The sequence below is a fragment of the Pseudomonas sp. St316 genome, assembly GCF_018325905.1.
In the GTDB taxonomy this organism is placed as follows: Bacteria; Pseudomonadota; Gammaproteobacteria; order Pseudomonadales; family Pseudomonadaceae; genus Aquipseudomonas.
In genome coordinates, this window is record NZ_AP021901.1 from 1,202,140 (window position 1) to 1,259,810 (window position 57,671).

Below are 57,671 nucleotides of genomic sequence, written 5' to 3' on the forward strand. Positions count from 1 at the left end.
GCCGAAGTGGCGACCGTGCTCAACGTCAGCGAAGACCACATGGACCGCTACAGCGGCCTGCCGGCTTATCACCTGGCCAAGCACCGGATCTTCCGAGGTGCCCGGCAAGTGGTGTTCAACCGCCAGGATGCTCTGACTCGTCCGTTGTTGGGCGAGGGGATGCCGTGCTGGTCCTTCGGCCTGGGCGTGCCGGACTTCAAAGGCTTCGGGCTGCGCGAAGAGAATGGCGAGAAATACCTGGCCTTCGAATTCCAGAACCTGATGCCGGTGCGCGAGCTGAAAATTCGTGGCGCCCACAACCAGGCCAATGCCTTGGCGGCCCTGGCCTTGGGGCATGCGGTCGGCCTGCCGTTCGACGCCATGCTCTCGGCCCTGCGTACGTTTGCCGGTCTTGAACATCGCTGCCAGTGGGTGCGCGACCTCGATGGCGTGGCTTGGTACAACGATTCCAAGGCCACCAACGTCGGTGCCGCACTGGCGGCCATCGAAGGCTTGGGCGCGGACATCGAAGGCAAGCTCGTGCTGATCGCCGGCGGCGACGGCAAGGGCGCCGACTTCAAGGACCTGCGCGACCCGGTGGCGGCCAACTGCCGTGCCGTGGTGCTGATGGGCCGCGACCGCGAATTGATCGCCCAGGCCCTCGGCGATGCCGTGCCGCTGGTTCGCGTTGGTTCGCTGGACGAGGCGGTGCAGCAATGCCGCGCTCTTGCGCAACCGGGCGATGCGGTGCTGTTGTCACCGGCCTGCGCCAGTTTCGACATGTTCAAGAACTATGAAGAGCGCGGGCAGTTGTTCGCCCGGGCCGCGGAGGACTTGGCATGAGCCTGATGAAGATCATCAAGCCGTACCCGTCGCCGCTGATCACCGGGCGCGGTATCGACCTGGATTTCCCGATGCTCGCCGGTTGCCTGGCCTTGCTGGGCCTGGGCCTGGTGATGATCACCTCCGCGTCGTCGGAAGTCGCCGCCGTGCAGTCGGGCAACACGCTTTACCACATGATCCGCCACCTGATTTACCTGGTGATCGGCTTGGGTGCGTGCATCGTCACCATGATGGTGCCGATCGCCACCTGGCAACGCCTGGGCTGGATGATGCTGCTCGGCGCCTTCGGCCTGTTGGTGATGGTGCTGTTGCCGGGGATTGGCCGCGAGGTCAACGGTTCGATGCGCTGGATCGGCTTCAGCTTCTTCAACGTGCAGCCTTCGGAAATTGCCAAGGTCTTCGTGGTGATTTTCCTCGCCGGTTACCTGGTGCGTCGCCAGAAAGAAGTGCGCGAGAGCTGGATGGGCTTTTTCAAGCCGTTCATCGTGTTGCTGCCGATGGCGGGCCTGCTGCTGATGGAGCCGGACTTCGGCGCCACGGTAGTGATGATGGGCGCCGCTGCGGCCATGCTGTTCCTGGGGGGCGTCGGGCTGTTTCGCTTCATCCTGATGGTGGCGCTGGCGGTGGCCGCCGTGACGGTGCTGGTGCAGGCGCAACCGTATCGGATGGCGCGCCTGATTACTTTTACCGACCCGTGGGCCGACCAGTTCGGTTCCGGCTATCAATTGACCCAGGCACTGATCGCCTTCGGTCGCGGCGAATGGCTGGGCGTAGGCCTGGGCAACAGCGTGCAGAAGCAGTTCTACCTGCCGGAAGCCCACACCGACTTCGTGTTCTCGGTGCTGGCCGAAGAGTTGGGGGTGGTCGGCTCCTTGTGCACCGTTGCCTTGTTCGTATTCGTCTGCGTGCGCGGCATGTACATCGGCTTGTGGGCCGAGAAGGCCAAGCAGTTTTTTGCCGCTTATGTGGCGTATGGCTTGTCGTTCCTGTGGATCGGCCAGTTCCTGATCAACATCGGCGTGAACGTCGGTTTGTTGCCGACCAAGGGTTTGACGCTGCCGTTCCTCAGCTACGGCGGCAGTTCCCTGGTGATCTGCTGCGCCTGTCTGGGCCTGTTGCTGCGCATCGAATGGGAGAGTCGAACCCATCTGGGCAGCGAAGAGATGGAATTCCAGGAGAGCGACTTCGCCGAGGAGCCGACTCATGGGCGCTAACGTGCTGATCATGGCGGGCGGTACCGGCGGGCATGTATTCCCGGCGCTGGCCTGTGCCCGGGAGTTCCAGGCGCGCGGCTACACCGTGCACTGGCTGGGCACGCCACGGGGTATCGAGAACGAACTGGTGCCCGGCGCCGGCCTCGAACTGCACCGGATCGACGCCAGCGGCCTGCGGGGCAAGGGCAAGCTGTCGCTGCTCAAGGCACCGCTGATGCTGCTCAAGTCGATCTGGCAGGCGCGGGCGATCATCCGTCGGTTGCGCCCGGTGTGCGTGGTCGGGTTTGGCGGTTATGTGACCGGTCCTGGCGGTGTTGCGGCGAAATTGGCCGGTGTGCCGGTGATCGTTCACGAGCAGAACGCCGTGGCCGGTACCGCCAATCGGTTACTGGTGCCGTTGGCCGCCCGGGTCTGTGAAGCCTTTCCCGACACCTTTACCCTGTCGGGCAGCCGCCGCACCACCGGTAATCCGGTGCGTACCGAGCTGTTTTTCGATACACCGCGCCCGGCCCTGGCTGGACGCAAAGCGCGTTTACTAATCCTGGGCGGAAGCCTGGGGGCAGAACCGTTGAACAAATTGCTGCCCGAAGCCCTGTCCCAGGTCGCCCCCGAACTGCGCCCGGAAGTGTTTCACCAGGCCGGCAAGAACCACGATGAAGTGACCACCGAGCGCTACCGCGCCGCAGGCGTCGAGGCGCAAGTGCAGCCTTTCATCAAAGACATGGCCCAAGCCTATGGCTGGGCCGACCTGGTGGTCTGCCGCGCAGGCGCGCTGACCATCAGTGAACTGGCTGCCGCCGGTCTGCCCTCGATGCTGGTGCCTTTGCCCCACGCCATCGACGATCACCAGACCCGTAACGCCGATTATTTGGCCCGTGAAGGCGCTGCCTTCCTGATGCCGCAAAGAACGACTGGCGCCGCGGATCTTGCCGCCCGCCTGACAGAGGTTTTGATGCAGCCGCAACGACTAGAAGACATGGCCCGCGCCGCCCGCCGCCTGGCCAAACCCGATGCCACGACCCAAGTGGTCGATACCTGCCTGGAGGTGGCCCATGGTTGAGAATCGCAAAGCCATGCCACAACCGGAAATGCGCCGCATCCGCCGCATCCACTTCGTCGGTATCGGCGGCGTGGGCATGTGCGGGATTGCCGAGGTGTTGCTGAACCTGGGTTACCAGGTCTCGGGTTCCGACCTGAAGGCGTCCCCGGTTACCGAGCGCCTGGAGTCGTTCGGCGCGCAGATCTTTATCGGCCACCGTGCCGAGAACGCCGCCAATGCCGACGTGCTGGTGGTTTCCAGCGCTGTTAACACGTCCAACCCGGAAGTCGCCACCGCCCTGGAACGCCGTATCCCGGTGGTACCACGGGCCGAGATGCTGGCTGAGCTGATGCGCTATCGCCACGGCATCGCCGTCGCCGGTACCCACGGCAAGACCACCACCACCAGCCTGATCGCCTCGGTGTTCGCGGCCGGTGGCCTGGACCCGACTTTCGTGATCGGCGGTCGTCTGAATGCCGCAGGCACCAATGCCCAGTTGGGCACCAGCCGCTACCTGATCGCCGAAGCTGACGAAAGCGATGCGAGTTTCCTGCACCTGCAACCGCTGGTGGCCGTGGTGACCAACATCGACGCCGACCACATGGCGACCTACGACGGTGACTTCAACAAACTGAAGAAAACCTTCGTCGAGTTCCTGCACAACCTACCGTTCTACGGTTTGGCGGTGGTGTGCCTGGACGACCCGGTGGTGCGCGAAATCCTGCCTCTGATCAAACGTCCGACCGTGACCTACGGGTTTGGCGAAGAAGCCGACGTGCGTGCCATCAATGTGCGCCAGCAGGGCATGCAAACGTTCTTCACCGTGCTGCGCCCGGACCGTGAGCCGCTGGATGTCTCGGTGAACATGCCGGGCAACCACAACGTACTCAACTCACTGGCCACCATTTGCATCGCCACCGATGAAGGCGTCAGCGATGAAGCCATCGTCCAGGGCCTGTCCGGGTTCCAGGGCGTGGGCCGGCGCTTCCAGGTCTACGGCGAACTGCCGGTGGATGGCGGCAATGTGATGCTGGTGGACGACTATGGCCACCACCCGACCGAAGTCGCGGCGGTGATCAAGGCCGTGCGCGGTGGCTGGCCGGAACGGCGCCTGGTGATGGTCTACCAGCCGCACCGCTACAGCCGCACCCGCGACCTGTACGACGACTTCGTCCAGGTGCTGGCCGACGCCAACGTGCTGCTGTTGATGGAAGTCTACCCGGCCGGTGAAGAGCCGATTCCGGGGGCTGACAGCCGCCAGCTGTGCCACAGCATTCGCCAACGCGGCCAGTTGGACCCGATCTACATCGAACGCGGCGTGGACCTCGCGCCGTTGGTCAAGCCGCTGCTGCGCGCCGGCGACATCCTGCTGTGCCAGGGCGCCGGTGACATCGGTGGCCTGGCCCCGAAACTGTTGAAAAGTCCGTTATTCGCCGGTGCCATCGTGGCCTCCAGCGAGGGGAAACTGAAATGACTGCTGCCTACGCCAACCTGGTCTCGACCCTTGACCCGACAGCCTTCGGCCGCGTTGCCGTGCTGTTCGGCGGCAAGAGCGCCGAGCGCGAGGTGTCCCTCAAGTCCGGCAATGCTGTGCTGCAAGCCCTGCAAAGCGCCGGTGTCGACGCGTTCGGCATCGACGTGGGCGACGATTTCCTGCAGCGCCTGCTGAGCGAAAAGATCGACCGCGCGTTCATCATCCTGCACGGTCGCGGTGGTGAAGACGGCAGCATGCAAGGCCTGCTCGAATGCCTGGGCATTCCCTACACCGGCAGCGGCATCCTGGCTTCCGCCCTGGCGATGGACAAGCTGCGCACCAAGCAGGTCTGGCACAGCCTTGGTATTCCAACGCCGCGTCACGCCGTGCTGGCGTCCGAGGCCGACTGTATTTCGGCGGCCACGGAACTGGGCTTCCCTTTGATCGTCAAACCGGCCCATGAAGGTTCAAGTATCGGCATGGCGAAAGTGAATTCGCTGCCTGAGTTGACCGTGGCATGGAAAGACGCCAGTTCCTACGATTCGCAAGTGTTGGTCGAGCAATGGATCACCGGTCCCGAGTTCACCATCGCCACCCTGCGTGACCAGGTGTTGCCCCCGATTGCGCTGGGCACGCCCCACACGTTCTACGACTACGACGCCAAGTACGTCGCCAACGATACCCAGTACCGCATTCCCTGCGGGCTGGACGCCGCCAAGGAAAAAGAACTGATGGACCTCACGGCCAAGGCCTGTGAGGCGCTGGGTATTGCCGGTTGGGGTCGGGCAGACGTGATGCAGGACGCCGATGGGCAGTTCTGGTTCCTGGAAGTCAACACCGCGCCTGGCATGACCGATCACAGCCTGGTGCCGATGGCTGCTCGCGCCGCCGGTCTGGATTTCCAGCAACTGGTGCTGTCGATCCTGGCCGCCAGCATCGGCCATCAAGAGCCAAGAGGTTAAGCCATGCAAGGCGCATCGCTTCGTCATCAGCCATCCGCACCCGCTCGCAAGCCGGTGCCGCGGGGTGCCAGCCGAATGGTGGCTAAAGAGCCGATGTCGGCGCGCTTGCCGAAAGCCAATTTTGGTTTTCTCAAGAGCTTGTTCTGGCCGGTGCTGCTGGTGGTGTTGGGATTCGGTACGTATGAAGGCGCACAACGGTTGCTGCCTTATGCCGACCGGCCGATCGCCCGCATCAACGTCCAGGGCGACCTGAGCTACATCAGCCAGCAGGCCGTGCAGCAGCGGATTGCCCCGTTCGTCGCGTCGAGTTTCTTCACCATCGACCTGGCGGGCATGCGCACGGAGTTGGAACAGATGCCTTGGATCGCCCACGCCGAAGTCCGGCGGGTGTGGCCTGACCAGGTGTCGATCCGCCTGGAAGAGCAATTGCCGGTGGCCCGTTGGGGCGACGAGTCGTTGTTGAACAACCAGGGCCAGGCGTTTACGCCGCGGGAACTGGCCAACTATGAACATTTGCCACAACTGTTCGGTCCACAACGGGCCCAGCAGCAAGTCATGCAGCAATACCAGGTGTTGAGCCAGATGTTGCGGCCATTGGGCTTCTCCATCGCGCGCCTGGAATTGCGTGAGCGCGGCAGTTGGTTCCTGACCACTGGCGCGGGCAGCTCGGGGCCGGGCATCGAGCTGTTGCTCGGGCGCGGGAACCTGGTGGAAAAGATGCGCCGTTTTATTGCCATCTATGACAAGACGCTCAAAGAACAGATTACGAACATTGCGCGCATCGATCTGCGCTACGCCAACGGCCTGGCTGTTGGCTGGCGGGAACCTGTAGCGCCGACGACGGCCGAACCCGCCGTCGCGAAGAATTAAGAAGAGGCAGGACCCATGGCAAACGTGCAAAGCGGAAAAATGATCGTCGGTCTTGATATCGGCACTTCCAAGGTGGTGGCGCTGGTAGGCGAAGTCGCGGACGACGGCACGCTGGTCATCGTCGGGATCGGTACACACCCGTCCCGCGGCTTGAAAAAAGGCGTGGTGGTGAACATCGAGTCCACCGTGCAATCGATCCAGCGCGCCATCGAAGAGGCGCAACTGATGGCCGGTTGCCGGATCCATTCGGCGTTCGTCGGCGTGGCGGGCAATCACATCCGCAGCCTGAACTCCCACGGCATCGTGGCGATTCGTGATCGCGAAGTCAGCTCCGCCGACCTTGAGCGCGTACTCGACGCGGCCCAGGCCGTGGCGATCCCGGCCGACCAGCGTGTGCTGCACACCCTGCCGCAGGATTACGTGATCGATAACCAGGAAGGCGTGCGTGAGCCCCTGGGCATGTCCGGCGTGCGCCTGGAAGCCAAGGTCCACGTGGTGACCTGTGCGGTGAACGCGGCCCAGAACATCGAGAAATGCGTGCGCCGCTGCGGTCTGGAAATCGACGACATCATCCTCGAGCAACTGGCCTCGGCCTACTCGGTGCTGACCGACGACGAGAAAGAGCTGGGCGTGTGCCTGGTGGACATCGGCGGCGGCACCACCGACATCGCGATCTTCACCGAAGGCGCCATCCGCCACACGGCCGTGATCCCGATTGCCGGTGACCAGGTGACCAACGACATCGCTATGGCGTTGCGCACCCCGACCCAGTATGCCGAGGAAATCAAGATCCGCTACGCCTGCGCTTTGGCGAAACTGGCCGGTGCCGGTGAAACCATCAAGGTGCCGAGCGTCGGCGACCGTCCACCGCGCGAACTGTCCCGCCAGGCCCTGGCCGAAGTGGTCGAGCCTCGCTACGACGAGCTGTTCACGCTGATCCAGGCCGAACTGCGTCGCAGTGGCTACGAAGACCTGATCCCGGCTGGCATCGTGCTGACCGGCGGTACGTCGAAGATGGAAGGCGCAGTCGAGCTTGCCGAAGAAATTTTCCACATGCCGGTGCGCCTGGGCGTGCCCCATGGCGTCAAGGGCCTGGATGACGTGGTCCGCAACCCGATCTATTCCACCGGCGTGGGCCTGTTGATGTACGGCCTGCAGAAGCAGTCCGACGGGATCTCGTTCTCAGGGATAGGCAGCCGCGACAGCTACAGCAGCGACGAGCCCAAGGCACCGCTGTTCGAGCGGCTCCAGGCGTGGGTCAAAGGCAATTTTTAAACGGTTTTAAAGCTTCACGCGGCAAGTTTCAGGCTTGGCGCTGGAAGACGCAGCAAACGCAGTAGGCGAAAAAAACTAGAGAATGTTAAGGAGAGGGAAAATGTTTGAACTCGTAGACAACATCCCCGCTAGCCCGGTTATCAAAGTAATCGGTGTCGGCGGTGGCGGCGGCAACGCTGTCAACCACATGGTCAAGAGCAACATTGAAGGCGTTGAATTCATCTGCGCCAACACTGATGCCCAGGCACTGAAATCCATCGGTGCGCGGACCATCCTGCAATTGGGCACTGGCGTGACCAAAGGCCTGGGCGCGGGCGCCAACCCTGAGGTCGGTCGTCAGGCCGCTCTCGAAGACCGTGAGCGCATCGCTGAAGTCCTGCAAGGCACCAACATGGTGTTCATCACCACGGGCATGGGCGGCGGCACCGGTACCGGTGCGGCGCCAATCATCGCTGAAGTGGCCAAGGAAATGGGGATCCTCACCGTTGCGGTGGTGACTCGTCCGTTCCCTTTCGAAGGCCGCAAGCGTATGCAGATCGCCGACGAAGGTATTCGTCTGCTGTCTGAAAGCGTCGACTCGTTGATCACCATTCCCAACGAGAAGCTGCTGACCATCCTGGGTAAAGACGCGAGCCTCTTGTCGGCTTTCGCCAAGGCTGACGACGTACTGGCCGGTGCCGTTCGCGGTATCTCCGACATCATCAAGCGTCCAGGCATGATCAACGTCGACTTTGCCGACGTACGGACTGTCATGAGCGAAATGGGCATGGCGATGATGGGCACTGGCTGCGCCAGCGGTCCGAACCGTGCACGCGAGGCCACCGAAGCGGCCATCCGCAACCCGTTGCTCGAAGACGTGAACCTGCAAGGTGCACGTGGCATCCTGGTGAACATCACCGCCGGTCCTGACCTGTCCCTGGGTGAGTACTCCGACGTGGGTAGCATCATCGAAGCCTTCGCTTCCGAGCACGCGATGGTCAAGGTCGGTACCGTTATCGATCCGGACATGCGCGACGAGTTGCACGTTACCGTGGTTGCCACGGGTCTGGGCGCGAAAATCGAGAAGCCTGTGAAGGTCATCGACAACACCGTTCACACTTCCATGGCTTCGCAACCGCAACAACAAGTGGCTTCGCGTCAGGAAGCACCTGCGGTGAACTACCGTGACCTGGACCGTCCGACCGTCATGCGCAACCAGGCCCAGGCCGGTACTGCGACTGCCGCGAAGATGAATCCGCAAGACGATCTGGATTACCTGGACATCCCAGCCTTCCTGCGTCGTCAGGCCGATTGATGAAATGTATCAGGGGGATACGGGTGATTGGTGTTCAGCAAAGGTCTGGTCTGCTATCATCGCCAGCCTTTGTTGATACCAGTTCGCAATTTGCGCTGAAGCGGCCCATGCCATGATTAAACAACGCACCCTGAAGAATATTATCCGTGCCACAGGCGTCGGCTTGCACTCCGGCGAGAAGGTCTACCTGACCCTCAAGCCCGCGCCTGTCGATACTGGCATTGTGTTTTGTCGTGCCGACCTCGACCCTGTGGTGCAGATTCCTGCACGCGCGGAAAACGTTGGTGAAACCACGATGTCGACCACATTGGTCAACGGTGACACCAAAGTGGACACGGTGGAGCATTTGCTCTCGGCCATGGCTGGCCTGGGCATCGATAACGCCTACGTCGAGCTCTCCGCGTCCGAAGTCCCGATCATGGATGGCAGTGCCGGACCCTTCGTATTCCTGATTCAATCGGCTGGCCTGGAAGAGCAGGACGCGGCCAAGAAGTTCATCCGCATCCTGCGGGAAGTGACTGTGGAAGATGGCGACAAGCGCGCCACTTTTGTCCCTTTCGAAGGATTCAAGGTGAGTTTCGAGATCGATTTCGATCACCCGGTTTTCCGTGACCGCACCCAGAGTGCAAGCGTGGATTTTTCCAGTACTTCGTTCGTAAAAGAAGTCAGCCGCGCCCGTACCTTTGGTTTCATGAGTGACATCGAGTACCTGCGCAAGCACAACCTCGCACTCGGCGGCAGTGTTGAAAACGCGATCGTGGTCGATTCCGATGGTGTATTGAACGAAGACGGCCTTCGTTATGAAGACGAATTCGTCAAGCACAAGATCCTCGATGCAATCGGCGACCTCTACCTGCTGGGCAATAGCCTGATTGGTGAGTTCAAGGGCTTCAAGTCCGGCCACGCACTGAACAACCAGCTGCTGCGCAAGTTGATTGAGCAGAAAGATGCTTGGGAAGTCGTGACGTTCGAAGACGCCAGCACCGCGCCAATCTCTTACATGCGCCCTGTAGCGGCCGTGTAAGCAAAAAACCTCTCTAGTTTTTTAAGGGCTGCCTTTGGGTAGCCTTTTTTTATGGCTGGTCATTTATCTGGGGGAGTGTCTGTGGCGACCGCTTTTGTGGCGAGGGGATTTATCCCCTAGCCACAGGGGGGCGGTCCTGTGGCGGTTTTTTACATGGCGCAGACGACGCGGTTGCGTCCGCTGGCCTTGGCTTGGTACAGCGCCTTGTCCGCGGCGAACAACAGTTGTTGAAGCTCGCCATACGGTCCGTTTACCCAAGTGGCGATGCCGATACTCACCGTCATCGGCGCTTCACCCTCGGTCACCGGTGGCAGCTGTTCCACCGCCTCGCGGATGTGCTGGGCCATGGTGAACGCGCCAGCCGTGGTGGTTTCCGGCAGCACCACCGAGAATTCCTCGCCCCCGTAGCGTGCCGCCAGGTCGGCGGGGCGACGAACATGTTTGCCGATCAACTGTGCCAAGGCTCGCAAGGCATCATCACCGCGTTGATGGCCATGGCGATCATTGAATGCCTTGAAGTGATCGGCATCGATCATCAGCACAGACAAAGGTTGCCCCGAACGTTGGGCGCGCAGCCATTCCTGTTGCAACGTCTCGTCCAGAGTCCGCCGGTTGGCCAGTCCTGTAAGGGAGTCGACGGATGCCAGTTGGGCCAATTCCCGTTCAGCTCTGTAGCGGCGTCGCAATTCGCGGCGCAGCAGCCAGGTGAGCCAGAGCAAACCGATGCACAGTGCGCCAGTGGCGCCACTGACCAGCAATGCCGTGCGTTGCCATGACGCGAACACCTCTTGAGAGGAGAGCGCCACCACGACGATTAACGGCAGGCTGCCCACCTGGGAAAAGGTGTACAGGCGCTGCGTCTGGTCGACACTGGAAATGCTGGTAAAACTGCCGTTACCTTCGCGCAGAATGCGTACGAAGTTCGGTCGCTTGCTGAAATCCTTGCCAATCATGTCGTCGGCCAGAGGCGGTTCCTGGGCCAACACAATCCCATCGCGGCTGACCAGGTTGACCGTACCCCCATGACCGATGTTCAGACTCTTGAACAATTGGTTGAAGTAGTTGAGGCGCATCGCGGCCTCGGCCACGCCCATGAATTCGCCTCGTTCGTCGCTCAGTCGATAGCTGAAACTGATGCTCCATTCCTGTGCATGACTTCTGGAGCGGAATGGACGGCTGATCATCATGCTCGGGCTTGGATCCTGGACATGGGACTGGAAATACTCCCGATCGGCATAGTTGCCTTTGCGCGGCGTGATAGAGGCGGAGTCAGCGATCACATCGCCGTGTTTGTCCAGCAGCAGGATGTCGCCTTTGTAGGGGGCGGCGGTGGCCCGGTCGAACAGCGCCAAATGGCGAATCGCCGGCGATATGTCTTTCAGGTCTTCGCGTTTGGCTGCGCTGACCAAACCTTGCAGCGACAGATCGTAGAGCTCCGCGTTACGCAGCACATCGGCGTCAATCAGTTGCACGATATTGGTCGCCGCACGCGTCGCTTCCTGTTGTGCGGCGGCATGTTCGCGAATCAACAGGAACGTCACGATGCTCAGGATCGCAATGACAACCAGCGAGCTGGCCAGTACGAGTACCCGTTCCGAACGTATCGAAGGCGGGGTGTTGCCGGGTGTCGCACTGCGCGCGCTCATGGGGCCGATGTCTGCATTGTCATGTGGCTGGGATCCGTCCCAAAGGATTGCAAACCGGCAATGAACCAGATGCTGGCCTTTTGCTGATTGTGCTTGGATCGGTGAGGGCGGGCAATCAGTGTTTGCGCAATAAATGGGTAGGAGCTGCCGGAGGCTGCGGTCAGTCGATTTTGACCGAGTTGGCTTTCGCCCAGCATTCAGTGCAGGAAAAGATCGAACCTTTATGGCTGTCTCAGGCTGGCAAGCGGATCCCGAACGTGTTGGTGCCCTGGTCGCTGAGCACAAATACATCGCCACCGTGCATCAGTGCGATCGCCTTGACGATGGCCAGCCCCAGCCCATGGTTGGCGCCACTGTTGCTGCGCGAGGCATCGACGCGATAGAAGCGTTCGAACAGGCGCGGCAGGTGCTCGCCGGCAATCGGTTCTCCGGGGTTGGTGACCGCGAGCGTGATCTGGTCGCCAAGGGCTTCGATGTGCACGTCGATCACTTGCCCTGGGGCGGTGTGCTGTACGGCGTTGCTCAGCAGGTTGATCAGCGCCCGACGCAGGTGGGCGATCTCGATGTTGGCCTGGGCATCGCCGCTGACCCGGACCTGGACCTGGGCGTCTTCGAGAATGAAGTCCAGGTAGTCGAGGGTGGTCGCTACTTCGCCGGCCAGGGAGGTGCTGGTCAGTTTGGTGGCCTTGCTGCCCTGGTCGGCGCTGGCCAGGAACAGCATGTCGTTGATGATCGAGCGCAGCCGCTCCAACTCCTCGAGATTCGATTGCAGTACTTCGAAGTAGTGTTCGGCCGAGCGCCCCCGGGTCAGTGCCACTTGGGTCTGGCCGATCAGGTTGGTCAGGGGCGAGCGTAATTCATGGGCGACGTCGGCATTGAACGATTCCAGCCGCGAGTAAGCCTGTTCGACCCGGTCGAGGGTGGCGTTGAAGGAACTGACGAACTGGCTCAGCTCCGGCGGCAAGGGTGATAGCTGCAAGCGCCCGGACAGGCGGGGCGGGGCCAGGCGCAGGGCTTCATCGGACAGCTTGATCAGCGGCTTGAGGCCGATGCGCGCGACCCAGTAGCCGAGCAACGAAGCCAGGAGCACGCCGATAATCGCCAGGCTCACCAGCGCCACCAACAGGCGATGCTGGGTCTGGTAGAAGGTCTCGGTGTCGATGCCAATCATGAAGCGCAGCGGTGGGCGTTGGTCCTTGGCCGGAAACTGGCTCACCAGCACTTTCATCGGATACGGCCGGTGGGGCAGTTTCAAGTCGCGCTTGCCCAGCGGGCCCTCGGCGAAGGCACGGATCTGCGCATCAGGGGCGCCGTATTCAAAGCGTGGGTCGCCGCTGACGATCCAGAACTGGATGCGTTTGTCTTCTTCCCCCAACAGCCGCAGCTTGTTATTGATCTTCACCCAGTGTTCGGGGGTGCCATAGCGCCCGACCGTCGATTCCAGCACGCTGTAGCGCGCATCGAGTTCGGCTTCCGGCAACAGGCCCAGGCCCTTCGCAACTTGCTGGTACAGCGCACCGCCGATCAACAGGAACACCAACGCGGCCACCAGCGTGAACATTGCGCTCAGGCGCAGGGCGAGACTGTTACTCACTGCGGCTCTCCAGCACGTAGCCCATGCCGCGAATCGTGTGCAGCAGCTTCTGCTCGAACGGTCCATCGAGCTTGGCTCGCAAGCGTTTGATCGCCACTTCCACCACGTTCGCGTCACTGTCGAAGTTGATGTCCCAGACCATTTCGGCAATGGCGGTTTTCGAGAGGATTTCACCCTGGCGGCGAGCCAGCACACTGAGCAGGGAGAACTCCTTGGCCGTCAGGTCCAGGCGCTGGCCGGCGCGTGTGGCCTTGCGGCTGATCAGGTCGATCCACAGGTCGGCGATGCTCACCTGCACCGGTTCATGGCCGCCGCTGCGACGCGTCAGGGCTTGCAGGCGGGCTACCAGTTCGAGGAAGGAGAAGGGCTTGCCCAGGTAGTCATCGGCGCCGTCGCGCAAGCCCTTGATGCGATCCTCGACCCGTTCCCGGGCGGTGAGCATGATCACCGGTGTCTGCTTGCGGGCGCGCAGGGCCCGCAGTACGCCGAAGCCGTCCAGGCCCGGCAGCATCACGTCGAGCACGATCACCGCGTAGTCGGTTTCCAGGGCCAGGTGCAGCCCCTCGATGCCGTCCGGCGCCACGTCCACGGTATAGCCCTGTTCGGTCAGGCCACGGTGCAGGTAGTCCGCGGTTTTTTCTTCGTCTTCGATAATCAGAACGCGCATGGCCCTGCCTCAGTGGTCTGTGCTCGCCAGCGCCGCCGTCGGCGCCGACCCTGGCTGATGGGTGGGCCGATGGAACAGTCGCTCCAGCCACAAGTATATGACCGGTGTGGTGAACAGCGTCAGCGCCTGGCTCACCAGCAGGCCGCCCACCACCGCGATACCCAGGGGCTGGCGCAGCTCTGCGCCGGGGCCATAGCCGAGCATCAGCGGCAAGGCACCGAGCAGGGCCGCCAGGGTGGTCATCATGATCGGTCGGAAGCGTGTCAGGCACGCCTGGAAAATCGCCTCCTGGGGCGTCATGCCTTGGTTGCGTTGGGCGTCGAGGGCAAAGTCGATCATCAGGATGCCGTTCTTCTTGACGATCCCGATCAGCAACACCAGCCCGATCAGCGCCATGATCGAAAAGTCCTGGCCCAGCAGCCAGAGCATGATCAGCGCGCCGAGGCCGGCCGAGGGCAGGGTAGAGATGATCGTCAACGGGTGCACGAAACTCTCGTAGAGCACGCCGAGGATGATGTACACGGCCACCAGCGCGGCGAGGATCAGCCATGGCTGGCTCGCCAGCGAGCTCTGGAAGGCCTGGGCCGCGCCTTGGAAGTTGCCGGTGATGGCGGCCGGCATGCCGATTTCGTTCTTTGCCTGGTCGAGCAAGAGCACCGCGTCCCCCAGGGCCACGCCGGGCGCCAGGTTGAACGACAGGTTGGCAGCCGGGAACATGCCGTCATGGGCAATGGACAACGGGCCATTGCTCGGCGCATCGAAGCGGGCCAGGGCCGAGAGCGGCACCATTTCCCCACTCAGGGGCGAGCGCAGGTAGAAATACGCCAGGCTTTCGGCCTTGCCCCGTTGCGCGGTGTCGAGCTCCAGGATCACGTTGTACTGGTTGGTCTCGGTCTGGAATTCATTGATCTGCCGTTGGCCGAAGGCATCATACAGGGCCTGGTCGACATCGGTGGCGGTGAGGCCGAAACGTGCCGCCGCGCTGCGGTCGATGTTGATGTGGGTGATGCTGCCGCCCAGTTGCAGGTCGTTGGAGATGTCACGGAACGCCGGGTTGCCACGCAGCTTGTCGGTGAGTTTTTGCGTCCAGGCGTTGAGGCTCGGCCCGTCGTTGCTCTTGAGCACGTATTGATATTGGGCGCGACTGGGGCCGGAGCTGAGGTTGATGTCCTGTCCGGCCCTGAGGTACAGCACTACGCCGGGGATTTTCAGCAATTGCGGGCGGATCCGGTCGATGAAGCCGCTGGCCGACACGTCACGCTCGCCACGGGGCTTGAGGGCGATCCAGAAGCGGCCGTTGGCGATGGTCTGGTTGTTGCCCGAGACACCGACGGAATGGGAGAAGGTCTGCACCGCCGGGTCGGCGGCGACGATTTCGGCCAGGGCCTTGTGCTTGGCGACCATGTCCGGGAACGACACATCGGCGGCGGCTTCGCTGGTGCCCAGTATCAGGCCGGTGTCCTGTACCGGGAAGAACCCCTTGGGGATGAACACGTAGCCCACCACCGCCAGCGCCAGTGTCAGGCCGAACACGCCGATCATCAGTTTCTGATGGGCCAGGGCCCGACGCAGGCCGTGCTCGTACCCGCTCAGCAGGCGTTCGCCGAACCCGGGTCTGCCGTGGGCAGGGTGCACCGGGGCGCGCATGAACAGCGCGGCCAGGGTCGGCGCCAAGGTGAGCGACACCACCACTGAAATCAGGATGGTCGAGGTGGCGGTCAGGGCAAATTCCTTGAACAGGCGCCCGACCACACCGCCCATGAACAGCAGTGGAATGAACGCGGCGATCAGCGAGAAGCTGATGGACACCACGGTGAAGCCAATTTCGCCGGCTCCCTTCATCGCCGCTTCACGCATGCCATCGCCGGCTTCCAGGTGCCGGTGGATGTTCTCCACCACCACAATCGCATCGTCCACCACGAACCCCACCGAGATGACGATCGCCACCAGGGTCAGGTTGTTCAGGCTGAAACCCATCACGTACATCAGGGCGAAACTGGCGGTCAGCGACACCCCCAGCACCGCCGAGACAATCAGGGTCGCCGAGAGCTGGCGCAGGAACAACGCCATCACCGCGACCACCAGCAGCACCGCGATCAGCAAGGTGATTTCCACCTCATGCAGCGAGGCGCGGATGGTCTGGGTGCGGTCGATCAGCACCTTGACCTGCACCGCGGCCGGCAACATGGCTTGCAGGGTAGGCAGGGCTGCCTGGATGCGGTCGACGGTCTCGACGATGTTCGCCCCTGGTTGGCGGAAGATCACCAGGTTGACCCCGGGCTCGTTGTCGGACCAGGCCTGGACGTAGGCGTTTTCCGAGCCGTTGACGACCTTGGCGATGTCCTTGAGGTGAACCGGCGCGCCGTCCTTATAGGACACGATCAGCTCACCGTACTCCTCAGGCTGGAACAACTGGTCGTTGGTGGACAGGGTGGAAATGCTCGAATCGCCGTACAGGGCGCCCTTGGCCAGGTTGAGGCTGGCCTGCTGGAGCGCCAGGCGGATGTCCGCCAGGGTCAGGCCGATGGCGGCGAGCCGGTCAGCCGAGGCCTGGACCCGGATCGCCGGACGCTGCTGGCCGGTGATGTAGATTTGTCCTACGCCATCGATCTGGCTGATCTGACGCGAGAGCAGGGTTTCGACATAGTCGCTCAGCTCGGTGCCGGGCATCAGGGAGGAGCTGACGCTGAGGATCAGCACCGGGCTGTCGGCGGGGTTGACCTTGCGCCAGGTCGGCAGGTTCGGCATGTCGTTGGGCAGTTTGCCGGCGGCGGTGTTGATCGCCGCCTGCACTTCCTGGGCAGCGGTGTCGATGCTTTTATCGAGGCTGAATTGCAGGATCAGGTTGGTCGAGCCCAGGGCGCTGCTGGAGGTCATCTGGGTGATGCCGGGAATGGCGCTGAATTGCACTTCCAGCGGCGTCGCCACCGACGAGGCCATGGTTTCGGGACTGGCCCCAGGCAACTGCGCGTTAACCTGGATGGTCGGGAATTCCGCCTCCGGCAACGGCGCGACGGGCAGGCGAGGAAACGCGATCACGCCCAGCAGTACCAGGGCAAACGTCAGCAGCACCGTGGCGATGGGGTGGTCGATGCACCACGCCGAAACCGAGCCGCGGCCCTTCACGGTTGCGGCTCCGAGGTCTTGGCCAGGGCGGGCGGATCGCTGAGCACCTGGATGTGGCTGCCTGGCTTGAGCCGTGACTGACCGTCGCTCACCAGTTGGTCGCCAGCGTTCACCCCTTTGATGATGTGCATGTCGCTGTCCTGGTAAACCATGACCACCGGCACGCTCTCGACCTTGTCGCCCTTGATCCGGTACACGAAGTGTTGCTCCAGCCCGCGCTGGACCACGGTGGGAGGTACCACCAGGGCGTCCTTGTCGAGGGCGGTCTGGATCTTCAGTGTCACCAGTTGCCCGGGCCACAGCCGTTGGGCGGCGTTGTTGAATTCAGCCTTGGCCCGCAGGGTCCCGGTGTTGGCGTTGATCTGGTTGTCGATGAGGCTCAGGCGCCCCTCGCCGAGCAGTTCCCCGGTGGCGCCGTCGGCACCGATATAGGCCTTGACCAAGGCTTGCTCGGGCGCCGCGATCAACCGTTGCAAGGTGGGCAGCATTTGCTGGGGCAGGGAGAACTCCACGGCGATCGGGTCGATCTGGGTCACCGTGAACAGGCCTTCGGTGTCGCTGGTACGCAGGAAGTTGCCTTCATCCACATTGCGAATGCCGACGCGACCGCTCACCGGGGAGCGGATCTGGGTGTAGGACAGTTGCACCTGCGCCGAGTCGATGGCCGCCTGGTTGCCCTGGGCGGTGGCCTTGAGCTGGTTGACCAGCGCCTGCTGCTGGTCGTAGGTCTGCTTCGAGACGCCGTCATCGACGCTCAGTAATTTGTAGCGCTTGAGATTGACCTGGGCCACCGCCAGCTGCGCCTGGCTCTCGCCGAGTTGGGCCCGGGCCTGGTCGAGGCTGGCGCGGATCGAACGATCGTCGATGGTCGCCAGCAGGTCACCCTTCTTGACCAGTTGCCCTTCCTTGACCTGCAGTTGGGTTAGGATGCCGTCGATCTGCGGCCGGATGACCACGCTGTGCAGCGACAGGACCGTACCGATGCCGCTGGCAAAGCGCGGTACATCCTTTTGCACCACGCTGACGACCCGCACCGGAACGGCGGCCGGTGCGCTGGGCTTGGTGGTCACGGGCTTGAGCACAAACCAGAGGACGAGGGCCGCCAGGGCGACCAACAGCACGACGAGCAGGACGGTTTTCTTCTGGGTGTGCATGGATATGAAGGGCCGGTTCGGGACACAGGAGTTGGAGCTTTCTTATATAGCGTTACGAGCCGGTCAGGAAGGTGACGGCTAACTGACAGGCTTGTCAGTTTTGTCCCGGCTTGCTGTCAGATGAATGGTTGTGCCAGATGAAACTGCCCTGCGCGCGGCGATATCGGGCAGGTATACTGGCGCCTTTCGCGGCTCGCCCTTCGGGCCCGACTTGCATGCATGACCCGGAGCCTTACATGACTTCCCCGACACCTTCGCCAGCCGATGAACTCCCTGGCGGTGAACAGGCCGATTTGTCCGACAGCGATGTTTCCAGCGCCGAGGACGCCAAAGCGGCGATTCCTGCCTTCAAATTCCCGTTCAAACCCGGTGAACTGGCTGCGGCCAAGGGCGCCGGCCAGCAGCCGTGGTACAAGAACGGCGCGAAGAATGGCCATACCAAGACCCCGGGTGCCGCGCCTCCCGGCACGCGTCGTTCGATGGGCAAGCGCTGACATCATCCTTCACGCACGGGGGCGACTTCAGTTCGCGACCCGTGCGCCTGCCAGGCTTCCACTCAATTCGTAAGCCGCCAGCTCAGACTGGTGCGCCGCGAGGATTTCCGGCAACGAGCCTCGCAGGTACTCGACCCAGGTCTTGATCTTCGCATCCAGGTATTGACGCGACGGGTAGATGGCATAGAGGTTCAGTTCCTGGGAGCGGTAGTTGGGCATGACCCGCACCAGCGTGCCGTTGCGCAAGCCTTCGATGGCCGCGTACACCGGCAATACCCCCACGCCCATGCCGCTGGTGATCGCGGTTTTCATCGCATCGGCGGAATTGACCAGGAACGGTGAGCTGTTGATGGTGACCATCTCCTGGCCTTCCGGGCCGTCGAACACCCATTTTTCCAGCGGAATGACCGGGCTGACCAGGCGCAGGCAGGCGTGGTTGAGCAGGTCGCTGGGTTTTTGCGGGCAGCCGCTGGCTTTCACGTAGGCAGGCGATGCGCAGACGATGCTGTAGGTGATCCCCAGGCGCTGGGAGACGAAGCCCGAATCCGGCAGCTCGCTGGCGAGCACGATGGAGACGTCGTAGCCCTCGTCGAGGATGTCCGGCACCCGGTTGGCCAGGGTCAGGTCGAAGGTCACATCCGGATGGGTCTTGCGGTAACGGGCGATGGCGTCGATCACGAAATGCTGGCCGATGCCGGTCATCGTGTGGACCTTCAACTGCCCGGCGGGGCGCGCATGGGCGTCGCTGGCCTCGGCTTCCGCTTCTTCGACATAAGCCAGGATCTGCTCGCACCGCAACAAGTAGCGTTTACCTGCCTCGGTCAGGGCAATGCGGCGAGTGGTGCGGTTGAGCAGGCGGGTTTGCAGATGGGCTTCCAGGTTGGAAACCGCACGCGAGACGTTGGCTGTGGTGGTGTCGAGTTGCTGAGCGGCGGCGGTGAAACTGCCGGCTTCGGCAACACAGCTGAACGCGCGCATGTTTTGCAAGGTGTCCATGGAGGGCTCTCTTGGGAGGTGGCAAATTGTGACACGAAGTTACAGAGCTGCGGGACCCGACTAATGGATTATCGCGTTAACGGTAACAAAGATTCACAGAAAGGTCGGCTTATCGCCGTTCGGCCGGGTGCCTAGAATTGCCGCCAAAGCAGGAGCGGGCCTTGGCGGGCACCTGTGGGAGCAAGCTCGCTCCCACAAGGTTTGCCGTTAGCAGGCAGCCATCCTCGTCGTCATGCCCCTCTCAGGAATTTTGCGCAAGTGCCGCGTTGCATCAGCAGAGAGCTGAAGACTCTCAGTGTTTGGGTTCTGACATTAACCATCAGCGGTTGCATCGGGACTGGAGGGATTGGGCCGCAAAGCCAGGTATTGCCGGCCAACCAACTGGCGACCGATGCCGCCATCCGCGAGGCCGCCCGCGACGCCCACTGGCCCACCCGCCAGTGGTGGCAAGCCTATGGCGATCGGCAACTGGATCGCTGGATCAACCTGGCCGTGCAGGACAGCCCGAGCCTGGCCATAGCCGCCGCGCGGGTGCGCCAGGCCAAGGCCATGGCCGGTGTTGCCGAGGCCGCCGAGTCGCTGCAGATCAATGGCGAGGCGACCCTCAAGCGGCATAACTGGCCCACCGATCAGTTCTATGGCCCGGGCGAGTTGGCCGACACCACGACCTGGGACAACAACGCCGCCCTGGGCTTGAGCTACGCCCTGGACCTGTGGGGCCGCGAGCGCAATGCCAGTGAACGGGCGGTTGACCTGGCCCATGCCAGTGTCGCTGAGGCGCGCCAGGCGCAACTGGAACTGCAAAGCAACATCGTGCGCGCCTACATCCAGTTTTCACTGCACTACGCCCAGCGCGATATCGTCGCCGCAACCCTCCATCAACAAGAGCAGATTCTCGACCTTGCGCAGAAGCGCCTGGACGGTGGCATCGGCACCCATTTCGAAGTCAGCCAGGCCCAAGCGCCATTGCCCGAGACCCATCGCCAACTCGACGCCCTGGACGAAGCCATCGCCTTGAGCCGCAATCAGTTGGCGGCGCTGGCGGGCAAGGGGCCGGGAGAGGGCGCGCAATTGCAACGTCCGGCCCTGGCTCTCGGCGCGCCCTTGAAGTTGCCGTCGACCTTGCCCGCCGAACTGCTCGGCCAGCGCCCGGATGTGGTGGCGGGACGTTGGCAAGTGCAAGCCCAGGCTCGAGGGATCGACGTCGCCCGCGCCGGTTTTTATCCCAATGTCGATCTGGTGGGCAGCCTGGGCTACATGGCCACCGGTGGCGGCATGCTGGAGTTCCTCACCGGCAAGAAGCTCACCTACAACGTCGGGCCGGCGATCACGTTGCCGATTTTCGATGGCGGGCGCCTGCGCTCGCAATTGGGCGAGGCGGCCGCCGGTTATGACCTCGCCGTGGCGCACTACAACCAGACCCTGCTCAACGCGCTCAAGAGCATCTCTGATCAGTTGATCCGTCGCGAATCCATGGACAAGCAAGACGCCTTCGCCGCCGAGTCCGTGGCGGCCGCGCAACGCACCTACGACATCGCGCTGGTGGCGTTCCAGCGCGGGCTCACCGACTACCTCAACGTGCTCAATGCCCAGAGCCTGTTGTTCAAGCAGCAACAGGTGCAACAACAGGTGGAGGCCGCTCGCTTGAGTGCCCACGCCGACCTGGTGACAGCGCTGGGCGGTGGGCTGGAAGCCGGCAACGACTCCCCCGACTTGAGCCATGCTGAGTAGTTCTATTGTGATGTCTTTATTCGCTCCTGCCCGCTGGCTCTATCGCCTCGAATGGCGCCGTGGTTTCTTCGACTGGGCCCGCAGCGACGGGGTGACCTGGGTCTATATCTTCAAGGTCCTGTTCGCGGCGTTCCTGACCTTGTGGCTGGCGATGCGCCTTGAGCTGCCGCAACCGCGCACGGCCATGATCACTGTGTTCATCGTCATGCAGCCCCAGAGCGGGCAGGTGTTCGCCAAGAGTTTCTACCGCTTTCTCGGCACCCTGGCCGGATCGGCGGTGATGGTGGCGCTGATCGCCTTGTTTGCCCAGAACACCGAGCCATTCCTCGTTTGCCTGGCGGTCTGGGTTGGCTTCTGTTCGGCAGGGGCGGCGCGTTATCGCAACTTCCGCGCCTATGGTTTTGTGCTGGCCGGCTACACCGCTGCGATGATCGGCCTGCCGGCCCTGGCCCATCCGGAAGGCGCGTTCATGGCGGCGGTCTGGCGCGTGCTGGAGATTTCCCTGGGGATTCTCTGCGCCACCCTGGTCAGCGCCGCGATCCTGCCGCAAACCGCCAGTGCCGCCATGCGCAATGCCTTGTACCAACGTTTTGGGGTATTTGCCCTGTTTGTCACCGATGGCCTGCGTGGGCGCAGCAAGCGGGAGACCTTCGAAGCGCGCAACGTGGGCTTCATTGCCGAGGCGGTGGGCCTGGAAAGCCTGCGCAGCGTGACCGTGTTCGAAGACCCGCACATGCGTCGGCGCAACGGCCGGCTCAGTCGCTTGAACAGCGAATTCATGGGCATCACCACCCGCTTCAACGCTTTGCACCAATTGCTGGAGCGCTTGCGCAGCAGCGCGGCGGATCACGTGGTCAACGCCATCAAGCCAGGCTTGCAAACCTTGGCTGAACTGCTCGACGGTTTCAGTGGCCGCGCCCTGACCGACGCCGATGCGGCCCGTCTGGCGGCGGCGCTGGCCGAGTACAAGGCCGAGCTGTCGGCCCAGGTGCGAAGGCTACGGGCGTTGTTCCAGGAAACGGCGCCCAGTGATGGGCAGCAACTGGACTTCCATACCGCCTACGAGCTGCTTTATCGCTTCGTCGACGACTTGCACGGCTATGCCCTGACTCACGCCTCCCTGGCTGATCATCGCCACGAACGTGAACGCTGGGACGAGCCGTTCGTGCCGCAGACCAACTGGCTGGCCGCCATGGCATCGGGTATTCGTGCCGCCTTCATCCTGTTGGTGCTGGGCAGCTACTGGGTCGCTACGGCTTGGCCGAGCGGCGCGACCATGACGATGATCGCCGCCGCCACCGTGGGCTTGTCGGCCGCGACGCCGAACCCCAAGCGCATGGCGTTCCAGATGGCCTGCGGCACGTTGTTCGGGGCGCTGATCGGCTTTGTCGAGATGTTCTTCATCTTCCCGTTGATCGACGGCTTCCCGTTGCTCTGCGTGATGCTGGCGCCGGTGATCATGCTCGGTTCGTTCCTCAGCTCGCGACCGAAATACGCCGGGGTAGGGCTGGGTCTGCTGATCTTTTTCAGCACCGGTTCGGTGCCGGACAACCTGACGGTCTACAACCCCTACGCTTTCATCAACGATTACCTCGCGATGATTCTCGGCATGCTGGTGTGTGCCGCGGCCGGGGCAATCATTCTGCCGCCCAACAGTCGCTGGTTGTGGCGCCGGCTCGAACAGGATTTGCGCGAGCAAGTGGTGTTTGCCATCAGTGGCAAGCTCAAGGGCCTGGCGTCGAGCTTCGAAAGTGGTACCCGCGACTTGCTGCATCAGGCCTACGGGCTGGCAGCGGGGCAGCCTCGGGTGCAACGGGACTTGCTGCGCTGGATGTTCGTGGTGCTGGAGGTCGGCCACGCGATTATCGAGCTGCGCAAGGAACAGGCGATGTTGCCGGTGCATCCGGCTTATGCGCAAAGCCAGCCGTGGCGCCAGGCCATTCGTGTGATGGGGCGGGCGCTGGTGCGGCTGTTCCGCCAACCGAGCCAGAGCAATCTGGAGCGTGCCCTGGTGGCGGTGGACCACGCCATCGGCCGCGTGCAGGCCACTGACGAACCCTTCGCCCCGCATTTCGACACCTCGGCCCTGCGCCGGGTGAAAAGCTACCTGCATTTCATCCGCACCTCGTTGCTGGACCCGCAATCGCCATTGGCCGGCTATGTCATACCGCATGCCCTGCCGCCAGCCACACCGCTGCTCCAGGAACCTGAACATGCCCCGTGAGATCGCCTTCCATGGTGTGTACATGCCCACCATGACCTTGATGTTTTTCATCGCCGCGGCCCTGGCCTGGGCCTTGGACCGCTTCCTGTCGGGGCTGGACCTGTACCGCTTCTTCTGGCACCCGGCGTTGCTGCGCCTGAGTCTGTTTTCTTGTCTGTTCGGCGCCCTGGCGCTGACGGTCTACCGTTGAGATCGATGCGATGAAAAAGTTTTTCAGCCTGCTGGCGACACTGTTGGTGCTGGCCCTGGCGCTGTGGATCGGCCGTACCCTGTGGGTGCATTACATGAACACCCCCTGGACCCGTGATGGGCGGGTGCGGGCCGACATCATCAACGTGGCCGCCGATGTCAGCGGCGAGGTGGTCGAAGTGCCGGTGCGCGACAACCAGTCGGTAAAAAAGGGTGAGCTGTTGATGCGCATCGATCCTGAACATTACCGCATCGCCGTGAAGCAGGCTCGCTCCCTGGTGGCGTCGCGCAAAGCCACGTGGGAGATGCGCAAGGTCAACGCCCATCGGCGTGCCGACCTGGACAGCCTGGTGATCTCCCGGGAAAACCGCGACGACGCCAGCAACATCGCCGACTCGGCCCTGGCCGATTACCAGCAGGCCCAGGCGCAGTTGGAAGCCGCCGAGCTGAACCTGGCGCGCACCGAAGTTCGCGCGGCGGTGGATGGCTACGTCACCAACCTCAATGTGCACCGTGGCGACTACGCCCGCATCGGCGAGGCGAAGATGGCCGTGGTGGACATGAATTCGTTCTGGGTCTATGGCTTCTTCGAAGAAACCAAATTGCCCAAGGTGCGGGTCGGTGATTCAGCGCAGTTGCAGTTGATGAGCGGTGAGATGCTCAAGGGGCATGTGGAAAGTATTTCCCGTGGTATCTACGATCGGGACAACCCGCAAAGTCGCGAGTTGATCGCTGATGTGAATCCGACCTTCAACTGGGTGCGCCTGGCCCAGCGAGTGCCGGTGCGGATTCATCTCGATGACGTGCCGGACGGCGTGCTGCTGGCGGCGGGGATGACCTGTACGGTGGTGGTCGAGCCTCAGTAGCGCGACCAAGCAGGATCAATGTGGGAGCGAGCTTGCTCGCGATAGCGGTGGGTCAGCCTGGGCAGATATTGGCTGTGCTGCCGTCATCGCGAGCAAGCTCGCTCCCACAGGGCAGCGGGGGTTATCGAGGATGCTGCGGTCAACGCAGGATCAATGTGGGAGCGAGCTTGCTCGCGATAGCGGTGGGTCAGCCTGGGAAGATATTGGCTGTGCTGCCGTCATCGCGAGCAAGCTCGCTCCCACAGGGGAGCGGGGGTTATCGAGGATGCTGCGGTCAACGCAGGAGCCATGTGGGAGCGAGCCTGCTCGCGAAAGCGGTGGGTCAGTTGGCCTTGATGCTGGCAATGCCGTCGTCTTCGCGAGCAGGCTCGCTCCCACATTGGGCACCCTTAAAGCGAACGGCCCAGCCCAAACCGCTTCATCAAGCCCTTCTCCAGCAATCCCTTGGGTAACAACCCTGCCATCAAAGGCAGTGCTCGGCTGCCATTGCCCAGGCGCAGCAGGCGCGGGGGCTTGGGTTGTTGTGCGGCCTTGAGCAGGCCGGCGGCGAATTCGGGGGCCGGGGTCGGGTTGTCCTGGGAGGCCCTGGCCCGGGCGCGGATGCCGTCGCGCAGGGGCCACCAGGGCGATTGTTCGCTGATCAGCTGTTCGGCTTCATGGCCGGCATTCTTGGCGAAGCTGGAGGCGATGGCGCCGGGTTGGACCTCCATCACACGGATGCCGAACGGCGCCAGTTCCATGCGCAAGGCATCGCTCAAGGCATGCACCGCGGCCTTCGAGGCGCAGTAGGCCCCGGCAAACGGCGTGACCAGCACCCCGGAAACGCTGCCGATGTTCACCACCAGCCCCTTGGCCCGACGCAATACCGGGAACAGCGCGCGGGTGACCCCGACGATGGCGAACACATTGGTTTCGAACTGACGCTGCATGGCCGGTACGCCGCCGTCCAGGAGAGGGCCCATGGCGCCGTAGCCGGCATTGTTGATCAGCACATCCAGGCCGCCATGTTGCTGGTTGATCCGTTCGTTGAGTTGTTCCAGGGCCTGGCCGTCGTTGACGTCCAGTTGCACGGCGGTGAACCCGGCGGCGCTGAGCGTCGCTACGTCTTCAACCTTGCGCGCCGTGGCCCAGACCTGATAGCCCGCCGTCTTGAAGGCGTCGGCGAGGGCGCGGCCAATGCCGCTGGAACATCCGGTAATCAGCGCAACAGGCATAGCGCATTCCTTGTGCAAAAAGTGGGGGAGAGCAATCAGTTGGAAAAGCTGCCGTGCAATCGCTCGGCGCGAAACTCCAGGGTCTGCGGGCGATAACCCGGTCGCAGGGGTGGCAGGGGCAGGCAGTCTTGCCACTCAGCGCCGGCCTGCAATTGGCCGGGGCCCCGGTAGCGCGGTGCGTCGTAGGGGGTATCGGCCAGGTTGATGGTGTCGCCAGGCGCATAGGCCGCGACCCGCCAGCGCAATTCGATCAGCGGCACGTCATTGGTGTTTTTCAGGTTCAGCGACAGCGGCCGGTCGGCGGGGCATTGTCCGGGGGCATAGGCCATGCGCATTTCCAGGCGCTCCAATTGCCGGGTCTCGCGGTTTTCCTGCCAGAGCACCCACGCCGCCACCAGCCCCAGGCCGATGAACGCCGCCAAAGACACCGGCAAGGCCTTGGCCGGGTAGCGCAACAGCAGGATGAGCCAGGTAATGACCAGCAAGACGCCGATAAACATGGTGGAAGCCTCCGATACCGTAGGCCCATCCTACCGAAGGGAGCGGTCAGTGTTGAAGCGATGATAACGCTCATCGCGCGCGGCAAAAAAAAGCCCCCACCCAACCCACTGCGGATAGGGGACGCAGTGGGCTGGACGGGGGCTTCTCTTTTACGAGGGGTTACTGCGCGATGGTCTTCACCGACACGCCGCGTTCGACCGGGGTGGAACGACCATAGATGTCTTCGAAACGCTCGATGTCGTCTTCGCCCAGGTAGCTGCCGGACTGCACTTCGATGATTTCCAGTGGGATCTTGCCCGGGTTGCGCAGACGGTGGACCGACGCGATCGGGATGTAGGTCGACTGGTTTTCGCAGAGCAGGAACACGTTCTCGTCGCAGGTCACTTCGGCGGTGCCGCTGACCACGATCCAGTGTTCGGCACGGTGGTGGTGCATCTGCAGCGACAGGCACGCGCCCGGCTTGACCGAGATGTGCTTGACCTGGAAACGACCGCCCATGTCCACCGAGTCATAGGAACCCCACGGACGATAGACCTCGCAGTGGTTCTGGGTCTCGGTGCGACCCTGGGCGTTGAGGGTGTTGACCATCTGCTTGACGCCTTGGACCTTGTCCTTGTGGGCGATCATCATGGCGTCCTTGGTTTCGACCACCACGATGTTGTCCAGGCCGATCACCGACACCAGCTTGCCGTTGCCGTGGATCATGCAGTTGCGGCTGTCCTGGACCACCACGTCGCCTTTGGTGACGTTGCCGTTGGCATCCTTGGGATTGACTTCCCACAGCGACGACCAGCAGCCGACATCGCTCCAACCCGCCGACAGTGGGACCACGCAGGCGCGCTGGGTTTTTTCCATCACGGCGTAGTCGATGGAGTTGTCCGGGCAGCAGGCGAAGGTGGCTTCGTCGAGCGTGATGGTGTCGGCGGTCTGCTCACTGCGCTCCAGGGTCAGCAGGCAGGTGTCGTAGATGTCCGGATCGTGCTTTTTCAGCTCTTCGAGGAAACGGCTGGCGCGGAACAGGAACATGCCGCTGTTCCAGAAGTAACCGCCGGCCTCGACGAACTCGGTGGCACGCTTGACGTCGGGTTTTTCGACGAAGTGCGAAACGCGGCTCACGCCTTCAGGCAGCAGCGCGTCGTTGGTCGATTTGATGTAGCCGTAGCCGGTTTCCGGTTTGGTCGCCGGTACACCGAACAGCACCATTTCGCCACGCTCGGCGGCCACGGTGGCCAGGGCCAGGGCGCGTTGCAGGGCTTTCTGGTCATCGATCACGTGGTCGGCCGGCAGTACCAGCATCAACTCGTCGCGGCCTTCGTTGACCAGCATCATCGCGGTCAGCGCCACGGCCGGCGCGGTGTTACGCCCGAACGGTTCCATCAGGATGCGCTGGGCTTCGAGCTTACGGTTGCTCAACTGCTCGTTGACGATGAAACGGTGGTCTTTGTTGCAGACCACGATCGGCGTGTCCATGCCTTCGAACACCAGGCGCTCGAGGGTCTGCTGGAACAGGGTGTGTTCACCGGTCAGGGCCAGGAACTGTTTAGGGAATTGCTTGCGCGAAAGCGGCCAAAGACGTGAGCCACTACCACCTGACAAGATCACCGGAATCATGTTTGTTACTCCTTGAAGCGAAATGGTTGTTAGAGCTACTGCGTTCTGTCGTTTCACTCTCTTGTTTTTGTTCCGTGCCTGAATGACGCCAGTGTCCAGTGTGGGAGCGAGCTTGCTCGCGATGACCGAGTGTCAGTCGACATCCATGCTGGATGTCGTACCGCAATCGCGAGCAAGCTCGCTCCCCCAGGGGTACAGCGTCAATCAGGCGAATCCATCAGCGTGTCGACACTGGACGCTTTACCCAGACCGGCGACAAGCTGCTTCCGGAGCCAGTGACGTACAGCACGGCCGCTTCGCCGCGCTCCAGGGCCACGGGCTTGAGGTCGCCGACTTTCTTGTCGCCGTCGAACAGGGCCAGGGACACTTTCACCGGGTTGATCTCACGTTCGCCACGGCCCTTGGCGGCCACGTTCGGCACCACTTCGGTCTTGCCGTCGGCGGTCTTGAGGGTCAGTGCCTTGTCGCTGAGGTTCTGCACGCGGACCAGGGACTTCTGCTTGTTCTTGAACGGCGGTTCTTCGATCAGTTGAGGTTGGCCGCTGGCGTTGTTGACCAGGGTGTAATAGTGATCGGAGGCCAGTTTCACCGGTACGGTCTGGCTGCCGACCTTGGCGCTGTAGTCGCCACCGGGCATGAAGCTGAAGTCGCTGCTGGCCAAGGGGGCTACGTCGCTGATGTTGGTGCTGCCGACGGTGGCGCTGACTTCGGCATTGGCGGCGTTATAGACCCGCACGAAGCTCGAGCCTTTTGGCGCGACCGGGCCGTACAGGGCCGAGTCACCGGCAAAGGCGGAGAGGGAAAGGGCGCTCATGCTGGCGACGAGGGCAACGGCCTTGAAGGAGCGAGCAGCGAGACGGCGAGGAGTAGTGTTGAAAGTCATGGTGGACCTCTCTTTCAGTTTTGCGCCCGGTCGGGCGTCTCGGATGGGGTGTTGGCGGCTACGTTCTGTTGACGCGCACCGGCTTGTTTGAGCTCTGCGACCCACTGTGGGTCGGCGTCGCCGATTTCGTTGTTCACGGGCAGATAACGTTCAGGGAACTCCCAGATCAGCACCTGTGGCGGGCTGTTCTTGAAGGCGTCGCTCTTGAGGTAGCTGAGCATCGGCAGAATCGGGCCGTGGCCGTCTTCGGCGTAGTTCACGACGTCGCTGTGCAGGGCTTGCTTGAGTGCACCGACGAAGTTCCAGTTGGGGTTGGCGCTGTAGCTGGTGCCGATCAGGGCCACCGGCACCTGGGCGTCGGCGAACAGTGCATCGTCGCCGGCTGGCTGGTCGTCGGCTTCGCGGGTGTTGCGCTTGACCAGCGGTTCCTGGGCCGGCATCAGGTTTTCGAACAGCGGGTCCAGGGGCAGGAACTGGCGCAGGTCGCCCTTGTGGGTGATTTTTTCCGCAGGTTCGGTGACGAAGCGTTGTGGCTCACCGTTGAGCGGCGCACGTTCGGCAATGGCCTTGGCCAAGTTCTCGGCAGCGACCTGGGCACCTTCCGGGGTCCAGTGGGTGTCGGTGCGCAGGAACACTTGCTGGCCGCTTTGCTTGGCCTGTTGCAGTGGACCGAGCAAGTCAGGGGCGATGATCTTGTCCGCCGCCACACGGGCGTGGAAATCCTGGTAAAGGTTGGCGTGAATGCTCGACGGCTTCACTTCGCCCAGGTGCTCAGGGTACAGCCGCGCCTTGGCCGGCACGATCGCCATGACCAGGGTCACGCCTTGTTCCTTGAGCTTCTGGCGCACGCCCTCGACCAGGGCGTAGTTGCCTTGCAGGTTCAGTTCTTCGTTGACGATCGGGTTGAACTCTTCGTCGCTGTACAGCCACTGGTCGCGGCCCAGGACCACGCCTTTGCGGCCTTCGTTGAACAGCTTGTAGTCCAGCGCGGCCCAGATGTTGGTGCCCAGGCGCTTGATCGGGAACTCGTCGTCGTAGTGCGTTTCCACGGCCTTGGTCCAGCGCCCGTTGAGCACGGTGGCGTCGGGGTTAGTGCTGAAGCCGAAGAAGCTGCGCATCGACCACAGGCCCAGGGCTATCAGGATCAGCATGAACAGTGCGACGTAGAAGATGCGTAATGAGCGGGTCATGTTCAGATCCCTCAGAACTGGAAGTAAAGGAACGGCGAGAAGCTTTGCGCCGAGAGTTTTAGAATCGAGGCGATGAACAGCAGCAGCACCAGGGCGCGCATCACGTAGCGTGACCAGTCCACGGTCCAGTAGGCCGGTTGCACCTGGGCTTCGACGCCAACGGTGTAGCCAGGTTCATGGATATTCGTCGGATTTTCACCTGGCACGGCTTTGATCATCCCCGGTTGCGCGGTGGCCGGGCCGTTGGCCTCGGTATTGACCTCAGGCTTGGTCTTGACCGGCGGACGGTTGGTGTAGAAGTCCCGCAGGCCGAAGAAGGCGAGGGTGATGTAGGCCACCACCAGCGTGGCGATCTGCAGGCCGGTGAGGTTGGCGCGGGTCAGTTCCGACAGCGACCAGTCGCCGAAGCTGAACATGGCGCCGTACATGCGAGCAGCCACGTGCAGGTTCTCGGCACGGAAAATCACCCAACCCATGACCACCAGCAGGAAGGTCAGCGCCCAGCGGATCGGATTGATGCTGCGTGGCGTGGTGTTGATGCCCACCGCTTTTTCGATGGCCAGCCACATGCCGTGCCAGGCGCCCCAGATCACGTAGGTGATGTTCGCGCCATGCCACAGGCCACCGAGCAGCATGGTCAGGAACAGGTTGCGATAGGTCATCAACGTGCCTTTGCGGTTACCGCCCAGGGTGATGTAGAGGTAGTCGCGCAGCCAGGTGGACAGGCTGATGTGCCAGCGGCGCCAGAACTCGGTGATCGACTGGCTGATGTAGGGCTGCTTGAAGTTTTCCATGAAGCGGAAACCCATCATCAGGCCCAGGCCGATGGCCATGTCGCTGTAGCCGGAGAAGTCGAAGTACAGCTGCGCGGTGTAGGCCAGCGCGCCAAGCCAGGCATCGCCCGTGGTCGGGTTCTGCAGGGCGAAGCAATGGTCGGCCACCACCGCCAGGGTGTCGGCGATGAACACTTTCTTGATGAAGCCCTGCATGAAGCGGGTGCAGCCTTCGGAGAACTTGTCCAGGGTGTGGGTGCGATTGTTGAACTGGTCGGCCAGGTCGCGGAAACGCAATACAGGGCCGGCGATCAGGTGCGGGAAAATCGCCACGAACGCTGCGAAGTCGATCAGGTTGCGAGTTGCCGGCGTGTCACCACGATAGACATCGATGATGTAGCTGATGGACTCGAAGATGTAGAACGAGATCCCGATCGGCAACAGCACGTGGGTCAGGATGAACGGGTTGAGACCGAAGCCGGTGATGATTGCGTTGAGGCTGTCCACGCCGAAGTTGGCGTACTTGAAATAGCCCAGGATGGCCAAGTCCACGCCCACGCCGAGCAACAGCCAGCGCTGGGCCGGTTTGGTGCGCACGCCGGCTGCGCCGACTTTCAGGCCGATCCAGTAGTTCCACAGGGTCACGCCGGCGAACAGCGCCAGGAAGTCCACCCGCCACCAGGCATAGAACACATAGCTGGCGATCAGCAGCAGCAGGTTGCGATAGCGTTGCCCGCTCAAGTAGTACAAGCCGAGAAAGATCGGCAGGAACAGGAACAGGAACACGTTGGATGAAAATACCATCCCGATCTCTCCTTGTTGAATCAACAGTCAAGGGCCAGAGCCCCCCAAACCCCCCGTGAAAACCGGGGAGTCTTATTGCATTTCAGTCGCCGTGATTACTGTGGGAGCTAGGCTTGCCCGCGATGAACGATGATGCGGTTCATTCAGTGGTCCCGCGTCATGGCTATCGCGGGCAAGCCTTGCTCCCACAGGTTCCCTGCATGGCAGGGAGAGTGATGTCAGCTTCCTTTTTCGCCTTTCTCCCGCGAAGGGTCATACACCCGGGTCAAGTCACCGCCGAGGCGGAAGGTCTTGAACGGTTGCATCTCATGCTTGCGCTCCAGCACATCCTCGCTGCAGGTGTAGAGGCTGCAGAACGGTTCGAGCCAGGCGAATTTCGAATCAACCTTCAGATCCTTCATGTCCTGCTCTTGGCCGTTCTTCTCTTCGAAGATCTCCGGGTCCTTCACCCCGGCCAGCACGCGGTCGCCCAGTCGCTTGAGGGCACCGTTGTTTTCCTGGCGCAAATCCACACCGTTGACCTGGGCGAAACTGGCGATCATTGCCAGCGGCGGCAACGCGTAGTTGTGGTAGGACAGGGCCCGTTGCTTGCGCTTGAGTTCGTTGGGCAGGAAACCGTCGGCATCGACCTGGTTGACGCCGACCTTGTATTCCTTGACGGCCCAGTCGAACAGGTCGCGGCGGTTGGTTGCCACGGAGGTGGCCATCACCGACCAGGCGGCCCAGTAGGAATGGTTGTTGGTCTTGTCCAGCGGCAGGTTGTCCCAGTCGCTGACCACCTGATCGGCCATCCGGCTGAACCAGCCTTCGATCAGTTGTGCCTGCTCCGGGTGATTGGCCAGTGGGCGGGACTCGGAGAACTTCAGGCGTACATAGGCCGAAGCCATGCTGCCCAGCGCCCATTTGCGCATGGACTTGCCGGTGTGGTTGAAGTCCTTGGACATCAACGCATCGGCCTGGGCCCACTGGGTCAGCCAGTTGAGGGTGCATTCCAATTGTTCCGGGCGCCCGTCACGCATGAACTGCATCACTTGCTTGCTGACGCCACGCTCGATCTTGGTGATGTCGGCGGTGCTGTCGCGGAAGGCTTTTTCCGATTGCACGTTCAGGGTTGCACGGGCCTTGTCGGAGCCCTCGTACTTGCTGCGAAACTGCAGTGAGCCGGTGTAGGGCGTCGGCGTAGCGTCGCAACCTTTGGCAGCTTCGCCAGCCTTGACCTTTTCGATCGGTGCGAAGTAACCCTGAGGCGGGCGCAGCGGGGCCGCCGCCTGCGTGGCCCCGGCGAACATCGCCAGGGTTAGCAGGGAGGGCGCCAGCAGCGTTTTCAACGTTCGGGTGCGCATGGTTCTGGTCATGAGACGAGACCTCATTGTCCGATTTGAGCCGTTTGTTCGGCTTGCGGAGATGCGTTGCGTTTGCAGATTTTCGCTTCGATTTGCTGTGGCTCTTTACCGGCTTCAGGACCCTGGACTTCAACGGCTAGCAGGTTCTGCGAAGCCCAGTCCTCGTCGGTGCGCAATTGGAAGGCGAAACGTCCGTCGGTTTCCGAGGTATCCGGTTTTTCAATCTTGATATCCTCGTGGCGCCCATTCATGTACCAGAGGGTGGCTTGCAAGGTTTTCACCGAGGTGTCGGCGAAGCGAATGTCGACCTGGTGGCTGCCGTTACGCAGATCCATGTTCTTGCTATTGACCATCAATTCGTTCTTGCCCGGCTTGAGCGCGGTCTTGCTGCTCATCAGTGCCGGCTTGCCTTCGCAACCGTTGTTGTCCAGCAGCGCCATCATCTGGCGGTAGATGGTTTCCTGGTCCAGGCGATACAGCGGCGAGAATTCCCAGATGAGGATTTTCGGCGGGTTCTTCTGGAACTCTTCGCTGCCCAGGTACTGGATCATCGCGCCCTCGAAACCGCCGCCGGGGAAGGCCACGTTGAGGATGTCGGCACCGATGGCCTCTTCCAGGAAGCCGGCAAAGTTGTAGTTCTTGCCGCTGTGACTGGTGCCCACGAGGGTGATCTGTGGGTTGCCGGAATCGCCGAACAGGTCGCCGTCACCGGCCTCGCCCTTGGGCTCGGTGGTGAACTGGTCCATGTACTGGATCGCATAGCTGGTGCCGCACAGTTGCCCAGCCATGTTGTGCAGGGTGCCGGTCTTGCCCATGCGGCCGGACTTCTTGGTCTCGAACTCACGCTTGGGAATGTCGGCGAAGGCGGGAATCTGCTTGACCTTCTCGGCGACGATCTTGGCGGTGCGCTGGGCGCCGTAGGGTGTCCAGTGCTGGTCGCCACGGAAATAGAAATCGTGGGCCGGCAGGGTTTCGGGCAGGTTCTCGTTGGTCAGCGGCGACAGGTCCGGCACCACGTAACCCATCTGGGCGAAACGGCCCAGCATGGATTTGTAGTTGGTCAGGGCCTTGTCAAAGTTGAAGCTGGCCTTCTCCTGCGGATTGAGCTTGTTGCGGTTCACCAGGCCGCGGGTCGGCTGGTAGACGAGCACCAACTCGACGCCTTTTGCCTTGAACGCATCGTGCAACTGCTGCATGCGCTTGTAGCCGGCCGGGGTGGTGTTGAATTCGGTACGCAGGTCTTCCTGGGTCCGGAACAGCCAGTCGCCCTGGGCTTGTACCAGCGTGGTGAAGTTCTGCTGGTAGCGCGTGGTGTAGTTCTTCGCGTCGTGGGCTTCAGGGCACAGGTTGCAGCAGGGCTCGGCGGTGAAGCTCGGTGCCTTGATTTCATCGGCGCGGGCGCCGCTTGCAGCGGCGAGAATGCCGGCCGTCAGGGCGGACAGGCCCAAGAGTTTGATCATTTGTGGGTTCATAAAGGTCATCCTCAGTCCCGCATTTCGGTCTGGCGTTCGACAGGGTCGATCAGCACGGCTTTCTGCTGGCGCACCAGCAGGTCGAGAATTTCATCCTGGCGCTCGCCAAGGATCCCCGTGAAGCTGATGCCACTGGATTTGGTCGGCGCGAGCATGGATACGCGGTACAGCTCGACGCTCAACGGCGAGTCGATGGACAGCGGACCGCTGCCGTTGGCAGCCAGTTCGCCGCCGACCACGATCAGCGAGACTTCGGCGTCGAACGGGTCGAGCTTGATGTCCCGGTCGGTGTCGGACAGGTCCTTGATGTGGCCGTAGATACCGGTCAGGCCGTTGGCCATGGACACGTTTTCGTAGAGGCGGATATTCACGCTGTTACGAATCCGGATGCCGTGGCGTTGGTTGCTGATCACTTTGTTGCCCCACAGCAGGTTGTCAGCACTCTCATAGAGCGTGATGCCGTCGGTGTGGTTCTTGTAGATCTCGTTGTAGGCGATCAGGTTGTTCACGCTGTTACGGTCGATCACCAGGCCCGAGAGCTTGTTGTCGTAGCTGCGGTTGTTGAAGATGAAGCTGTCGTTGACCTCACGGGAAATGATGATCCCGTGCTTCTTCTTCGTCCCGTAGACCGTGTTGTCGGCGATGATCAGCCGGTGGGAACGGTCGTGGGGGTCGATGCCGTAGACGATGTTGTCTTTGTAGGTGTTGCTCTTGACCACGAAGTCGCGGGTTTCGTAGCAGTAGAAGCCGTACCACATGTCCGAGAATTCGGAACCGATGATCCAGCCGGTCGGTTCCGGACGCTTGAGGACCTTGGCCATGTTTGGCGTGTACTGGGAAATACTCACCCCGTACGACTTACTGTTGGAGTAGCCGAAACTCGCCATCTTGGTGTTGACGATGTAGGTCTCGGTGCCACCCCAAGCCAGCAGGAAGGGACGGAACTCCTTGGGCGAGCGGAACGTGGCGGGGCCGTTGTCCTTTTCACGCCAGCCGGTGACCTTGGTGTCGCGGATGAACATCTGGCCATCGTTGACCAGGAATGAGCCACCCTCCTGGGACAAGCGCAGTTCCTGGGTCTGTTTGTCGATTTCCAGGATGCCTTTCTGGCCGACCACGATCGGAATCTTCGCCAGGTAGACACCTGGCGAAGTTTCGATGATGTACTTGGGCTGTTTCTTGGCCAGGTCCTTGAGGTTCATGTAGCCATCGTCGAGGAAGATGGCCTGTGGGATACCGTGCTGGCGCACCACCCACTCGGCCATCTTGTTGTCGCCGCCGATGAAGTCCTTCAGGGCGTTTTCCTGCATCATCCGGCGCACGCTGACCTTGCCGGCCTTGGTCCGCACGATCTTGGCCGCGGCCGCTTCGGCGGTGAAGCCCTTGAGGTCGGGCAGGGTCGGCTTGGCCAGTTCCAGTGGTGCAGTTGGCGCGCTGTTGACGGTGTAGGTCTTGGCGCGCTGCAGTTCCTTGACCACGTTGCCCGGCTTGACCACCGGTTCAACGTTGGCGAACGCCGGCGAGCCGGCCAGCAGCATCGCTGCGACCAACAGGCTGATCGAACCTTTCATCGCCTGGCTGTTCCTGAGGTAGCGGTTCATTTCGGGCACTCCCATGGCCATTCGCATCAGAAGCGCCAGATCACGTCGACAAAGGCGCGATGCATGTACGAATCGACCTCTTTGCCGTAGGCGTCGCCTGGCTTGAACACGCCGCCACGAAAGCGCACCAGCGCCGACGGCTCATCAATGGACTGACTCAGCGCGGCGGGCAGCAGGCCTTGCTTGAAGTACTTGGTGACGACCAGGTCGACTTCCTGGCCCAGGTCCTTGTCACCGTCACGCAGCGGCAGGGTCGAGGTGGACAGGATTGCGCCGGTCACGTCGTCGGTGTTGTTTTCCACGGCGTTGATGCCGTTGCTGCCCACCGGCTTGTTGCCGTCCACGCGCCAGAACTTGTGGTACACCAGGCTGGCGTCGTATTCGTCACGCAACTGCCAGGAACCGAACAGGCTGGCGCTCTGGGTGTTGGCCATTTCGCCGCGGAATGCTTCGCCGAAACGGTGTACGCGCGAGCGGGTGCCGGTGAAGTTCGAGCGGTTGCTTTGCAGGCCATTCTGTTGGTATTCGTCGCTGGCGCGGGCATAGGCCGCACCGACCTGCCATTGCGGGTCCAGACGCAGGCGGATGCCCAGGTCGGTGGCCCAGCCGTTCAGGTCTTCGCTGCGCTTGGCTTGCGCCGGGCGCGTGCCGTCGGCGTTGAGCGGGTTGACGGTGTCGCGGTCACCGGTCATGCCGGTCAGGCTTGCCCAGTAGTTGACGGTGTTGGTGTTGCGCCAGTTGTAGGCGTCGCTGTTGGCTTCCAGGCCCAGCCAGGTCAAGTCACCGTTCTGGGTCTTGTCCAGGGTGTCGGTGGGCTCGCCCGGGGTCGGGTAATCGAGGCTGCCGTTGTCATGGGTATGGTGGGCGCGGATCCCGGCCCACTGGCCGGGCATCCACTGATAGCCCACATCGCCGTAGACGTGCAGGCGATCCTTGTCCTTGGGGGACAATTCCTTGAGGTCGGTGCGGTATTCGCTGAAGCGTTCGGCGACGCCGAGGTTGGCTCGCAGCAGGGTGGTGTCGAAGGTCCAGTTCAGGGCTTCGATATTGGTGTCGCGCCATTGGCCGTCGTCATTGCGCAGGCGCTGGCGGCCGAACTTCAACTGCTCCCCAGGGTAAGGGGTCAGGCCACGGTAGCCAATCCAGAACTCGCGCATGGCCAGGTAGCTTTTCTTGGCTTCGCGATCGCCGCTGTCGGTTTGCTGGGTGCTGCCATCGGACTGTTGCAGGGTGTCGGTCTCGATGATGTCGCTGGACGTCACGGCCTGGGCCATGGCGTAGGCGCTCCAGGCACCGCTTTCACTTTCGCCGTAGACCCAGGGACGCAGGTCCAGGCCGACACCGTTGACGTCGCCACCGCGCTGGGTGCCAAGGTCACTGTCGTCTTCGGACTGGCCGGTGATTTTCACTTCCAGGCCGAAGTTCTTGGTGTCGGTCAGGGCCGCCAGGGTGGGGCAGGACCACAACAGGGCGCACGTCAGGCCAATTCCGGCCTGCACAAAAGGATTGAGCTTCAAAGGCTTCATAGAGGTTCCTCGCCGTCATCTTCTTTTAGGGCTTGCAGTTCCAGCGTATCGGGGCTCATCGAGCCGCGAATGGCCTGCTCTTGTTTTAGCAGGCTCTGAGCTTGTGCAAGTTGCTGCGGCGGTAATTGGGCTTCGAGGGTCTGGGCAAGTTCGGTGGCTTGCGGGGTGTTCTGTACCTTGGCCAACTGGCTGAACACATACGCGTTGACCGGGTTGGGCTTGGTGCCCTTGCCCTGGGAGAACAGCTGGGCAATGGCGAAATCGGCGCTGTTCTGGCCGTTGCGGGCGGCCTTGAGCAGGTGGTCCAGGGCTTTTTGCGAGTACACCTGGCCCAGGTAACCGCGGCGATAGATCTGGCCGAGGTAGTAGTCGGCAGCCACTTCGCGGCCAACGGCTTTCTGGAAATGCGCCTCGGCAACCTTGGCATCGGCCGGGACCCATTTGCCTTCGTAGTACAGCTTGCCCAGCAACAGCTCGGCGCGCGGCTGGTCGGCGGCGCGGCCGTTTTCCAGGTACTGCATCATCTTGTCGACGTCACCCAGTTCCGGGAAGTCGTAGAGCAGTTGCGCCAAGCTGACCCAGGCAGCGGGGTAGCCCGGGGCGATGCCTTCGAGCAACGACTGGGCAGTCTTTTCATCGGTCTTGCCCAGGCTGGCGTCGGCCAGGACACGGGCGACGCTGTCCACGCGTTGGGCGGACACGACGCCACGGGCGTGAGCGTCCTGCATCTGCTTGAGCAACGCGGCCTGTTGTTCCGATTGGCCGCGTTTCTGATAGACCGTGGCCAGTTCGACGTAGCAGATGTCCGTGGTCGTCAGCGCGGCCTTGCAGACCTTCTCGACTTCATCCAGGTGCTGGTCGTAGGTGCCCTGGGTGCGGTAGAGCAGGATCTGCGCCAGGCCCGCTTCCGGATAACCGGCGCTGCGCCATTGGCTGATCTGCTGCTGGGCGTTGACGTTCGGGAAACTGTGGGGATATTGCAGGTACAGCATCGCCAGCGGGATCAGGGTGTTGCCTTCTCCGTTGGCGAAGGCTTTCTTCAGCAGGCCTTCGGCTTCGTGTTTTTCCGCTTCGGTGGAGCCAGGCTTGGCCACCAGCAGGCGACCCAGGCGAGCTTGAGCCCGAGGCGAGATATCGGCCGCGGCGCGGTAAGTCGCCTCGGCTTTTTTCATCTGCTCCGGATCACGGCTGTCTACCTGGATATCGGCCAGGCCGACCTGGGCTTCGCTGTAGCCCAGGTCTGCCAGTTGCTGATAGTTCTGCTGCGCCAGCGCCGTGTCGCCGCGCTTCAAGGCTTCGTTGGCCAGGCGTTGGTCGGGCAGGCCGGCGCAACCGCTAAGACCGACTGCCAACGCCAGTGCACACAACGCATATCCTGTGTGGGAGCGGCCTTGCTCGCGATGCAGGCCGCTCGGTGTACCAGACAGACCGCGTCGATCCCATCGCGAGCAAGCTCGCTCCCACAGGGAATGCGGTGCATTGTTGTTTTGTGGAGTGATCACGGGCATATCCTCGACTTAAAGACCGACGGCCATGGCTTTGTCGATCAGCCAGTTCAGGTTCGGACCACGGTCGCTGTGGACTTCCACTGGACGACCGGCCAGGGCGCTGTCCAGGGGTTCGTCAGGCTGGATCAACACACGGATATCGGAGGACAGGTCGGCACTTTTCAGGCTGGTGCTGCTGACGATCTTGCCGGTACGGGTGGTGTCTTCGCCGGCCACTTGGAAGCTGACGGGAGTACCTGGGCGCACGTCGCCGAACTGGCGATAGGAGAAGCGTGCTTCGACGTTGGCTTCGGTACCGCGTGGAACCAGTTGGAAGATCACGTCGCCCTTGCTGGCGTACTGACCGTTGGCAACCAGTTGCTGGGCCACGATGCAATCGCATGGCGACGTCAGGGTGCCGGTCATTTGCTTGCCGAACAGTTCCTCGACCTTGGCTGGCTGCAACTGGTTGTCGTCCAGGTGACCCTTGAGCACGTCGAGCATGCTGGTGCTGAAGGTCGCCAGCGGGGCGCCCTTGGCGGCCACGCCGTCGGCCTTGACCAGGCTCTGCACGGTGCCGTCGCGCGGCATGGTGATCGCCATGCCCGGTACGTTCACCAGGCCGGCCTGGGCATGGCTGACGAAGTACATGCCGTACACCGACTTGAAGATGAAACCGAACGCCGCCAGGCCAACGACGAAGACCCCCAGGCTGAAGGTCACGGCGCGCAGGCGGCCGAAGGCACTCATGCCACCGTTTTCGTCTTTCTGCTTGCGAGCTTTGGTGAAGTTATCGCGCTGCAGGGTCGCCAGCACGTCGCCGACACCGACGATGTCGCCGGCCAGGTGCGAGGTGATGATGTGACGCAGTGTCGAGATGTCCCGGGGCTCCAGGTTCTGGAACTGGCAACCGGTGCGGCCGGTCTGGCGGTCGTAGGAGCGGATCTGCAACTCCACGTCCATGGCCAGGCCGAGGTTGTCGATGACGAACTGCAGGCGACCTTTGTAGGACTCCCCGGTCTTGAGGGGCATCTGGCCGGCGTTGAAGCACAGGCCACCGGCGGACAGGTCCAGGACCTTGACTTCCATGGGCGTGCGGTCAGGACCGAAGAAGCGCAGCTTGGCCGGGATTTTGACCCGGGCGTGTTGGCGCTGGGCTTCGGATTCATGCACTACGTTGACATTCACGGCGGTGTTCATAGGGGCGATTTCCTAGTTAATTCATTCAAGTCCGGTCAGACCATCGTCAGCAGCACAGCGACAAAAATGCTGCCGGCGGAGAAGGTCATGGTCCGAGACGACCAAGTGTTGAACCAACGTTGAAAGCTGGCGAGATCACGGGTCAGTGAGGTGGGCTGGCGGGTCCAGGACTGCTGGTCAAGGCGGAAGAACACGTAGATCTTCACCAGGGCACCGACGATCTGGTTGTAATAGAGAATCGCCGGGTAGGCAGGGCCGATCCGGTGACCGGAGCACGACAACAACAGGGTCAGGATCAACCGTGTGATACCGATCCACAGCAGGTACACCAGGATGAACGCGGTGCCGTACTTGAAGCTGGCGATCAGTGCTACGGTCAGGCCCAGCAGCGAGGTCCACATCGACACGCGCTGGTCGAACAGCACCACCGAAGTGAACAGGCCCAGACGGCGCAGACCCAGGCCCAGGGCCCGGGAGTTCTGCCGCAGGTTGTTGCCATACCAGCGGAACATCAGCTTGCGGCTGGCCTTGATGAAGCTCTTCTCCGGCGGATGCTCGACAGTGTTGATCGCCGCATCGGGCACGTAGAAGGTGTCGTAGCCCAGGCGCATCAGGCTGAACCAGCTCGACTTGTCATCGCCGGTCAGGAACTTGAAGCGGCCCAGGCGCCAGTGTTGCAGCGAGTCGCTTTCCACGTCGGCGATGAAGTCCGGGTTGGTCACCACGGTGGCGCGGAACACCGACATACGGCCGGTCATGGTCAGCACGCGCTTGGACAAGGCCATGGAGCACATGTTGATGTGACGCTGGGCGAAACGCAGCTTGTGCCACTCGGCCATGACGTAGCCGCCGCGCACTTCGCAGAACTCGTTGGTGGTCAGGCCGCCGACGTTGCCGAACAGCTGGAACCAGGGCACGGTCTTGCGCACGACGCCTTTGGCAAGCACGGTGTCGCCATCGATCACGGCGACCACCGCACGGTCATCCGGCAGGTGGCGGGAGATGGCGCGGAAACCGTAGGCCAGGCCGTCACGCTTGCCGGTGCCGGGAATGCGCACGAAGTCCAGCTTGACCCGCGCTGGCGGGTTCATGCGGGCCCAGAGGCTCTTGACCAGCAGTTCGTCGGACATTTCCACGATGGAGCAGACCACGGTGGTGGGCAGCCCGCATTCGATGGCCTCGCGAATCACCGAGCCATACACCTGGGCGGTGGTCAGCGCATCGATCCGGAAGCTGGTGACCATCAGGTACACATGGGACGGATCCGCCGCCTTGCCCAGCTTGCGTACCTTGCGGCGCAGGTGCGGGTAGACGATGTACAGGAAGATCATGCCGCGCACGAAATGCGTTGCTCCCATGGAGTAACGCCAGATGCCCACGGCGCCGATCAGGAAGATGAAGTCCTTGGATTCGGAGTCGAACGTGGACGTGGGCAGCGCCATGGCGATGCCCATCAATAAACTCAAGTAAAACAGCCAACCGGCGGCCTGAAGCAGGCCGTGCTTTAGCCTGTGCATAATCTGCATCCGTCTCTATCTCGGGCGGGCCTTGTGGGCGGCCCGATGGGTTAAGGCAGGCGAAAGGCCGGCCGGGGCATGCCCCGGCCGGCAAACAGACTTACCAGCAGATGCCTTCGGTCCGGCCATTCGGGTTGGTGGCCTTGGACATGAAACCGACCAGGTCGATGACCTGCTTGCCTTCCGGTACGTTCTCGGTCAGCGCGCGGAACTTCTCGTCGCGGTTGCCCAGGATGATGATGTCGGAGCTGTCGATCACCGAGTCGAAGTCGGCGTTGAGCAAGGACGAGACGTGAGGAATCTTCGACTCGATGTAATCCTTGTTCGCACCGTGGACGCGGGCGTATTCGACGTTGCTGTCGTAGATCTTCAGGTCGAAACCCTTGCCGATCAGCATTTCCGCCAGCTCTACCAGCGGGCTTTCACGCAGATCGTCGGTACCGGCCTTGAAGCTCAGGCCCAGCAGGGCGACTTTGCGCTTGTCGTGGCTGGAAACGATGTCGAAGGCGTTCTGCACCTGGGATTCGTTGCTGCGCATCAGCGAGTTGAGCAACGGCGCTTCCACGTCCAGGGAACTGGCGCGGTAGGTCAGGGCGCGAACGTCCTTGGGCAGGCAGGAGCCGCCGAAGGCAAAGCCTGGGCGCATGTAGTACTGGGACAGGTTCAGGGTCTTGTCCTGGCAGACCACGTCCATCACTTCACGGCCATCGACGCCGACGGCCTTGGCGATGTTGCCGATCTCGTTGGCGAAGGTCACCTTGGTGGCGTGCCACACGTTGCAGGTGTACTTGATCATCTCGGCGACGGCGATGTCCTTGCGGATGATCGGCGCATCGAGTTCTTCGTACAGCGATTGCAGAACGTCGCCAGAGGCTGTGTCGAACTCACCGATGACGGTCATCGGCGGCTGGTCGTAGTCTTTGATCGCAGTGCTTTCGCGCAGGAACTCAGGGTTGACCGCGACACCGAAATCGACGCCGGCTTTCTTGCCGGAGCAGTCTTCCAGGATCGGGATGACAACGTTTGCCACCGTGCCCGGCAATACGGTGCTACGAACTACGATGGTGTGGCGGGTAGTCTTGTCACGCAGGACAAAACCGATCTCGCGGCACACGGCTTCGATGTAGTTCAGTTCCAGGTCGCCGTTCTTTTTGCTCGGTGTACCGACACAAATCATCGACAGATCAGTGTCGCGAATGGCTTCGGCGAAGTTGGTCGTGCCGCGCAGTCGGCCAGTTTGAATGCCTTGCGCCAATAGCTCGCCAAGGCCTGGTTCAACGATTGGTGATTTGCCAGCGTTGATCATGTCGATTTTGTCTTTGGCGACATCTACGCCAACTACGTCATGGCCCCGTGCAGACAGGCAACCGGCACATACTGCACCGACGTAACCCAAACCAAATATGCTAATGCGCATCGCATTTCCCTCTGTTTTTCACGCCAATAAATGGCCGGAGTTAATAGTGTTCAGCGGTCATAGTGCACTCGGAAGTGTGGAATGCAGGCGCCACAATGCCGTGTGCAGGCATACTAAGTTCCGAGTGTCTAAATAAATGCACTCAAGTTGTGCGCAATGTGGCCTAGTTGTTATGACCTGCCCTGTTATGCAGCCAGTCCCTGTTTTCAGGTACGCTCGTGCAAAGATCCTTCACTTCCGATTCCTGGCAAAAAGCCCACAAAATCAGAAGCTTGTGTGCTCGGGTGAGCACGTTATAGGGGCGCAGCCTTGGCCTTGTAGGGGATAGTAATGGTGCTTTATCTCCCATCCTTTAAGGGTGGATCCAGTTAGACGACCGTTTCGCTAAGTTGTCGTGACAACTTGGTTAATCCGTTCGACGTCCTTTGTAAGTTATCTCGTACACGCTCGCCGAGAATCGTTACGGATGGTATGAGCGATGCAATTTCACATAGTTCCGATCCGCTCATCGCGATTTTCGAAATTTTTCGAAATATTATCGGAGATGGCACTGGCTTCAATATGATGGCACTTGCCGTTTCGCCCTTTATAAATGGGGAGTTAGCAGGGGTAGATAGTTTTATGCCACTACCGATGAAAAAAATCGGTGCCACTACGCAAAAAACTGACGAGTGTCGAGTGAAATAAAAGTTAGCGCGGGAGTGGGGCGATTTATTGGCGCCATGAAACTGTCGAAGTGGGCGGGGAACTAAGATGACAAATAGGGAGATGATCGAAGCCCCCGATCAGGGGGCGGTATAAGGTTATGCCTTATTCGGGGGCATGATCGCGCAGGAAAACCAGTTTGTCCCGGCTCGACTGCTGGGCGTTGAAGCGGTAGCCCTGCACATCGAATTGGCTGAGCGCCGCAGGGTCGTCGATCCGTTCCTGAATCACGAAACGACTCATCAGGCCCCGGGCTTTCTTGGCGTAGAAGCTGATGATTTTGTACTGGCCGTTTTTCAGGTCCCGGAATTCGGTATCGATGACGCGTGCTTTCAGTGCGCTGCGCTTGACCGCCGAGAAGTATTCATTGGAAGCCAGGTTCAGCAGTACGTCGTCGCCCTGGTCGGCGAGGGCTTCGTTCAGCCATTCGCTGATGCGCGTGCCCCAGAAAGCATAAAGGTCCTTGCCCCGGGCATTGGCCAGCTTCGTGCCCATTTCCAGGCGATAGGGTTGCATCAGGTCCAGTGGCCGCAGCAGGCCATAGAGGCCGGAGAGCATGCGCAGGTGCTGCTGGGCGTAGTCGAAGTCGGCTTCGCCAAAGCTTTGCGCATCGAGGCCCGTGTACACGTCACCCTTGAAGGCCAGCAGCGCCTGCTTGGCATTGGCCGCAGTGAACGCCGGCGTCCAACTGCCGAATCGCGCTGCATTGAGGCCTGCGATCTTGTCGGAGACGTGCATCAGCTCGCTGATCTGTGCTGGCGAGAGTTCGCGCAGTTGCTCGATCAGTTCCTGGGAATGATCCAGGTACTGCGGCTGGGTAAAGCGCTCGGTGGCCGGCGGTGTTTCGTAATCGAGGGTCTTGGCGGGGGAAATCACCATCAGCATGAAATCGTCTCCTTGAGGGTGCGGCGATTCTAGGGGGTTGTCCGGGTGGACTCCAGCTATTGGGGTGATAGGTGATGGATGGGCGAGTATTGACGGGCATTTGTGGCGAGGGAGCTGTGGGAACGCTTGCTCGCGATTGCGGCAACTCGATGTCTGAAGGACCGCATCGCTGCTATCGCGGGCAAGCCTTGCTCCCACAGAGTCCTCCGACCGCAAGGGTATTGCGCCAGGATCGGCTATGATGCCGCGCGGGTTTCGTTATGGAGACATCCCTTTTGCGTATCGCTCTTCTGTTATCGGCCTGGCTGTTGAGCCTGGGCGCCATTGCCGCGCCCAACGACGTCGCGTCTCTGGACCGCAGCACCTGGCCGGAACAACTCACCAGCCCGACGTTGTTCGACGTGGCTTCGCGGGCCGAGATCCTGATGTTCGCCCGGGTTCTGCTGGACGTCGATGCCATGGACGAAATCGCGCTCAAGCAATACCTGGGGTTGCGCACGGTCAATAAGGTTGCGATCGACGCACTTCGCGCCCGGCTGTGGCAGCGCTTGCTGACCAACTACAATTTTGCCCAACGCAGCTGCGATCAGGACGCTTCCTTCTGTTACCTGGTCGAGGACATGGCGACCCTGCGCGAAGAGGCGCGCCGGTTCCATCTGGATGACAACTCCTACTACATCAAGTGGGCCGCGCCGAGCCAGATCTTTCACACCCAATACCGCGACGAGCTGCTGCGTAAAGCCGCGCTTTTTCCGCAAACCAGCAGCGAAATCGAACGTTTCGGCGATTACGAACGCAACGGCGAAGACATGAACGACCGCCTGTTCCTGCTGACCTTCGACAGCGCCGCCAACGTTGCGCCGGACAACACCCCGTGGCTGGCCGAATACCTGCGCAAGGCGAACATCAATGGCACCTTCTTCGTGCTGGGCAAGGACATTCAGGCGCGGTTGCAAGAGGGTTCGGTCAACAATCTCCAGGCGTTGTATTCGGGGCAATGCGTGGGCGTGCAGGGCTGGGAGTTCCGCTCCCACAGTTATTGGCAGGACTGGCAAGACTCGGTCCGGCGCAGTGTCGAGCTGGTCAAGGGCAAGCTGCCCGAGAATTACGTGCCGCTGTTCCGCCCGCCCCAAGGGCAGCGCCGTGGCGATGCCGAAGGGTTTTTCCGCCAGCAAGGCTTGCAGGTGGCGCTGTGGGACATCGACCCCCAGGACAGCAACAATCGGCTCAAGCCTGAGCAAAGTGCCCAGCGCGCGCTGACCCTGATGCTGTTGTGGCGCCATGGGGTGATCAATTTCAATGCCAAGCAGGATGGGGTGAAAACGGCGTTGCCCTGGCTCATGACGCAGACGGCGCAAAGCGGGATCGGTTGGGCGGACTGCCAGGAAGCGTTTCGCTGAAACCTGCAAAGGCCCGGAAACATTGGGAGAAGATGAAAAACCGGCGCACATTCATGACAACCGGACTTCCGACTTTAACGGCGCAACGGCGGTACGCCAAGGGTTATTCGTCACTCTGAAAAATAAACTTCAAAAAAGCGTCAAAGTGCTTTTTCCTGTCATGGTTTTTGGAGTATCAAGAAGTCAGACCGCCGAAACCTGCAACACAGGTGGCGTCTTCCAAGACCCAGATTGTGTGCAGTTCACCTGAATCCTCGCGGGTGAATTCGGTGGCTACCTCGAGGCGCAGCACTGTCACGGTATTGCGTCGAATGGCCCCCACATAGGTGACCGAGTATGGATGACCACGGACGTAGCCCTTCCTCCAACCAGCCAATCCTCTATGTACTCGATACCAACGTATTGATCCACGATCCAAACGCCCTGCTGAACTTCGAAGAACACCACGTTGCCATCCCGATGACCGTGCTTGAGGAGCTGGACAAGCTCAAGAGCGGGCACCACAGCGTTGCGGCCGAATGCCGGCAGGCAATCCGCCTGATCGACAAGACCCTGGGTGATGCCTCCCCGGAGGACGTTGAACTGGGCGTGTCGATCCAGCGCGGCAAAAGTGGTCCCAAGGGCCTGCTCTCGATCCTGATGAGCAAACGCACCGAACCCAACCTGGTGCTGCCTGAACACCTGAACGACAACATCATCATCAACCAATTGATCGACCTGCACGCGCGCAACAAGGACCAGGCCGTGGTGCTGGTGACCAAAGACATCAACATGCGCCTCAAGGCCCGCGCCTGTGGGATCGCGGCCGAGGACTACAGCACCGACCAACTGGTCGACGACGTCTCGCTGTTGCCCAACGGCTACCACAATATGACCGGCTCCTTCTGGGACCGTGTGAGCAAGGTCGAAACCCGCCAGGATCACGGCCGCACCTGGCACCAGGTGCAACTGATCGACAACCTGCCGGCGGTGCACATCAATGAGTTCATCATCGACGAACAAGGCTTCGTCGGCTGGATCAAGGAAATCCAGGTCGACAAGCTGCTGATCCTCGACCTGCACCAGGAACCTTTGCTGCACCAGGAAGCCTGGGGCCTCAAGCCGCGCGACATCTACCAGAGCCTGGCCCTGTTCGCCTTGCTCGACCCCGATATCCACCTGGTCAACCTGTCCGGCGCCGCCGGTTCCGGCAAGACCATCCTGGCCCTGGCTGCCGCCATCGAGCAGACCATGGTCAGCAAACGCTACCGGCGCATCATCGCCACCCGCAGCGTGCAGGGCCTGGACCAGGAAATCGGTTTCCTGCCCGGCACCGAAGCGGAAAAAATGGAGCCATGGCTGGGGGCGATCACCGACAACCTCGAAGCCTTGCACATGGATGACGAAAGCACCCATGGCAGCGTCGACTACATCCTTAGCAAAGTGCCGCTGCAGTTCAAATCCCTCAACTACATTCGCGGGCGCAGCTTCCAGCAGAGCCTGATCCTGATCGACGAATGCCAGAACCTGACCCCGCACCAGATGAAGACCATCATCACCCGTGCCGGCGCCGGTTCCAAAGTGGTGTGCCTGGGTAACCTGGCACAGATCGACACCCCTTACCTGTCCGCGACCAGCTCCGGGCTGACCTACCTGACCGAACGCTTCAAGGACTTCCCCAACGGCGTCCACATCACCCTGCAAGGCGTGCCGCGCTCGATCCTGGCCGAATACGCCGAATCCCACCTGTAATCCCAGCGAACCGGGCGGCCACTAGGTCGCCCGGTTTTTTTTATGGCTGTACGAAAACCCTGTGGGAGCGAGCCTGCTCGCGATGGCGGTGTATCAGATAAAAATAGGTGTCTGACCCTCTGCCATCGCGAGCAAGCTCGCTCCCACAAGGGAACTGCGGTGCTCAGGAAATTGCAGGTCACCCCAAGTGCGACAATCAGCCCTGCCTGAATCTGACCCACAGGTTTACAATCGACACTCCCTATCAGGAGTAACCCTGTGCTGACTCATCTCGATTCCCAAGGTCGCGCCAATATGGTCGACGTGACCGACAAGGCCGTGACGTTCCGTGAAGCCACGGCCGAGGCCTTTGTGCGCATGTTGCCCGACACGCTGCAGATGATCGTCAGCGGCGGTCACCCCAAGGGCGATGTGTTCGCCGTTGCGCGCATTGCCGGCATCCAGGCTGCCAAGAAAACCAGTGATCTGATTCCGCTCTGCCATCCGTTGATGCTCACCAGCGTCAAGGTCGAGATCAATGCCGAAGGCACGGACCAGGTACGCATCGTTGCCCGGTGCAAGCTGTCGGGGCAGACCGGGGTGGAGATGGAGGCCCTCACGGCCGCCAGTGTTGCCGCGCTGACCATCTACGACATGTGCAAGGCCGTGGATCGGGGCATGATCATCGAAGGCGTGCGCGTGTTGGAAAAACTCGGCGGTAAGAGTGGTCACTTCCAGGCGGATGCGTCATGAAGATCATCGTGAAGTTCTTTGCCCGTTACCGTGAAGCGCTTGGCGTGGATTCGGTAAAGGTGGAAGGCGATTTCGCCACGGTCGACGATGTGCGCGTGCTGCTTGCCCAGCGTGACGGGGCCGAGGTGCTGAAGGAACAAAACCTGATGTGCGCTCGCAACGAAGATTTGTGCCAGCTCGACGAACCGCTGGCCGACGGCGACGAAGTTGCGTTCTTTCCCACCGTGACCGGAGGCTGAACCATGGCGATTCGTGTGCAGGTCGAACCGTTCGACCCAGGCATCGAAGTCAACGCGATGCACGCGGCCAATGTCGGCGTGGGCGCGGTGGTGAGTTTTGTCGGCTACGTGCGTGACTTCAATGACGGCCTCGATGTGTCCGGGATGTTCCTGGAGCATTATCCAGGCATGACCGAAAAAGCCCTGGGCAAGATCGCCACCGAGGCCGAGCAGCGCTGGCCGTTGCTCAAGCTGGAGGTGCTGCACCGCATCGGCGCCCTGGAGCCGGGCGAGCCGATCGTCTTCGTCGGTGCCGCCAGTGCCCATCGCCAGGCGGCATTCGACGCCTGCGCCTTTGTCATGGACTACCTCAAGACCCGAGCGCCGTTCTGGAAGAAAGAGAACACCGCCGACGGCCCGCGCTGGGTCGAAGGGCGCGACAGCGATCATGCGGCGGCGGATCGCTGGAAGCAGTAAATACCCTGTGGATTTTCAGTGATTGTTATTCCGTCATCGCGAGCAAGCTCGCTCCCACACTGGATTGGCGTCGTACACAGTATTTGTGTTCAACACAGTCCCTTGTGGGAGCGAGCTTGCTCGCGATGAGGCCATCAACCTCCCATCACATTCCTCTGCCTACCAATTGACGACATGTACATTAAAGTCCAGTATGGATTTATAAGTACACAAAAACTCATCGCCCCCCCTTTCTCTGCCAAACCAACAACAACCCCGCGAGAGATCGATCATGAAGAAACTCCCCCTCATCACCGGCCTGGCCTTGAGCCTGCTGGCCTCCAGCAGCCTGTTCGCCGCTGAGAAAACCTTGCGTATCGGCATCGAGGCGGCATACCCGCCGTTTGCTTCCAAGACCTCGGAAGGGAAGATCGAGGGGTTCGACTACGACATTGGCAATGCCCTGTGCGCGCAGATGCAGGTCAAGTGCGAGTGGATCGAGGGTGAGTTCGACGGGCTGATTCCTTCGCTCAAGGTGAAGAAGATCGACCTGGCGCTGTCGTCCATGACCATCACCGAAGAGCGCAAGAAGTCGGTGGATTTTACCCACAAGTACTACTTCACCTCATCGCGCCTGGTCATGAAGGAAGGGGCAGTGGTCGATGACCAGTACGCCAGTCTCAAGGGCAAGACCGTCGGTGTGCAGCGGGCCACCACTACTGACCGCTACGCCACTGAAGTCCTCGAACCCAAGGGTGTGATCGTCAAGCGCTACAGCAACAACGAAGAAATCTACATGGACCTGGCGTCTGGTCGCCTCGACGCGATTTTCGCCGACACCATCCCGCTGGAAGACTTCCTGTCGATGCCTCGCGGCAAAGGCTATGCGTTTGTCGGGCCGGAGCTCAAGGACCCGAAATACGTGGGTGAAGGTGCCGGTATCGCGGTGCGCAAGGGCAATACCCAACTGGTGGCGGATTTGAACAAGGCCATCGATGGGATTCGGACCAATGGGGAGTATCAGAAGATCCAGGCCAAGTATTTCAAGTCGGATATCTATGGCGACTGATTGACCGTTATCGCGAGCAAGCTCGCTCCCACACTGGAACTTTGTACCCAGGTCCCCTGTGGGAGCGAGCTTGCTCGCGAAGGCGTCAGACCAGGCAACACAAAACCTCAGCCCTTCAATTCCTTCAAATGCTTGTACACCGTCGCCCGCCCCATATTCAGCACATTGGCCACGTAGTTGGACGCACTCTTGCCCTTGAACGCGCCTTCGGCGTGCAGCGCCAGCACCAGCTCGCGCTTGTGGTCGCGGGTCAGCAGGTTCAGGCTCAATTGACGCTCACGCATCCAGGCATGCAGGAAGGTGTTGATGCGCTCCTGCCAGTCATCGCGAAACAGTGAGTCCGGCTGGGGGATCAACTTGCTTGGCGACAGGAACAGGTCCAGCGCGGCCTTGGCATTCTCGAACAGCGAAATATTCAGGTTGATGCACAGCACCGCCAGCGGATGACCGTCGGCGTCGCGCAGCACGCTGCTGAGGCTGCGAATCTTCTGTCCGTCCCAGTTCAGCTTTTCGTAGGGTCCGATGTTACGTTCGCTGACGTCCTCGCTGAGCATGTCTTCCAGGGACGAGTCATCGTCAATTTCACGCTTGGACAGGTTATTGGCGATGTAATCGACTTTCTGGGTGCGCAGGTCGTGCAGCACCACTTCGGCGTGGGGGTAGAACAGCGTGGCGATAGCGTCGGCGATGGTGCGGAAGTTTTCCAGCGCCGGATCGGGTGGCGAGGCAGTCATGACAGGGCTCCAGGCAGCGTCAGCGCCCCGTGAAACAGGGGCGCGGGGAGTGTGCCGCAATCGCGGCGATGCGTCACCCCAAGGTGGCTCAGCCCAGGCGCTCGGGGGACAGCATGGCGATGCTCAGGCCGAAACGGGCCAGGGCCTCGGGCAGCGGCTCGCCACGCACCAGCGCCGCGCTGGCCTGGCCCATGGCTGGCGAGGTCTGGATGCCGTAGCCACCCTGGGCCGCCACCCAGTACAGACCGGGTACCTGTGGATCGAAACCGGACAGCAGATCGCCGTCGGGCACGAAACTGCGCAACCCGGCCCAGGTACGGGTGGGCCGGCGGATGGTCAGGGTGGTGGCTTCCTCGATCTGGTAGATGCCCATGGCGATGTCCAGCTCTTCAGGCTGCACATCGTGGGGGGGCACCGGATCGGCGTTGGCCGGCGAGCCGAGGAACATGCCGGCGTCGGGCTTCATGTAGAAGGATTCGTCCAGGCTCACCAGCATCGGCCAGTCATGAATATCCACGCCCTCGGGCCCGGCAAAAATGAACGCCGCGCGCCGCTTGGGTTGCAGCCCCAGCTTCCGGGCGCCGGCCATTTCGCCAATGTGATCGGCCCATGCGCCGGCAGCGTTGATCAGAACCGGTGCCGTGAACGTCTGGTTGGCGGTTTTCACCTGCCACAGCCCCTGATCATCGCGGCTCAATTGCTGCACTTCGCTGTCGGTGTGCACTTCACCGCCATTGCGACGAATACCGCGCAAGTAGCCTTGGTGCAGTGCATCGGTGTCGATGTCGCAGGCCGTGGGGTCGTAGATCGCTCCGTGGACCTTGTCCCGTCGCAGGATCGGCAGCCGCACACAGGCTTCGTCAGCGCTGAGCAGTTGCATCTGCGGCACCGTAGCCTTGGCACTGAGGTACTGGTTGTTCAACTCGGCCGGGTCACCGGTGAAATCCACGGTCATTTCGCCTCGTGGGGTCAGCAAGGGGTGTTCGCAGAAACCGGCCGGCGGGGCGTCGAAAAAATCCCGGCTGGCCTGGGTCAGCGCTCGCACCTGAGGGGTGCCGTAGGCGGCGGTGTACAGCGCCGCCGAGCGTCCGGTGGAGTGGTAGGCCGGATGGGATTCGCGTTCGAGCACAATCACACGGCCGTGGGGGGCGAGCCAGTAACCGGTGGATGCACCGGCAATGCCGCCGCCGATGATGATGAAGTCTGCTGAGGTCATGAAACTCTCCTGTCGAACACGGTGGCCGGGAGTCAATTCAACCCTGTGGGAGCGAGCTTGCTCGCGATGGCGGCCTGACAGTCAACATTGAAGGTGACTGACCCACCGCCATCGCGAGCAAGCTCGCTCCCACAAGGGAATGGGGTGTGTCAGTTATGAAGTCGGTAAAGCGCATTCGCCAATGCAACATCCTCCAGCCCCAGGCCGATGGAGCGGAAGAACACATGGCGTTCATAGCTCGGGCGCGCGACCTGCTCGCTGAGCAGTTCGGGCAAATCGCCGACGATTTTCGAAACGTCCCAGCCGAACTGTTCGCCGGCGATCAGCATTTCACCGGCCGAGCCTGGGGTGGTCTGACGATAGTCGCAGAACACGTCCATGTCGTTCAGGCTTTGAGGGAGGACTTCATGGGCGCGTGGGGCATTGGTGCTGATGGAGGTGATCAGCGCCGGTTTGCCCAGGGTCTGCGGGTCGAGTACCGCTTTGGCGGACGAGGTACAGAGCATCACCACGTCGGCGTCGTGCAGCGCCGCTTCAAGGCTCTCGGCGATGTGCAGGCGAGGATCCAGATCGGTAATGGAGGCCAGTTCTTGTGTCGACTTGGTCCTCAGGCCTGGCGAATAGAGGTTGATAGCTTGCCAGTCCCGCAGGCCCTTGACGTACTGCACGTGTGCCCGCGCCACCGCACCGCTGCCGATAACCGCCAGGCGCCGGGCGGTTTGCGAGGCGAGGGCATCGACGGCAACAGCCGTGGCGGCGGCGGTGCGGGCGGTCGTCAGTTCGGCGGCATCGCACAGTAGCAGCGGCTGGCCGGTCTGCATCGACATCAACAAGGTCCAGGCGGTCACCAGCGGGCCTTGCTCGCGCACGATGTAGGGCGAGGTCTTGACCCCGTAGACCTGCTCTTCAGCCAGCACGCCCAGGTAGTTGATGAAGTCCCCGGCGCCCTGGGGAAATTCCACGAGTTGTTGGGCGGGTTGCACGGCCTGGCCGGCAGCCAGGTCGCGGAACAGTTTGCGCAGGATATGCGGCACGTCGACTTGCCCGAGCAGTTCTCGGACCTGGGCTTGGGTGATGACATAAGGCGTACTGGACATCGTCGGCTCCGGGGTGCTTTTTTGTAAACTAATTTGTCCATTATGGACTTTTAGTTTTATTGGGCAATGTCCCGGGCAAAAAAAACGCAGCCTTTGCGGCTGCGCTTTCTGTTCTTTATCGCGCCGGTTAGGGGCGCTTGCGCTCTACCGGGCGAAGCAGATGGGTCGGCGGGGTTTCGCAATTAATCTTTTTCCCCAACAGTGCCTCGATGGATGGCAACTGATAGGAATCATCCTCACCGGCGAAACTGATGGATACCCCTGCGGCACCTGCACGACCGGTCCGGCCAATCCGGTGCACGTAGTCATCCGGCACTTCCGGCAGGGTGAAGTTGATCACATGGCTGATGCCGTCGATGTGGATACCACGACCGGCTACGTCGGTGGCCACCAGCACACGGATCTTGCCTTCGCGAAAGCCTTCCAGCGTCTTGATGCGCTTGTGTTGTGGCACGTCACCGGACAGTTGCGCGGCATTGACGCCATCGCGCACCAGGCGCTCTTCGATGCGCCGCACTTCGTCCTTGCGGTTGGCGAACACCATCACCCGTTCCCAACCGTTGTCGTTGACCAGGTTGTAGAGCAGCTTGTACTTGTCGGCCCCGGCGACGGCGTAGATGTGTTGCTCGACGTTTTCGCTGGCGACGTTCTCGGCTTCGATCTCGACGATGGACGGGTCGGTGGTCCATTGCTTGGCCAGGTTCATCACGTCTTCGGTGAAGGTGGCGGAGAACAGCAGGGTCTGGCGTTCGCTTTTCGGTGGAGTCTGGCGAATGATCTGGCGCACTTGGGGGATGAAGCCCATGTCGAGCATGCGGTCGGCTTCGTCCAGCACCATCACTTCGACCATGTCCAGGTGCACGTCGCCGCGCTGGTTGAAGTCCAGCAGGCGGCCCGGCGTGGCGACCAGGATGTCGCAGTGGCGGGCTTCGAGGTGCTTGAGCTGCTTGTCGAAGTCCATGCCGCCCACGAACGTCATGACGTTCAGGCCGGTGTACTTGGTCAGGTCGGCAGCGTCCTTGGCGATCTGCACCACCAGCTCGCGGGTCGGCGCGATGATCAGCGCCCGCGGTTCGCCCATGTAGCGTTCCTTGGGCGGCGGGGTCTGGAGCAACTGGGTGATGATGGAGATCAGGAATGCAGCGGTCTTGCCGGTGCCGGTCTGGGCGCGGCCGATGGCGTCTTTGCCGGCGAGGGTGAAGCCCAGCACCTGCGCCTGGATCGGCGTGCAGTACGGGAAGCCCAGGTCCTGGATGGCATGCATCAATTCAGGGGCGAGCTTGAAGTCGTGGAAGCGGGTCTTGCCTTCCTGGGGTTCTACGACGAAATCCTCGAGTTTCCAGGCGACGACCGGTGGTTTCGGTGCGCGTTCGCGCCGTGGCCTGGGAGCTTCGTTGCGTGGTTTCTCGGGCTCGGGGGCCGTAACAGGCTGGGCGACGGGTTCTTTTGTTGCCTGTGCAACGGGTGCCGCCCGGCGCGGTTGTTGCGCATCGGTGTGGCTCGGGCCGTGGGTCGGCGCTGTGGAGCCAGGCGCGAGTTGCTCGGCCTCGCTTTTACCGAACATCTTCTTGAGTGCTTTGAGCACGGTCATCTCATCGATTGGTTAAGGAATGTACGCCGGCCAGTGTAATGCAAGAAACGGGCGCGGCGTAGTGTGATCGTCAAAGGACCGGCGTGGCGATCAGCCTCTTAGCGCAACCGCTCGGCCAGCCAGGTGCCGATGTCGCGAATCTCCTCGGGTAACACTTCGTGGCCCATTGGGTATTCTTGCCATGTCACGGTGACACCATGCTGCTTTAAATACTCTTTCGCGGTCCGACCCATGGGGTTGAGTACCACTTCGTCGTATTGCCCGTGCAGCGCCAGGACCGGAATACGTTGTTGGCTGGCCGACAATTGCAGTTCATCGCTGAAAGTCGGTGCATAAGTAGACAGCGCGACCACGCCGCCCAGCGGGCCCTGCCATTTCACGAATGCCGTGTGATAGACCACCGCGCCGCCCTGGGAGAAACCCGCCAGGAAAATCCGCGAGGCGTCTATTCCGCCGGCTCGCTGGGTTTCGATCAGGTCGATGACCCGTTGTGCCGAGGCTTCGAGTTGCTGTTCGTCAATGGCCCGCGCCGGGCTCAAGGCACGGATGTCGTACCAACTGGGCATGGCATAGCCGCCGTTGATCGTTACTGGCTGGGTCGGTGCCTGGGGTAGAACGAAACGCGTGGTGAGCAGGCTTTGCTGCAACATTTCGGCGACCGGCAGGAAATCAAAACGATCGGCGCCCAGGCCGTGAAGCCAGATAACGCACGCGTCGGCAGTGCTACTGGGCTCGAGAATCAGGGGGTCGGTCATGGCTGTGCTCCAAATCAGTGCGGGCGCGCCCAATCAGTGCGTGATTACAGTGCGTGCCCGGTGTCTCAGTTAATTAGATGTCGCAAAGTTGAAAGTTTTTGTCTTGACGTGTTTTACAAGGGCTAAGCGCAGCGGTCTGGTACGGGCTTTGCTATGGGTGTACCTGAGTGATGATTCTTACGCTGTGCGGTAACACTATCAGTTCACCGCTACGCATGGGATATCAGAAATCCGGTGATGAATGTTCGCCAGCAGCCGCTACGGGCTTCGCGAACGTGAAGGGCTACAGCCCGTTCGGCCGATTGGTGAGAGATGGGCATGACCACTGTTTACGGACATCCTCATTATTAGACTCATAGCGAAGGTCCAGACGTCGGTTGACCCTAAAAAAAGCCAACAAGGGTCGGCAATGCCCCAAAAGGGTGCGATAGGGCTCGAGCTCCGACACAACAAGAGCAAAACTGGAGGTTTGAATGAAGTTACTGAAATCCACCCTGGCCGTCATGACCGCAGCTGCAGTCCTTGGTGTCAGCGGGTTCGCTCAGGCGGGTGCAACTCTGGATGCCGTGCAGAAGAAAGGTTTTGTGCAATGTGGTGTGAGTGATGGCCTGCCGGGTTTCTCGGTGCCTGATTCGACCGGCAAGATCGTCGGTATCGACGCTGACTTCTGCCGTGCCGTGGCCGCTGCTGTATTTGGCGATGCGACCAAGGTCAAGTTCAGCCAGTTGAACGCCAAGGAGCGCTTCACCGCGTTGCAATCGGGCGAAATCGACATGCTCTCGCGCAACTCCACCATGACCAGCTCCCGTGACGCGGGCATGGGCCTGAAATTCCCAGGCTTCATCACCTACTACGATGGCATCGGCTTCCTGGCCAACAACAAGCTGGGCGTCAAGAGCGCCAAGGAACTGGACGGTGCAACCATCTGCATCCAGGCCGGTACCACCACCGAGCTGAACGTTTCCGACTACTTCCGCGCCAATGGCCTGAAGTACACCCCGATCACTTTCGACACCTCCGATGAAAGCGCCAAGTCGCTGGAATCCGGTCGTTGCGACGTGCTGACCTCCGACAAATCCCAGCTGTTCGCCCAGCGCAGCAAGCTGGCTTCGCCGAAGGACTATGTGGTTCTGCCGGAAACCATTTCCAAGGAACCCCTGGGCCCGGTCGTACGTAACGGTGACGACGAGTGGCTGGCCATTGTCCGTTGGACTGGCTACGCCTTGCTCAACGCTGAAGAAGCGGGTGTGACCTCGAAGAACGTCGAGGCTGAAGCCAAGTCCACCAAGAACCCTGATGTCGCTCGTATGCTGGGCGCTGACGGTGAATACGGCAAAGACCTGAAACTGCCGAAAGACTGGGTTGTGCAGATCGTCAAGCAGGTCGGCAACTACGGTGAAATGTTCGAGCGCAACCTCGGCAAGGGCACTCCGCTGGAAATCGACCGCGGCCTGAACGCTCTGTGGAACGCCGGCGGCATTCAATACGCACCACCAGTGCGCTGATGGTTCTATCACCCGGTGGGCCAACCACCGGGTGATGTTCTGTTCCATTCTTTGCGGGGCACTTCATGCAAAATTCAATCGGCGCACCTAAGCAGAGGCTCAGCCTCAGCGATCCACGAGTGCGTGCGTGGGTATTTCAAATCGTCACTGTCGTGGCGGTTATCGCGCTGGGCTGGTTTCTGTTCGATAACACACAAACCAATCTTCAGCACCGAGGCATCACCTCCGGTTTCGGTTTCCTGGAACGCAGTGCCGGTTTCGGCATAGCCCAGCACCTGATCGACTACACCGAAGCGGACAGCTATGCCCGCGTCTTTGTCATCGGGTTGCTCAACACGCTGCTGGTCACGGTCATCGGCGTGATCCTGGCAACCATC

50 protein-coding genes (2 of these 50 only partly in view) are annotated in these 57,671 nt (G+C 61.5%); 24 read left to right on the forward strand and 26 right to left on the reverse strand.

The annotated features are described in order from the left end of the window. The 9 genes from murD to lpxC form a co-directional block, all read left to right on the forward strand. Positions 1 to 822, forward strand: the 3' portion of a protein-coding gene (gene murD, locus KI237_RS05340) for a UDP-N-acetylmuramoyl-L-alanine--D-glutamate ligase (protein ID WP_212799089.1). The gene continues 525 nt to the left of window position 1, outside the view; the window shows 822 of its 1,347 coding nt (coding positions 526–1,347); its start codon lies beyond the left edge, outside the window; it ends in the stop codon at positions 820 to 822. Then, complete coding sequence (gene ftsW, locus KI237_RS05345; protein WP_502937077.1) at positions 819 to 2,036, forward strand: putative lipid II flippase FtsW; 1,218 nt, start codon at positions 819 to 821, stop codon at positions 2,034 to 2,036. Before murD ends, ftsW begins: the two co-directional genes overlap by 4 nt. Continuing rightward, positions 2,026 to 3,096: an undecaprenyldiphospho-muramoylpentapeptide beta-N-acetylglucosaminyltransferase gene (gene murG, locus KI237_RS05350; RefSeq protein ID WP_212799090.1), complete on the forward strand. Its 1,071-nt coding sequence runs from the start codon at positions 2,026 to 2,028 to the stop codon at positions 3,094 to 3,096. The genes ftsW and murG overlap by 11 nt, the downstream gene beginning before the upstream one ends. Continuing rightward, on the forward strand, positions 3,089 to 4,549 hold the full coding sequence (murC, locus tag KI237_RS05355; protein WP_135847086.1) for a UDP-N-acetylmuramate--L-alanine ligase: 1,461 nt from the start codon (positions 3,089 to 3,091) through the stop codon (positions 4,547 to 4,549). The genes murG and murC overlap by 8 nt, the downstream gene beginning before the upstream one ends. Then, a complete protein-coding gene (locus tag KI237_RS05360; RefSeq protein WP_212799091.1) occupies positions 4,546 to 5,511 on the forward strand; it encodes a D-alanine--D-alanine ligase in 966 nt (321 codons plus the stop codon). The genes murC and KI237_RS05360 overlap by 4 nt, the downstream gene beginning before the upstream one ends. A gap of 3 nt (positions 5,512 to 5,514) precedes the next feature. Next, positions 5,515 to 6,381 carry a cell division protein FtsQ/DivIB gene (locus KI237_RS05365; RefSeq protein WP_212799092.1) on the forward strand — a complete coding sequence of 289 codons (867 nt, stop codon included), beginning with the start codon at positions 5,515 to 5,517 and terminating at the stop codon, positions 6,379 to 6,381. Positions 6,382 to 6,396: 15 nt separating this feature from the next. Further along, on the forward strand, positions 6,397 to 7,656 hold the full coding sequence (ftsA, locus tag KI237_RS05370) for a cell division protein FtsA (RefSeq protein WP_003205342.1): 1,260 nt from the start codon (positions 6,397 to 6,399) through the stop codon (positions 7,654 to 7,656). A gap of 100 nt (positions 7,657 to 7,756) precedes the next feature. Further along, positions 7,757 to 8,950 (forward strand): cell division protein FtsZ, encoded by a 1,194-nt coding sequence (gene ftsZ, locus KI237_RS05375; protein ID WP_003205341.1) that lies wholly within the window; start codon positions 7,757 to 7,759, stop codon positions 8,948 to 8,950. A gap of 112 nt (positions 8,951 to 9,062) precedes the next feature. Continuing rightward, positions 9,063 to 9,974, forward strand: a complete 912-nt coding sequence (gene lpxC, locus KI237_RS05380) for a UDP-3-O-acyl-N-acetylglucosamine deacetylase (RefSeq protein WP_030139673.1) — start codon at positions 9,063 to 9,065, stop codon at positions 9,972 to 9,974. A 149-nt stretch (positions 9,975 to 10,123) separates the two neighbouring features. Here lpxC and KI237_RS05385 read toward each other — a convergent pair whose 3' ends face one another. The 5 genes from KI237_RS05385 to KI237_RS05405 all read right to left on the reverse strand — a co-directional run bounded on the left by KI237_RS05385 (position 10,124) and on the right by KI237_RS05405 (position 18,161). Then, positions 10,124 to 11,620 carry a sensor domain-containing diguanylate cyclase gene (locus KI237_RS05385; RefSeq protein WP_212799093.1) on the reverse strand — a complete coding sequence of 499 codons (1,497 nt, stop codon included), beginning with the start codon at positions 11,618 to 11,620 and terminating at the stop codon, positions 10,124 to 10,126. A gap of 232 nt (positions 11,621 to 11,852) precedes the next feature. Continuing rightward, positions 11,853 to 13,214: a heavy metal sensor histidine kinase gene (locus KI237_RS05390; protein ID WP_283246291.1), complete on the reverse strand. Its 1,362-nt coding sequence runs from the start codon at positions 13,212 to 13,214 to the stop codon at positions 11,853 to 11,855. Beyond that, complete coding sequence (locus KI237_RS05395; protein WP_135847079.1) at positions 13,207 to 13,881, reverse strand: heavy metal response regulator transcription factor; 675 nt, start codon at positions 13,879 to 13,881, stop codon at positions 13,207 to 13,209. The genes KI237_RS05390 and KI237_RS05395 overlap by 8 nt, the downstream gene beginning before the upstream one ends. Positions 13,882 to 13,890: 9 nt before the next feature. Next, positions 13,891 to 17,007: a multidrug efflux RND transporter permease subunit gene (locus KI237_RS05400; RefSeq protein ID WP_212799095.1), complete on the reverse strand. Its 3,117-nt coding sequence runs from the start codon at positions 17,005 to 17,007 to the stop codon at positions 13,891 to 13,893. Continuing rightward, a complete protein-coding gene (locus KI237_RS05405; RefSeq protein ID WP_212799096.1) occupies positions 17,004 to 18,161 on the reverse strand; it encodes an efflux RND transporter periplasmic adaptor subunit in 1,158 nt (385 codons plus the stop codon). The genes KI237_RS05400 and KI237_RS05405 overlap by 4 nt, the downstream gene beginning before the upstream one ends. A gap of 236 nt (positions 18,162 to 18,397) precedes the next feature. Between KI237_RS05405 and KI237_RS05410 the strand changes: the two genes are divergently transcribed. Next, positions 18,398 to 18,655 (forward strand): hypothetical protein, encoded by a 258-nt coding sequence (locus tag KI237_RS05410; RefSeq protein ID WP_018606117.1) that lies wholly within the window; start codon positions 18,398 to 18,400, stop codon positions 18,653 to 18,655. Positions 18,656 to 18,682: 27 nt separating this feature from the next. Here the strand turns inward: KI237_RS05410 and KI237_RS05415 are convergent, their stop codons facing one another. Continuing rightward, the gene (locus KI237_RS05415; RefSeq protein WP_212799097.1) at positions 18,683 to 19,651 is read right to left on the reverse strand and encodes a LysR family transcriptional regulator; all 969 of its coding nucleotides are present in this window, start codon (positions 19,649 to 19,651) and stop codon (positions 18,683 to 18,685) included. A 258-nt stretch (positions 19,652 to 19,909) separates the two neighbouring features. Between KI237_RS05415 and KI237_RS05420 the strand changes: the two genes are divergently transcribed. Genes KI237_RS05420 through KI237_RS05435 form a run of 4 tightly spaced genes read left to right on the forward strand, consistent with a single transcriptional unit; the run spans position 19,910 to position 24,661 of the window. Continuing rightward, positions 19,910 to 21,382 carry an efflux transporter outer membrane subunit gene (locus KI237_RS05420; RefSeq protein ID WP_212799098.1) on the forward strand — a complete coding sequence of 491 codons (1,473 nt, stop codon included), beginning with the start codon at positions 19,910 to 19,912 and terminating at the stop codon, positions 21,380 to 21,382. 7 nt (positions 21,383 to 21,389) lie between these two features. Beyond that, positions 21,390 to 23,606 carry an FUSC family protein gene (locus KI237_RS05425; RefSeq protein ID WP_212800559.1) on the forward strand — a complete coding sequence of 739 codons (2,217 nt, stop codon included), beginning with the start codon at positions 21,390 to 21,392 and terminating at the stop codon, positions 23,604 to 23,606. Next, positions 23,596 to 23,796, forward strand: coding sequence for a DUF1656 domain-containing protein (locus KI237_RS05430; RefSeq protein WP_212799099.1), 201 nt, complete (start codon positions 23,596 to 23,598; stop codon positions 23,794 to 23,796). The genes KI237_RS05425 and KI237_RS05430 overlap by 11 nt, the downstream gene beginning before the upstream one ends. A 10-nt stretch (positions 23,797 to 23,806) precedes the next feature. Then, positions 23,807 to 24,661 (forward strand): efflux RND transporter periplasmic adaptor subunit, encoded by an 855-nt coding sequence (locus tag KI237_RS05435; protein ID WP_212799100.1) that lies wholly within the window; start codon positions 23,807 to 23,809, stop codon positions 24,659 to 24,661. 389 nt (positions 24,662 to 25,050) lie between these two features. On the opposite strand, the gene KI237_RS05440 is transcribed toward KI237_RS05435, so the two are convergent. The 14 genes from KI237_RS05440 to KI237_RS05505 form a co-directional block, all read right to left on the reverse strand. Beyond that, positions 25,051 to 25,875 carry an SDR family oxidoreductase gene (locus KI237_RS05440; RefSeq protein ID WP_212799101.1) on the reverse strand — a complete coding sequence of 275 codons (825 nt, stop codon included), beginning with the start codon at positions 25,873 to 25,875 and terminating at the stop codon, positions 25,051 to 25,053. A gap of 35 nt (positions 25,876 to 25,910) precedes the next feature. Further along, positions 25,911 to 26,375 (reverse strand): multidrug transporter, encoded by a 465-nt coding sequence (locus tag KI237_RS05445; RefSeq protein WP_212799102.1) that lies wholly within the window; start codon positions 26,373 to 26,375, stop codon positions 25,911 to 25,913. A 160-nt stretch (positions 26,376 to 26,535) separates the two neighbouring features. Next, positions 26,536 to 27,987 carry a mannose-1-phosphate guanylyltransferase/mannose-6-phosphate isomerase gene (locus KI237_RS05450; protein ID WP_212799103.1) on the reverse strand — a complete coding sequence of 484 codons (1,452 nt, stop codon included), beginning with the start codon at positions 27,985 to 27,987 and terminating at the stop codon, positions 26,536 to 26,538. Between the two features lie 217 nt (positions 27,988 to 28,204). Beyond that, positions 28,205 to 28,870, reverse strand: coding sequence for an alginate O-acetyltransferase AlgF (locus tag KI237_RS05455; protein ID WP_212799104.1), 666 nt, complete (start codon positions 28,868 to 28,870; stop codon positions 28,205 to 28,207). Between the two features lie 14 nt (positions 28,871 to 28,884). Continuing rightward, the gene (locus KI237_RS05460; protein WP_212799105.1) at positions 28,885 to 30,060 is read right to left on the reverse strand and encodes an alginate O-acetyltransferase; all 1,176 of its coding nucleotides are present in this window, start codon (positions 30,058 to 30,060) and stop codon (positions 28,885 to 28,887) included. An 11-nt stretch (positions 30,061 to 30,071) separates the two neighbouring features. Continuing rightward, positions 30,072 to 31,637 (reverse strand): MBOAT family O-acyltransferase, encoded by a 1,566-nt coding sequence (locus KI237_RS05465; RefSeq protein ID WP_212799106.1) that lies wholly within the window; start codon positions 31,635 to 31,637, stop codon positions 30,072 to 30,074. 218 nt (positions 31,638 to 31,855) lie between these two features. Next, the gene (locus tag KI237_RS05470; RefSeq protein WP_212800560.1) at positions 31,856 to 32,980 is read right to left on the reverse strand and encodes a mannuronate-specific alginate lyase; all 1,125 of its coding nucleotides are present in this window, start codon (positions 32,978 to 32,980) and stop codon (positions 31,856 to 31,858) included. A 23-nt stretch (positions 32,981 to 33,003) separates the two neighbouring features. Continuing rightward, positions 33,004 to 34,452 (reverse strand): alginate O-acetyltransferase, encoded by a 1,449-nt coding sequence (locus tag KI237_RS05475; protein ID WP_212799107.1) that lies wholly within the window; start codon positions 34,450 to 34,452, stop codon positions 33,004 to 33,006. Positions 34,453 to 34,463: 11 nt separating this feature from the next. Continuing rightward, positions 34,464 to 36,053 carry a mannuronan 5-epimerase AlgG gene (gene algG / locus KI237_RS05480; RefSeq protein WP_212799108.1) on the reverse strand — a complete coding sequence of 530 codons (1,590 nt, stop codon included), beginning with the start codon at positions 36,051 to 36,053 and terminating at the stop codon, positions 34,464 to 34,466. Positions 36,054 to 36,079: 26 nt separating this feature from the next. Further along, positions 36,080 to 37,570 carry an alginate export family protein gene (locus KI237_RS05485; protein ID WP_212800561.1) on the reverse strand — a complete coding sequence of 497 codons (1,491 nt, stop codon included), beginning with the start codon at positions 37,568 to 37,570 and terminating at the stop codon, positions 36,080 to 36,082. Positions 37,571 to 37,575: 5 nt separating this feature from the next. Next, positions 37,576 to 39,081 carry an alginate biosynthesis TPR repeat lipoprotein AlgK gene (gene algK / locus KI237_RS05490; RefSeq protein ID WP_502937078.1) on the reverse strand — a complete coding sequence of 502 codons (1,506 nt, stop codon included), beginning with the start codon at positions 39,079 to 39,081 and terminating at the stop codon, positions 37,576 to 37,578. Positions 39,082 to 39,096: 15 nt separating this feature from the next. Beyond that, a complete protein-coding gene (locus KI237_RS05495) occupies positions 39,097 to 40,266 on the reverse strand; it encodes an alginate biosynthesis protein Alg44 (RefSeq protein WP_212799110.1) in 1,170 nt (389 codons plus the stop codon). Between the two features lie 35 nt (positions 40,267 to 40,301). Beyond that, the gene (alg8, locus tag KI237_RS05500; RefSeq protein WP_502937079.1) at positions 40,302 to 41,783 is read right to left on the reverse strand and encodes a mannuronan synthase; all 1,482 of its coding nucleotides are present in this window, start codon (positions 41,781 to 41,783) and stop codon (positions 40,302 to 40,304) included. A gap of 100 nt (positions 41,784 to 41,883) precedes the next feature. Beyond that, the gene (locus KI237_RS05505; protein WP_212799111.1) at positions 41,884 to 43,200 is read right to left on the reverse strand and encodes a nucleotide sugar dehydrogenase; all 1,317 of its coding nucleotides are present in this window, start codon (positions 43,198 to 43,200) and stop codon (positions 41,884 to 41,886) included. Between the two features lie 471 nt (positions 43,201 to 43,671). Between KI237_RS05505 and KI237_RS05510 the strand changes: the two genes are divergently transcribed. Continuing rightward, on the forward strand, positions 43,672 to 43,887 hold the full coding sequence (locus KI237_RS05510; protein ID WP_212799112.1) for a hypothetical protein: 216 nt from the start codon (positions 43,672 to 43,674) through the stop codon (positions 43,885 to 43,887). A 123-nt stretch (positions 43,888 to 44,010) separates the two neighbouring features. Here the strand turns inward: KI237_RS05510 and yaaA are convergent, their stop codons facing one another. After that, entirely contained in the window at positions 44,011 to 44,790 is a 780-nt protein-coding gene (yaaA, locus tag KI237_RS05515; protein ID WP_212799113.1) for a peroxide stress protein YaaA, read from the reverse strand. Positions 44,791 to 45,065: 275 nt separating this feature from the next. Between yaaA and KI237_RS05520 the strand changes: the two genes are divergently transcribed. The 7 genes from KI237_RS05520 to aotJ all read left to right on the forward strand — a co-directional run bounded on the left by KI237_RS05520 (position 45,066) and on the right by aotJ (position 50,396). Next, complete coding sequence (locus tag KI237_RS05520) at positions 45,066 to 46,190, forward strand: polysaccharide deacetylase family protein (protein ID WP_212799114.1); 1,125 nt, start codon at positions 45,066 to 45,068, stop codon at positions 46,188 to 46,190. A 22-nt stretch (positions 46,191 to 46,212) separates the two neighbouring features. Beyond that, positions 46,213 to 46,440 (forward strand): hypothetical protein, encoded by a 228-nt coding sequence (locus tag KI237_RS05525; protein ID WP_212799115.1) that lies wholly within the window; start codon positions 46,213 to 46,215, stop codon positions 46,438 to 46,440. Between the two features lie 86 nt (positions 46,441 to 46,526). Continuing rightward, positions 46,527 to 47,921, forward strand: a complete 1,395-nt coding sequence (locus KI237_RS05530; RefSeq protein WP_212799116.1) for a PhoH family protein — start codon at positions 46,527 to 46,529, stop codon at positions 47,919 to 47,921. A gap of 258 nt (positions 47,922 to 48,179) precedes the next feature. Next, a complete protein-coding gene (gene moaC / locus KI237_RS05535) occupies positions 48,180 to 48,653 on the forward strand; it encodes a cyclic pyranopterin monophosphate synthase MoaC (RefSeq protein WP_212799117.1) in 474 nt (157 codons plus the stop codon). Next, positions 48,650 to 48,892, forward strand: a complete 243-nt coding sequence (locus KI237_RS05540; RefSeq protein WP_057448973.1) for a MoaD/ThiS family protein — start codon at positions 48,650 to 48,652, stop codon at positions 48,890 to 48,892. The genes moaC and KI237_RS05540 overlap by 4 nt, the downstream gene beginning before the upstream one ends. A 3-nt stretch (positions 48,893 to 48,895) precedes the next feature. Beyond that, positions 48,896 to 49,348 carry a molybdopterin synthase catalytic subunit MoaE gene (gene moaE / locus KI237_RS05545; protein WP_212799118.1) on the forward strand — a complete coding sequence of 151 codons (453 nt, stop codon included), beginning with the start codon at positions 48,896 to 48,898 and terminating at the stop codon, positions 49,346 to 49,348. Positions 49,349 to 49,619: 271 nt separating this feature from the next. Then, positions 49,620 to 50,396, forward strand: coding sequence for an L-arginine-binding protein AotJ (aotJ, locus tag KI237_RS05550; RefSeq protein ID WP_212799119.1), 777 nt, complete (start codon positions 49,620 to 49,622; stop codon positions 50,394 to 50,396). 107 nt (positions 50,397 to 50,503) lie between these two features. On the opposite strand, the gene KI237_RS05555 is transcribed toward aotJ, so the two are convergent. From KI237_RS05555 to KI237_RS05575, 5 genes are all read right to left on the reverse strand, one after another. Then, positions 50,504 to 51,130, reverse strand: a complete 627-nt coding sequence (locus KI237_RS05555; protein WP_212799120.1) for a helix-turn-helix transcriptional regulator — start codon at positions 51,128 to 51,130, stop codon at positions 50,504 to 50,506. A gap of 88 nt (positions 51,131 to 51,218) precedes the next feature. Beyond that, positions 51,219 to 52,346, reverse strand: coding sequence for an NAD(P)/FAD-dependent oxidoreductase (locus KI237_RS05560; RefSeq protein WP_212799121.1), 1,128 nt, complete (start codon positions 52,344 to 52,346; stop codon positions 51,219 to 51,221). A 149-nt stretch (positions 52,347 to 52,495) separates the two neighbouring features. Continuing rightward, positions 52,496 to 53,443 (reverse strand): ornithine cyclodeaminase family protein, encoded by a 948-nt coding sequence (locus KI237_RS05565; RefSeq protein ID WP_212799122.1) that lies wholly within the window; start codon positions 53,441 to 53,443, stop codon positions 52,496 to 52,498. A gap of 127 nt (positions 53,444 to 53,570) precedes the next feature. Further along, positions 53,571 to 55,034, reverse strand: a complete 1,464-nt coding sequence (gene rhlB / locus KI237_RS05570; protein WP_212799123.1) for an ATP-dependent RNA helicase RhlB — start codon at positions 55,032 to 55,034, stop codon at positions 53,571 to 53,573. Between the two features lie 98 nt (positions 55,035 to 55,132). After that, positions 55,133 to 55,789 (reverse strand): alpha/beta hydrolase, encoded by a 657-nt coding sequence (locus KI237_RS05575; protein WP_212799124.1) that lies wholly within the window; start codon positions 55,787 to 55,789, stop codon positions 55,133 to 55,135. A 473-nt stretch (positions 55,790 to 56,262) separates the two neighbouring features. On the opposite strand from KI237_RS05575, the gene KI237_RS05580 reads away from it, so the two are divergent. After that, on the forward strand, positions 56,263 to 57,294 hold the full coding sequence (locus tag KI237_RS05580) for an amino acid ABC transporter substrate-binding protein (RefSeq protein ID WP_003205302.1): 1,032 nt from the start codon (positions 56,263 to 56,265) through the stop codon (positions 57,292 to 57,294). A gap of 65 nt (positions 57,295 to 57,359) precedes the next feature. Further along, positions 57,360 to 57,671, forward strand: the beginning of a protein-coding gene (locus tag KI237_RS05585; protein ID WP_212799125.1) for an amino acid ABC transporter permease. The gene runs 870 nt beyond the window's last position; 312 of the gene's 1,182 nt are visible here — the first part of the coding sequence; its start codon is at positions 57,360 to 57,362; the stop codon falls past the right edge of the window.

Coding starts and splice junctions, on each gene's coding strand:
- yaaA (WP_212799113.1), bottom strand. CDS start 44,790: ATGCTGATGGTGATTTCCCCCGCCAAGACCCTCGATTACGAAACACCG.
- moaE (WP_212799118.1), top strand. CDS start 48,896: ATGGCGATTCGTGTGCAGGTCGAACCGTTCGACCCAGGCATCGAAGTC.
- murC (WP_135847086.1), top strand. CDS start 3,089: ATGGTTGAGAATCGCAAAGCCATGCCACAACCGGAAATGCGCCGCATC.
- lpxC (WP_030139673.1), top strand. CDS start 9,063: ATGATTAAACAACGCACCCTGAAGAATATTATCCGTGCCACAGGCGTC.
- murG (WP_212799090.1), top strand. CDS start 2,026: ATGGGCGCTAACGTGCTGATCATGGCGGGCGGTACCGGCGGGCATGTA.
- KI237_RS05560 (WP_212799121.1), bottom strand. CDS start 52,346: ATGACCTCAGCAGACTTCATCATCATCGGCGGCGGCATTGCCGGTGCA.
- KI237_RS05405 (WP_212799096.1), bottom strand. CDS start 18,161: ATGCACACCCAGAAGAAAACCGTCCTGCTCGTCGTGCTGTTGGTCGCC.
- KI237_RS05395 (WP_135847079.1), bottom strand. CDS start 13,881: ATGCGCGTTCTGATTATCGAAGACGAAGAAAAAACCGCGGACTACCTG.
- KI237_RS05510 (WP_212799112.1), top strand. CDS start 43,672: ATGAGCGATGCAATTTCACATAGTTCCGATCCGCTCATCGCGATTTTC.
- KI237_RS05460 (WP_212799105.1), bottom strand. CDS start 30,060: ATGACCCGCTCATTACGCATCTTCTACGTCGCACTGTTCATGCTGATC.
- ftsA (WP_003205342.1), top strand. CDS start 6,397: ATGGCAAACGTGCAAAGCGGAAAAATGATCGTCGGTCTTGATATCGGC.
- KI237_RS05440 (WP_212799101.1), bottom strand. CDS start 25,875: ATGCCTGTTGCGCTGATTACCGGATGTTCCAGCGGCATTGGCCGCGCC.
- KI237_RS05445 (WP_212799102.1), bottom strand. CDS start 26,375: ATGTTTATCGGCGTCTTGCTGGTCATTACCTGGCTCATCCTGCTGTTG.
- KI237_RS05410 (WP_018606117.1), top strand. CDS start 18,398: ATGACTTCCCCGACACCTTCGCCAGCCGATGAACTCCCTGGCGGTGAA.
- KI237_RS05365 (WP_212799092.1), top strand. CDS start 5,515: ATGCAAGGCGCATCGCTTCGTCATCAGCCATCCGCACCCGCTCGCAAG.
- KI237_RS05435 (WP_212799100.1), top strand. CDS start 23,807: ATGAAAAAGTTTTTCAGCCTGCTGGCGACACTGTTGGTGCTGGCCCTG.
- KI237_RS05495 (WP_212799110.1), bottom strand. CDS start 40,266: ATGAACACCGCCGTGAATGTCAACGTAGTGCATGAATCCGAAGCCCAG.
- algG (WP_212799108.1), bottom strand. CDS start 36,053: ATGAACCGCTACCTCAGGAACAGCCAGGCGATGAAAGGTTCGATCAGC.
- ftsW (WP_502937077.1), top strand. CDS start 819: ATGAGCCTGATGAAGATCATCAAGCCGTACCCGTCGCCGCTGATCACC.
- KI237_RS05360 (WP_212799091.1), top strand. CDS start 4,546: ATGACTGCTGCCTACGCCAACCTGGTCTCGACCCTTGACCCGACAGCC.
- KI237_RS05385 (WP_212799093.1), bottom strand. CDS start 11,620: ATGAGCGCGCGCAGTGCGACACCCGGCAACACCCCGCCTTCGATACGT.
- KI237_RS05540 (WP_057448973.1), top strand. CDS start 48,650: ATGAAGATCATCGTGAAGTTCTTTGCCCGTTACCGTGAAGCGCTTGGC.
- KI237_RS05530 (WP_212799116.1), top strand. CDS start 46,527: ATGGATGACCACGGACGTAGCCCTTCCTCCAACCAGCCAATCCTCTAT.
- KI237_RS05465 (WP_212799106.1), bottom strand. CDS start 31,637: ATGGTATTTTCATCCAACGTGTTCCTGTTCCTGTTCCTGCCGATCTTT.
- KI237_RS05555 (WP_212799120.1), bottom strand. CDS start 51,130: ATGACTGCCTCGCCACCCGATCCGGCGCTGGAAAACTTCCGCACCATC.
- KI237_RS05475 (WP_212799107.1), bottom strand. CDS start 34,452: ATGAACCCACAAATGATCAAACTCTTGGGCCTGTCCGCCCTGACGGCC.
- ftsZ (WP_003205341.1), top strand. CDS start 7,757: ATGTTTGAACTCGTAGACAACATCCCCGCTAGCCCGGTTATCAAAGTA.
- alg8 (WP_502937079.1), bottom strand. CDS start 41,783: ATGCACAGGCTAAAGCACGGCCTGCTTCAGGCCGCCGGTTGGCTGTTT.
- KI237_RS05470 (WP_212800560.1), bottom strand. CDS start 32,980: ATGCGCACCCGAACGTTGAAAACGCTGCTGGCGCCCTCCCTGCTAACC.
- KI237_RS05580 (WP_003205302.1), top strand. CDS start 56,263: ATGAAGTTACTGAAATCCACCCTGGCCGTCATGACCGCAGCTGCAGTC.
- KI237_RS05455 (WP_212799104.1), bottom strand. CDS start 28,870: ATGACTTTCAACACTACTCCTCGCCGTCTCGCTGCTCGCTCCTTCAAG.
- aotJ (WP_212799119.1), top strand. CDS start 49,620: ATGAAGAAACTCCCCCTCATCACCGGCCTGGCCTTGAGCCTGCTGGCC.
- KI237_RS05575 (WP_212799124.1), bottom strand. CDS start 55,789: ATGACCGACCCCCTGATTCTCGAGCCCAGTAGCACTGCCGACGCGTGC.
- KI237_RS05505 (WP_212799111.1), bottom strand. CDS start 43,200: ATGCGCATTAGCATATTTGGTTTGGGTTACGTCGGTGCAGTATGTGCC.
- rhlB (WP_212799123.1), bottom strand. CDS start 55,034: ATGACCGTGCTCAAAGCACTCAAGAAGATGTTCGGTAAAAGCGAGGCC.
- KI237_RS05450 (WP_212799103.1), bottom strand. CDS start 27,987: ATGATTCCGGTGATCTTGTCAGGTGGTAGTGGCTCACGTCTTTGGCCG.
- KI237_RS05415 (WP_212799097.1), bottom strand. CDS start 19,651: ATGGACACCTTGCAAAACATGCGCGCGTTCAGCTGTGTTGCCGAAGCC.
- KI237_RS05565 (WP_212799122.1), bottom strand. CDS start 53,443: ATGTCCAGTACGCCTTATGTCATCACCCAAGCCCAGGTCCGAGAACTG.
- KI237_RS05430 (WP_212799099.1), top strand. CDS start 23,596: ATGCCCCGTGAGATCGCCTTCCATGGTGTGTACATGCCCACCATGACC.